General features: G+C 53.4%; 39 protein-coding genes (1 of these 39 running past the window's edge). All 39 read right to left on the bottom strand.

The window, feature by feature from the left end; all coding sequences use genetic code 11:
- Positions 1–190 carry the 5' portion of a GNAT family N-acetyltransferase gene (locus tag KP806_RS21110; RefSeq protein ID WP_318153748.1) on the bottom strand. 365 nt of this gene lie to the left of the window's left edge, so only the first 190 of its 555 coding nucleotides appear in the window; it begins with the start codon at positions 188–190; its stop codon lies beyond the left edge, outside the window.
- Positions 191–242: 52 nt separating this feature from the next.
- Positions 243–2,084 (bottom strand): IucA/IucC family protein, encoded by a 1,842-nt coding sequence (locus tag KP806_RS21105; protein WP_224725726.1) that lies wholly within the window; start codon positions 2,082–2,084, stop codon positions 243–245.
- Complete coding sequence (locus KP806_RS21100) at positions 2,081–3,601, bottom strand: pyridoxal phosphate-dependent decarboxylase family protein (protein ID WP_224725725.1); 1,521 nt, start codon at positions 3,599–3,601, stop codon at positions 2,081–2,083. The genes KP806_RS21105 and KP806_RS21100 overlap by 4 nt, the downstream gene beginning before the upstream one ends.
- Positions 3,598–4,965, bottom strand: coding sequence for an aspartate aminotransferase family protein (locus tag KP806_RS21095; RefSeq protein WP_224725724.1), 1,368 nt, complete (start codon positions 4,963–4,965; stop codon positions 3,598–3,600). Before KP806_RS21095 ends, KP806_RS21100 begins: the two co-directional genes overlap by 4 nt.
- Before the next feature lie 484 nt (positions 4,966–5,449).
- Positions 5,450–6,175, bottom strand: coding sequence for a response regulator (locus KP806_RS21090; RefSeq protein WP_224725778.1), 726 nt, complete (start codon positions 6,173–6,175; stop codon positions 5,450–5,452).
- Positions 6,176–6,185: 10 nt separating this feature from the next.
- Complete coding sequence (locus tag KP806_RS21085; protein ID WP_224725723.1) at positions 6,186–7,346, bottom strand: sensor histidine kinase; 1,161 nt, start codon at positions 7,344–7,346, stop codon at positions 6,186–6,188.
- Positions 7,347–7,422: 76 nt separating this feature from the next.
- Complete coding sequence (locus tag KP806_RS21080; protein WP_224725722.1) at positions 7,423–10,128, bottom strand: stalk domain-containing protein; 2,706 nt, start codon at positions 10,126–10,128, stop codon at positions 7,423–7,425.
- 405 nt (positions 10,129–10,533) lie between these two features.
- Positions 10,534–14,949, bottom strand: coding sequence for an Ig-like domain-containing protein (locus tag KP806_RS21075; RefSeq protein ID WP_224725721.1), 4,416 nt, complete (start codon positions 14,947–14,949; stop codon positions 10,534–10,536).
- A gap of 246 nt (positions 14,950–15,195) precedes the next feature.
- Positions 15,196–16,410 carry a methionine adenosyltransferase gene (gene metK, locus KP806_RS21070; protein ID WP_224725720.1) on the bottom strand — a complete coding sequence of 405 codons (1,215 nt, stop codon included), beginning with the start codon at positions 16,408–16,410 and terminating at the stop codon, positions 15,196–15,198.
- Positions 16,411–16,566: 156 nt separating this feature from the next.
- Complete coding sequence (locus KP806_RS21065; protein ID WP_224725719.1) at positions 16,567–16,851, bottom strand: alpha/beta-type small acid-soluble spore protein; 285 nt, start codon at positions 16,849–16,851, stop codon at positions 16,567–16,569.
- A gap of 113 nt (positions 16,852–16,964) precedes the next feature.
- Positions 16,965–17,318 (bottom strand): hypothetical protein, encoded by a 354-nt coding sequence (locus KP806_RS21060; protein WP_224725718.1) that lies wholly within the window; start codon positions 17,316–17,318, stop codon positions 16,965–16,967.
- Between the two features lie 234 nt (positions 17,319–17,552).
- A complete protein-coding gene (locus tag KP806_RS21055; protein WP_224725717.1) occupies positions 17,553–20,066 on the bottom strand; it encodes a DUF4352 domain-containing protein in 2,514 nt (837 codons plus the stop codon).
- Between the two features lie 199 nt (positions 20,067–20,265).
- Positions 20,266–23,013, bottom strand: a complete 2,748-nt coding sequence (locus KP806_RS21050; RefSeq protein WP_224725716.1) for an Ig-like domain-containing protein — start codon at positions 23,011–23,013, stop codon at positions 20,266–20,268.
- Positions 23,014–23,494: 481 nt separating this feature from the next.
- The gene (locus tag KP806_RS21045) at positions 23,495–27,679 is read right to left on the bottom strand and encodes an S-layer homology domain-containing protein (RefSeq protein ID WP_224725715.1); all 4,185 of its coding nucleotides are present in this window, start codon (positions 27,677–27,679) and stop codon (positions 23,495–23,497) included.
- Positions 27,680–28,062: 383 nt separating this feature from the next.
- Positions 28,063–29,205 (bottom strand): glycosyltransferase family 4 protein, encoded by a 1,143-nt coding sequence (locus KP806_RS21040; protein ID WP_224725714.1) that lies wholly within the window; start codon positions 29,203–29,205, stop codon positions 28,063–28,065.
- 103 nt (positions 29,206–29,308) lie between these two features.
- Complete coding sequence (locus KP806_RS21035; protein ID WP_224725777.1) at positions 29,309–30,013, bottom strand: WecB/TagA/CpsF family glycosyltransferase; 705 nt, start codon at positions 30,011–30,013, stop codon at positions 29,309–29,311.
- A gap of 64 nt (positions 30,014–30,077) precedes the next feature.
- Positions 30,078–31,232: a polysaccharide pyruvyl transferase CsaB gene (gene csaB, locus KP806_RS21030; RefSeq protein WP_224725713.1), complete on the bottom strand. Its 1,155-nt coding sequence runs from the start codon at positions 31,230–31,232 to the stop codon at positions 30,078–30,080.
- A complete protein-coding gene (locus KP806_RS21025) occupies positions 31,193–33,334 on the bottom strand; it encodes a DUF5693 family protein (protein WP_224725712.1) in 2,142 nt (713 codons plus the stop codon). The genes csaB and KP806_RS21025 overlap by 40 nt, the downstream gene beginning before the upstream one ends.
- A gap of 34 nt (positions 33,335–33,368) precedes the next feature.
- Positions 33,369–35,093 (bottom strand): phospho-sugar mutase, encoded by a 1,725-nt coding sequence (locus tag KP806_RS21020; protein ID WP_224725711.1) that lies wholly within the window; start codon positions 35,091–35,093, stop codon positions 33,369–33,371.
- Positions 35,094–35,138: 45 nt separating this feature from the next.
- A complete protein-coding gene (fabZ, locus tag KP806_RS21015) occupies positions 35,139–35,570 on the bottom strand; it encodes a 3-hydroxyacyl-ACP dehydratase FabZ (RefSeq protein ID WP_224725710.1) in 432 nt (143 codons plus the stop codon).
- A gap of 173 nt (positions 35,571–35,743) precedes the next feature.
- A complete protein-coding gene (locus KP806_RS21010; protein ID WP_224725776.1) occupies positions 35,744–36,313 on the bottom strand; it encodes a CDP-alcohol phosphatidyltransferase family protein in 570 nt (189 codons plus the stop codon).
- A gap of 399 nt (positions 36,314–36,712) precedes the next feature.
- Positions 36,713–37,030, bottom strand: a complete 318-nt coding sequence (locus KP806_RS21005; protein WP_224725709.1) for a DNA-directed RNA polymerase subunit beta — start codon at positions 37,028–37,030, stop codon at positions 36,713–36,715.
- A 16-nt stretch (positions 37,031–37,046) separates the two neighbouring features.
- Positions 37,047–37,889 (bottom strand): flagellar hook-basal body protein, encoded by an 843-nt coding sequence (locus KP806_RS21000; protein WP_224725708.1) that lies wholly within the window; start codon positions 37,887–37,889, stop codon positions 37,047–37,049.
- A 30-nt stretch (positions 37,890–37,919) separates the two neighbouring features.
- Positions 37,920–38,783, bottom strand: a complete 864-nt coding sequence (locus KP806_RS20995; protein ID WP_224725707.1) for a flagellar hook-basal body protein — start codon at positions 38,781–38,783, stop codon at positions 37,920–37,922.
- Positions 38,784–38,957: 174 nt separating this feature from the next.
- Positions 38,958–39,950: a rod shape-determining protein MreB gene (gene mreB, locus KP806_RS20990; RefSeq protein WP_224725706.1), complete on the bottom strand. Its 993-nt coding sequence runs from the start codon at positions 39,948–39,950 to the stop codon at positions 38,958–38,960.
- Positions 39,951–40,074: 124 nt separating this feature from the next.
- Entirely contained in the window at positions 40,075–40,362 is a 288-nt protein-coding gene (spoIIID, locus tag KP806_RS20985; protein ID WP_087569465.1) for a sporulation transcriptional regulator SpoIIID, read from the bottom strand.
- Positions 40,363–40,552: 190 nt separating this feature from the next.
- Positions 40,553–41,296, bottom strand: coding sequence for a M23 family metallopeptidase (locus tag KP806_RS20980; RefSeq protein WP_224725705.1), 744 nt, complete (start codon positions 41,294–41,296; stop codon positions 40,553–40,555).
- 78 nt (positions 41,297–41,374) lie between these two features.
- The gene (spoIID, locus tag KP806_RS20975; RefSeq protein ID WP_224725704.1) at positions 41,375–42,568 is read right to left on the bottom strand and encodes a stage II sporulation protein D; all 1,194 of its coding nucleotides are present in this window, start codon (positions 42,566–42,568) and stop codon (positions 41,375–41,377) included.
- A gap of 142 nt (positions 42,569–42,710) precedes the next feature.
- Positions 42,711–43,883: an ABC transporter permease gene (locus tag KP806_RS20970; RefSeq protein ID WP_224725703.1), complete on the bottom strand. Its 1,173-nt coding sequence runs from the start codon at positions 43,881–43,883 to the stop codon at positions 42,711–42,713.
- The gene (locus KP806_RS20965) at positions 43,825–44,583 is read right to left on the bottom strand and encodes an ABC transporter ATP-binding protein (RefSeq protein WP_224725702.1); all 759 of its coding nucleotides are present in this window, start codon (positions 44,581–44,583) and stop codon (positions 43,825–43,827) included. The genes KP806_RS20970 and KP806_RS20965 overlap by 59 nt, the downstream gene beginning before the upstream one ends.
- The gene (locus KP806_RS20960) at positions 44,580–45,986 is read right to left on the bottom strand and encodes an efflux RND transporter periplasmic adaptor subunit (protein ID WP_224725701.1); all 1,407 of its coding nucleotides are present in this window, start codon (positions 45,984–45,986) and stop codon (positions 44,580–44,582) included. The genes KP806_RS20965 and KP806_RS20960 overlap by 4 nt, the downstream gene beginning before the upstream one ends.
- Positions 45,987–46,230: 244 nt before the next feature.
- The gene (locus KP806_RS20955; RefSeq protein ID WP_224725700.1) at positions 46,231–47,646 is read right to left on the bottom strand and encodes a glycoside hydrolase family 32 protein; all 1,416 of its coding nucleotides are present in this window, start codon (positions 47,644–47,646) and stop codon (positions 46,231–46,233) included.
- A 72-nt stretch (positions 47,647–47,718) separates the two neighbouring features.
- A complete protein-coding gene (locus KP806_RS20950) occupies positions 47,719–48,546 on the bottom strand; it encodes a carbohydrate ABC transporter permease (RefSeq protein ID WP_224725699.1) in 828 nt (275 codons plus the stop codon).
- Positions 48,546–49,430, bottom strand: coding sequence for a carbohydrate ABC transporter permease (locus KP806_RS20945; protein WP_224725698.1), 885 nt, complete (start codon positions 49,428–49,430; stop codon positions 48,546–48,548). The genes KP806_RS20950 and KP806_RS20945 overlap by 1 nt, the downstream gene beginning before the upstream one ends.
- Positions 49,431–49,535: 105 nt before the next feature.
- Positions 49,536–50,786, bottom strand: coding sequence for an ABC transporter substrate-binding protein (locus KP806_RS20940; RefSeq protein ID WP_397376420.1), 1,251 nt, complete (start codon positions 50,784–50,786; stop codon positions 49,536–49,538).
- A gap of 230 nt (positions 50,787–51,016) precedes the next feature.
- Positions 51,017–51,994, bottom strand: coding sequence for a LacI family DNA-binding transcriptional regulator (locus tag KP806_RS20935; protein WP_224725696.1), 978 nt, complete (start codon positions 51,992–51,994; stop codon positions 51,017–51,019).
- Between the two features lie 137 nt (positions 51,995–52,131).
- Positions 52,132–53,568, bottom strand: a complete 1,437-nt coding sequence (gene murA / locus KP806_RS20930; protein ID WP_224725695.1) for a UDP-N-acetylglucosamine 1-carboxyvinyltransferase — start codon at positions 53,566–53,568, stop codon at positions 52,132–52,134.
- A gap of 299 nt (positions 53,569–53,867) precedes the next feature.
- Positions 53,868–54,134, bottom strand: a complete 267-nt coding sequence (locus KP806_RS20925; RefSeq protein WP_224725694.1) for a DUF1146 domain-containing protein — start codon at positions 54,132–54,134, stop codon at positions 53,868–53,870.
- Between the two features lie 17 nt (positions 54,135–54,151).
- Complete coding sequence (locus KP806_RS20920; RefSeq protein WP_224725693.1) at positions 54,152–57,304, bottom strand: S8 family serine peptidase; 3,153 nt, start codon at positions 57,302–57,304, stop codon at positions 54,152–54,154.
- Between the last annotated feature and the right edge of the window lie 367 nt (positions 57,305–57,671).

The following is a 57,671-nucleotide window of genomic DNA, read 5'->3' as shown; positions in this document are numbered from 1 at the left end:
CGCCGTCCAGCTCGCCCATGCATAACGTATGATGCGTGTCGGCCAAGAACCGTTCCAAATGGCTGCGGTAAGCGTCCAGCGGAAGGTTAAGCTGCCAGAACGGTACGACGTGCGGCTCCTGATGCCAGGCATGCAGCCGCAGCAAATCGTCCTTCATCGTCACCGGACGGAAGGAAATCGTTTTGCCTATGGTCGGATCCTTGAAGGATGCCAGCCCTGGAGCCTCGAACAGCTGCCGCACATTACGAATCGTGACGCCCGGCATGCTCCTGCACCTCCACGACAAGCGGATTGTCTACCGTCACGTACACCGACTGGTTTTCCAGCGAGCCGACCAGCTCGTCCAAGTCGTACAGGCGGGTAAGCAGGTTCGCTTTGCAAGGCAGCTTTTCTTCGGTCAGCAAGCTTTCGAGGAAAACGGAAGGCTCGCGGTTGAGCGGAAGGAAGCTTTCCAGCGCCGAGCGCAGCTCTTGCAGCAGCAGCCTTTCGTCCGCCAGCCCTGCCGTGCCGAAGCCGTTAATCAGCCCGAACATATGATTAAAAATGAGATAATAGCGGAAACGCTCGTCAGCGATCGAGTCGTCGCAGAACGTCTGGCTTTTGACGCCGATGCCCGGCAGCTCTGCGTTCAAATGCTCCAGCAAGGAATTGCAGAAATAATAGCCTTGATTGTCGCGGTAATAGTACCGCTCCGGATAACCCCCGCTCAGCTGAACGACGCTGTTCTGCTGATGCGCCTCGAGCGCGATGCCGTGCGTCAGATAGAGCCAGACCATCGGCTTCAGCGACATGTCCAAATAGCGGCGGAACCAGTCGAGGCTGACCGCCTCCGTCGTGCGTCCCTCCCGTTCCGCCAAGATGCGGACGATGGTGCCAAGGCGCGACTCGGAGCCCGGTATCGGATCCTGAACGAGCGATGCGACAAGCGATGCTTGATTCGCTTTTTCACCCTGAAACGGATTGGCGCGCAGCACAACCTCAAAGCCCGATTCCTCTTCGCCTTCGAGCGCAACCGACACGAATGCCGGATCCTGCACGATGGCAAACGCCGGATAACGGGTCGATACCTCACCGATGCTCGTTTTCAAAAGACGGGAAACCTCCACGCCCCGCTCCAGCTCCTTGTGCTTGTTCACCCGCAGCGAGTTTGTAATCCGGACCGGCACCGAGCCCTTGGCCATCCACGGCGATTCTGAATGATATACCGTACGGAAGGAAGAGGTTGCTGCGAATTCCCGGCCCATTGGACCCAAATCCTGAAGCAAGCCTGCTTCGAGCAGCTTCTGTACCTGCGGCTTGGCAAGCACCTCCGCCGCCTGCAGCGGGTGGAGAGGAATAAGTGTATAATTGTCGGCTTCGGTATATTCGGATGCAAGATGCGGCTCTGCTTGGGCGGCATGTCTCAGCTCCGACTTAATCCATTCCGTAGCCGTTATCCCGTCAAGCGAGGAATCCTCAAGCACGATCGAGCGGTGCGCCCGGAAGTAATGCAGCTGGAACTGCCCTTTAAGCTCCGGAGAATAAACGGACTGCAAATGCTCGGGCACCCCTTCCCGGCTTTTGGGAGTCGGATGAAGCAAATGCCCGAACAGCAGCGACTGCTCGGCGGACAGGAAATCCCCGTCAAAGCCGTACAGCTGCTCGCGGTCCGCTTGACGCGCCGCAACGAATTGCTCAATGCGGGAGCGACTCTCCTTGATGCGAAGCAGCAGCTCCTCCGTCCGCTCCGGCGTCCCGTCCTTGACCAGCCGTCCCAGCTCCAGGACAAGCTTCTCCGCGATCGACTCCTCGCTCCCGATGGCAGCTCCGCGGCCTTCGCCGCCGTTCCAGTGCATCGGGAAATGAAACAGATGCCGGCCCGTCGCCGACTTATGCTTCACCGAAACAAGCAGGGTTCCCGCTTGTCCCGCCAGCGGAACATGCAGCTCCCAGCCGGCTTCGGTAGCATGCCACTCCCCAAGTCCCGTCTCCCGCAAAAAAGCGTTCAGCAAGCTTTGCAGCGTAGCTCTTGCCGCAACCGTATGCGAAGCTCCCCCTTTCTCGATTACCGTTTCCGTATGCTCCAGCGTTTGTTCACGGATCATGTTGAAGCCCCTTTCCGAGCATTTTGCTCCGTTACAATTTGTTGTTCCAATTCCTTGCCGATTCGTATGATCTGCCGCAAAATATCGCCCGTATCCCGTACAGTCGCGAGCGGATTGAGCAGCGTAAATTTCAGGAAAGCCTTCCCTCCGGCTTTCGTCCGTGCAACCACTGCGATGCCGCCGTCAAGCAGCCGGTCGCGGATGCGTTGATTCAGCTCGTCCGCCCGGCCTTCGCCAGTGGAGGGCACATAACGGAAAACAACCGCGTTAATGGTCGGCTCCGCCGCCAATTCCAGCTCCTCCGTCCGCTTGATCAGCTCCGCCGTTTCCTCCGCCAGCTGCATTGTATGATCGATCATCGCGGCAAACCGTTCGTGCCCGATATGCTGCAGCGACATGTACAGCTTAAGCGCGTCGAACCGTCTCGTCGTTTGAATCGACTTGCCTACCAGATTAGGCACCCCGGCCAAGTCGTCTTCAATGGGATTGAGATAATCCGCATGGAGCCGCAAGTAGCGGTAATGCTGCCGGTTCCGCAGCAGAAAAGCGCCGCAGCTGATCGGCTGATAAAACAGCTTGTGGAAATCGACGGTGATCGAATCCGACAAGGCGATACCCTGCAGCAAGCCCGCATGCCGGTCGCTCAGCGCAAGCGCGCCGCCATAAGCCGCATCGGTATGTAGCCATAGGCCGTGTCTGCGGGCCGCATCCCCCAGCTCCGGAAGCGGATCGATGCTGCCGAAGTCCGTCGTGCCGGCTGTCGCTACAAGCGCGAACGGGAGCAAGCCGTCCTGTTTTAATCTCGTAATGGCGCTCTCCAGCAGATCGCACCGCATTTGCCCATGCGAGTCAGTCGGAATCGCGACCACGGACTGCTGTCCAAGCCCCAATATGGCGGCTGACTGCCTGACCGTAAAATGCGCCGCCTCCGAGCAAAGCACCCGCAGCCGGTCCGACTGCGGCGGCAAGCCCTGCTGCTGCACGTTCCAGCCCCACCGCTCAAAGCAGTAATGATCTCTGGCGAGCAGCAGCCCCATGAAATTGGACTGCGTTCCCCCGCTTGTAAACACGCCGTCACCTTCGCCGCCGGCATATCCGAACAGCCCGAACAGCCACTTGATTACTTCCTGCTCCACCATCGTGGCCGACATGCTTTGATCCCAGGAATCCATGGATGGATTTGCCGCCGACAGCAGCGTCTCCGCCACGACCGACGCCTGAAGCGGCGGACAGTGAAGATGCGCCATGCACGCCGGGTGATGGACGACGGCCGAATGTTTCAAAATCCCGGTCCCGACAAAATCCAGCAGCTCCTGCATATCCACGCCCTGCTCCGGGCAAATCGGCCGCTGCCGGAAGGCTTGCGCCAGCTCGCCCGGCTGAGCTCCGCTGTACGGCCGGCCTGCACTTGCGAAATCCCGGAGCAGAATCGCTATGGCCTCGCTCATCCGGTTACGGAAGGCTGCCTGGCTCTCCGGGGATGGATGCAAAAAATCTGTCGTAAACGCGTTACTCATCCCAGCAGCATCTCCTGACGACCAAGGCTGTGTCGCTCGGCCGACAAAACCGCCTCATGGAAGATTTCGGCGACCCGGTCAATCTCCGCATCCGTGATAATGAGCGGAGGCAGAAAACGAACGACGCTGCCGTGACGGCCGCCAAGCTCCAGGATCAGGCCCCGCTCGAAGCATTGGCGCTGAATTTCCCGGGCCAGATTTCCGTTCGCCGGATAGCTCCCCAGCCTGTCCGTCGGCTGCTCGCAATCGACAATCTCCGCACCGATCATCAGCCCTTTGCCTCTCACTTGCCCGATGCATCTAACCGCTGTCCGTGTTTGCTCCAAATGCTGCATGAGCCGCTGGCCCATCCGGTCCGCATGCTCGATAAGCCGCTGCTCCTTGATATACTGCAGGGTAGCCGTGCCCGCCGCCATCGCCAGCTGATTGCCGCGGAACGTGCCCGCATGAGCTCCCGGCTCCCAGCGGTCAAGCTCCTCGCGATACACAATAACTGACAGCGGAAGGCTTCCCCCTATCGCTTTTGAGATGACGATGACATCCGGCGTAATGCCCGAATGCTCAAAGGCGAACATGCGCCCGGTCCGTCCGATTCCCGCCTGCACTTCGTCGATGATGAGCGGAATCTCTTTGGATGCCGTAATCCGTCTAATCTCCCTTGCCCAAGCGTCGGGCGCCGGTATGACGCCTCCCTCTCCCTGCACCATTTCCATGATCATCCCGGCAGGCGGCAGAACGCCGCTTTCCGGATCGTCCAGCAAATGCTCGATATATCGGCTGCCGATCTGATGACCTTGCTCCCCTCCAACTCCGAAGGGGCAGCGGTACTCGTACGGATAAGGCAAAAAATGCGTGCCCGGCATCAAAGCGCCAATTTGGCGTTTGGGATGCAGATTGCCCGTCAGACTAAGCGCTCCGGCGCTCATGCCGTGGTAGCCGCCATGATAGGACATCATCCCGCTGCGTCCCGTTGCCGTCTTGACCAGCTTGACCGACGCCTCTACCGCATCGGCTCCCGTCGGGCCGCAAAACTGGATCCGCGCCTTCCGCGCAAAATCCGCCGGCAGCGCCCCGAATAGCTCATCGACGAACCGCTCCTTCACCGGCGTTGTCAGATCCAGCGTGTGCAGCGGAAGGCCGGAGTCCAAAACGCCTTTTATGGCCTCTATGACGACCGGGTGATTATGCCCAAGCGCAAGCGTCCCCGCTCCCGCTAGACAGTCGTAATAGGCTCGTCCGTCTGCGTCTATCACCTGCACGCCCCGCGCTTCCGCAATGGCGATCGGCAGCTTGCGCGGATACGTGCGGGCATTCGATTCCCGGCGCTGCTGACTATCCAGGTATGCCGCATTGCCCTCTATCATTTCGTTTCCTCCTCAGAGAAGTGTTAATATCAAGAAATAATTGACTATCTTTAACATGGGAATATTATGCATTCTCAACGCCGAATATTGTAAATGATTATCATTATCATTGCAACCTTTTTTTATCGTCCGATTTTACGGCAATCCGCTGCGGATCCCACCTACTTTGGATAAAATATGTCAAAAAGATCCTCCCCATTGTAATTCGGTTTTCCTTCGCATGTCAATGATTATGATTCTCATTTTCAAATAGATAGTGTTCACGCCCCACTTTTACCCCCGAATACCCGGGCCTTATTTGGGTAAAAAGTCGGATGTCGCGTATGGAATCGGCTGTCGTTCGAAAAGCGCCGCCACGACAAAAATCCCGCATCAATCGATGCGGGATCTGTCGAATATGTATAGCGCAGCATGGCCCTTTTGAGGCGCATACCGCATGGCATGACGGCTATTTTGCTATGGGCCCCATACGCAAAAAAGGCCGCTACAAAGTAACCCAACCGTATTTGATCGATTGAATAACGGCTTGCGTGCGGTCATCTACTTCCATTTTCTGCAAAATACTGCTGACGTGGTTTTTAACGGTTTTCTCGCTAATGAACAAAAATTCGCCGATGAGCTTGTTGCTCTTGCCTTCGGCCATCAAGCGCAGCACCTCGGCCTCGCGGCGGGTTAACGGACTTTCGTCCCCTGCGACAAATTTCACGCCTGGCTCCTGAGCCGCGGCGGCGCCCGAAACGATGCCCATTTCGTCCAAATAGGTCATACGGCGCAGCTGGTTGATCAGCTTGCCCGTTACTTTCGGATGAATATACGCATGACCCTGCACGACGGAACGAATCGCGTTAATAAGCGACTCCGCTTCCATATCCTTCAGCAAATAACCTGTCGCACCCTTGCGCAGCGTCTCAAATACGTAGCTCTCGTCGTCGTGAATCGACAAAATAATAACCTTCACTTCCGGGAACATAATTTTCAAGCGCTCGGTCGTGACAACACCATTCTCAATGGGCATGTTAATGTCCATGAGGACGATTTCAGGCAGCGTATGATTGCAAAATTCCATCACCTGAATGCCGTCACCGCATTCGCCAATCACTTCCAGATCGTCTTCCATATTCAAAATTCGCTTAAGCCCTTCACGAAACAGCTGGTGGTCGTCTGCAAGCAAAATTTTAATCGTATGTGAATTATTTGCTGGTTTCTGCATCATCATTATCTTACTCCTTTCTAGATTCGGCAGTTGTTGGAATATCTATCATAATCTTCGTTCCCTGACCGGGTTTTGAGTCTATATCCATCCTTCCTTCAATCAGCTCGATGCGTTCCCTCATCCCGACAAGTCCGAAATTCGCATTCCGGCCTGCATCTTGCTCGATTTTCTCGCTGAGGAAGCCAACGCCGTTATCTTGTATGACAAGCGAAATTTGATGGGGCTGAAAATTAATTTCAAGCAGCACGTGGGATGCGCTTGCATGCTTGTAGGCATTGGAGAAGGCTTCCTGTACCAAACGGAAGATAGCCGCTTCCATAGCAGACGGCATGCGAGTTTCCTTGCCGACCAGCTCGAAGACGGTACGTATCTTTGTTTTCTCCTCAAAGTCCTGGGTGAACTTGCGGAGCGTCGGTACAAGTCCCAGATCGTCCAAAGCCATCGGCCGCAAATTAAAAATAATCTGTCGGATTTCCTCCAGTCCGGTCCGCACCTGAACCTTCAAATCTATTAATTCTTCCTGCACCATGACAAATTCCTGCTTGTTTAGCATTCGTTCTGCAATTTCCGTGCGAAGCACGATATTGGCGAGCGATTGCGCCGGCCCGTCATGAATTTCCCTGGCGATCCGTTTGCGCTCATCCTCCTGCGCCAAAATAATTTTCAAGCCCAGCAGCTGCCTCATCTTGGCCGATTCCACGATTCTTGTCACCTGATTGAGATCGCCCGACAAATATTCAAGCACGACGTTAATTTGCGAGGCGATCGTCTCGGCCCGTTCGATGGAATTCTCGACATTGCGGACACGCTTCTGCAAATCGTCACGCCGCGCCTTCAGGTACGACTCCTTCTCGCGGTAGACCATCAGATCCAGCTGAATTTGCGTCGCTTTCTCATAAGCCGCCTTGATGTCCTCTTCCTTATACCTTACAAAATCGCGGCTCACTTCAGTCAAGCGAACGCGCGCGCGGCGGTAGTCCTGCTCGAGCTGGTCCACCTTGTCGATCGTCTTCATCGTCTCCTGAAGAACGTGCTCGAGCTCCTGCTCCAGCGATTCCAGCTCCGTGCGCGCGGATTCGCATATTTCGTATATCTGGTATTTGCTGTCTTCCATAACGACGGTGGCGTTCTTGATCACTCGGTTAATATCTACGGTAAGGTGGTCCACTAGAGATCGGCAACCTCTCTTTGTTAAAGGTTAATCTACTCTATCATACCACACATTGGATACTAGGAGTCTATCGTTAATCGATGGTAATCTTTTTCGTCGTGCCGTCGTAGTCGACTTTGAACCCTAGTCTTTCCGAAACCATGCGGATCGGCACCAGCGTCCGGTTGTTTCGGATAATCGGAGCTACTTCCGCAGATAACAGCACACCGTTCAGATTTATCGCCTTTTGCCCAATGACCATCTCCAGCAGCGTATCGCCGCGAAGCAGCGTCACCCTGCCCAGCTTGTAGTCGTACAGCAGCCTGCCGCCCATGGCGTCCGTGATGAACCGGATCGGCACATAAGTGACACCGTTCAGCAAAATCGGCGCCGCGTCCATTTTCAGCGGTTTGCCGTCTACGGTCGCCGTCGTTTTGGAAATTTGCATTTCCATCGTTGCATCCGTCGTAATGGCGGCCGAAGGCGTATACTGCAGCAGCATGTTGTCGATCGCGATCGCGCCCGCCAAAGCGCGGGAATCCTGGTCCTCTTCAATCGACACGACATACACGCGCTTAAGCTTCACCGGGAATTTCATGCCGGCCTCGGCCAAATTCACTTTTACGGTTTTCCAGCCGCTCCAGTCCAGCTTCTTGGCCAATTCCAGCAGATGCGACTTGCCTGCCGCATCGACAAATTCGGCGCGCACCCAGTTTTGGCTGTTGTCGCTGAACAAATCGACCGTCATCGATACCGGTGCGCCGGACAAGCCGACTCCCGTGGAGCCGAACATCGCGTAAGATGCCTTTGTGCCCGCAGCTTTTGTAAAGTCATATTCGATTTTAAGCGCCCGCGGCGAAGGCTGCTCCGGCAGGTCCGACACCAGCTTGACCCGGCCTATCGTCTCTGCAGGCGTCACCTGGGAGGTAATCGCATATCTCGATATCTCGAAGTCCTCTAACGTTGCGACCTTCTCGCCCTGCGTGAATGGAATCATCGCCGCAAAACCGTCGTAACGGGCAATCGCGTAACCCGTGCTGACGCCCTCGCCGATCGACTGGACCGTCACATTGTCGCCCGATTGTACCGCTTTGAAGCCGATAAACTCCCATTTGACGGAGTCTCCGGTCAGTTTATACGAATTGCCGTTTTTCAGCTTGATGGTCAGCGGAACCGAAGTGGTGGCGCCAACCGCCAGCGATCCGGTCGGGTTATTGATCGACAACGCGGCAACCTGGTCCTTGCCGACCACTTCAACCTCGTAGGCCGTCGTAATGGCGCCGGATTTGACGTTAAGCGACGTTTTTCCGGTTTTGGTCGGTGTAAAAACATTGCCCGAGAACGTGCCGATCGCATTCGAGCTGCTCCAAACCGCCGAAGTGTTATCGACCGCAATCGGATTATAGTAAGTATCATAGCCTTTCAGCGAGAACGATGCCGGCTGGCCTAAGAATAGCAGCTCGGGGCCGCTTACCGAAATGCCCTTCAGGCTGCCCTGCGGAGCAGAGGTGAACACGCCGATGCCGTTCGCTACCAAACGCTGTGTCGTTCCGGTTTGCGTCGAGTGCGCAAGCTGCAGAGTCGTCGTCCCAAGCGGACGCTCGATCATCGTCGTAGAGCCTCCGCCGTCCAGGTTAACGCCTTTGTCGACGCCAAGCTGCACCATAATCTGTTGGAGCTCCTTCAATGTAAGGCCGGTATTAGTGCCGTACCGCTCGCTAGTGATCAAATAGACTTTCTTTCCGTCCTTGGAATAGCCGACACCGGATCGAGACGTATAAGAATAACCGCTCACGCCCGAGACATCGCGGGAAAACGCGCTGGCCGCCCCATTGTTGACGAGCAGCGTATGCCCGCCGACCAGAAAATCCAGAGTCGATGGATCTACCTTCGCTTTGGTCGTTTGCGATACGAGAGAGTAGTCCGCCGTAACCGGCTCTCCCACCTTCAGATGCTCTTGCACATAGGCAGCCGCCTTGCCGTGCGTCCGCAAAATATAACCGTCCGCAGGCACCGGACCCGGAAGCGCCGCGTTCACCGAAATCGCTTCGATGATGCCGCCGCGTACCAGCACTTCCGTCGGTTTTGTCGCGGAAGCGACCGGGCGCTCGGCCCCGCCCCATACGCTTGTGTATATGTACATTTTATCGACGTGACTGTACGTTGCGTCATACGTTTCCGGATTGTAGGCCGATTCGTTCAGTCCCTGGATCGGAAAGGTTGTGCCGTCTGCTGCCGTTACCGTTCCGTCAAACGTATACAGATCGATGGACGGCTTCCGGTCCTTCGTGACGGAGAAGGCGTACATGCCCTTCAGGCTCGCCGGACTCGACATAATAACGCCGCGGGACACCTGCGCCCCCATCGGCGCCCCTTCCTTGTCCATGACAAAAACGTCCGCATTGATTGCGGCTACCGCGCCGTTCACCTTTGACATATTCAAAATGCTGTCGCGCTGCCCGATCGTGTTATTTTTACCGCTCATGACATTTAGCGACACATAAGGATTCGTTAGATCCACTTCTATGACATGCACATCGGTCTGAATTCTCGAGGTTCCCCGAGTCGCGTGCCAGACATAATCAAGCCGCTTCGCCCCCGACGTTATGTACGATTGCTCCTTCAGCTTAAGCACATTTGCGGTGGCCGCCTCCGCCGTCTCCACAAGGGCCGTTTGCCAGCTTGCCGGAGTCAGTGCCGATATCGGCTGTATGAGCAATGCCCCTCCTAACGCCACAATAATTACCTTTTTACCGAAGCTTCCCGTCTGACGGCCGATGCCGCCTTGAACCATACCCATTTCTACTACAACTCTCCCATCTCATAATCTACTAGTAATAGACTACAAAATTGATAGAAAAGTTACGGTCCAGAATAAAGAACGGTTAATTTTTCCTAATTATTGTCGATTCTCTATGCCAATTAGCCCAAAAAATCTCTATTCACGCCCGTTTTGGTGCGAATAGAGATTTTGAGACTTCGTGTAGGGTTTTGGCATAATAACTGGAATTGGTGCAGCTAAATCGTGTGAAATGCCTATTTTCCGGGAAATAACGGGATTTCCTACATCAATTTGTCGGGCATATGCCCGTTTCAAGGGAAACTGCAAATTTAACTGTAGCCAATCCCGTTATTTTCTCTAAAGCCACCCAATCTCCAAAAATAGCTGTACCCTATCCAGTTACCACAATCACCACACGCGACCCTACGGCGATAAAAACTTTGCTTTCTGCAGCAGCCGCATCAGCATAATCGTGCCTTCTGCCCTCGTCGCATTCGTAAGCGGACTGATCGTCGTTTCGGTGATGCCGTTAATGACGCCGAGATGGACTGCCTTCGCCATATCCGCCTGTGCGTAAGAGCTGATTTTGCCGCGGTCGGTGTACTTCTGCAAATAGGAGGACGCCGATTGCGGCAGATCCGTAGACAGCTCCGCCACTTTGGCCGCGCGGATCAGCATGACCGCCATATCCTGGCGGGTGATCGGGCTGTCCGGCTTGAAGGTGCCGTCGGTGCTGCCGAGCACGATCCCGGCGGACGATGCCGCCCCGATATACGCGCCCATAGCCGTGTTCGCCTTCACGTCCTTGAAGGACGCCGCTGCCGCCTTGCTGCCGCCAAGCCCCAGTCCCTTCGCAATATAGGACGCAAACTCGCCGCGCGTAATCGGCAGCTGAAGTTCAAATTTCGTGCCGCTTTTCGCTTCGACAATGAACTTCCGCGACATGAGATGAATGGTGCCGGCCGCCCAATGATTGCCGAGGTCCGAGAAGCTTGACGCATTTCGGATAAGCGCGTACGCGCTGTTTCCTTTGCGTTTGAACGTGGTGACCGTCCTGCCTGCGCTTGTCGAAAATTCCGTCGGCACGTACGAAAGGCCGCCCGTCTCCGGATCCAGCCACACGACGGCCGTCCGGGACGCATCCACCGTCTGATAGTTCTGGATCGTCCGCGACACGTAGCCGTCGAATTCATCTAATTCCCTCAGAACCGAGCCGCTGGCAACCGCCACGTCAAAATGATAAGGACCCGCGAGCAGCTGGGAGCCGGAGCTATTGATCTTGGTGCTTAAGCTGCCTGTCAGCGAGGAGATACCCGTGTCGATCCGGATCAGCAGCTGCCCCGCAGCACTGCTGCCGCCCAGCAAACCGTTAATTCTCGTAAAATCCGCCGCGCTCAGCTGCAGCTCGTAGGTCGTGTCCCCGTACTGCACGGCAAACACGAAATCGGAGTTAAGCCGATACGCCGAGTCCAGCGTGCCGACCGATACCGCGACAATAGCCGCGCGCTCCGTGGACGGCACTTTAAACACGACGCGCGGATTCGCGAGTCCTGCCGTCTTCATGGTCTGGTACGCCGTCAAGACGCGGTCGCTCATGACCGTGTACCGGCTCGCCTGCACCCCTGCCGGCGATACGTCTATCGTTGTTTCGGCCGCCGTCGTTTTCAGGCCGATGCCGCCGCCGTCCGCCGCTTCGTAATCGCCAGACAAGCCGTCCAGCACCGTCGTCTGGTTCGCCGCGGCGACATTCGTGAAGCTGTTAACCGTAACCCCGCCAAGCGTCCGTAGTCCCGTCACCGACGAATAATACGTGACGTACACCGGAACGCCGATTGATACCGGAGAAGACAGCACGAGAGTCACGGAATTTCCGCTTACGGACACGCCAGATACCGGCTTTGAAGCTCCGCCTGCCACCACCGCAAATTGGGCCGTCGAAGGAATGTAGCCGCCGTTTAAGCTATCGCCGAAGTTCAGCGTCACCAGGCTTCCCTTTGCAATCGCTCCGTAAAGGCTGCCGGTCTGGCCGCCTCCGCTTCCGCCGTTTCCTCCCGAGGTGCTTCCTGAGGAGACGTTGTTAAAGGACGGAGCCGGATTGCCCGCCAAATCCGTCACAAGCGCAATCGAAGCAAGATAGGATACGGTCGCAACCTGTCCCGGAGAAACGGCGGAGGACAACGTCAAATATACCCCGTTGCCGGATACCTGAACTTGCACGACCGCTCGTGCGACATTGTCGACAAGCACGCTGTATTGGCCGGTTGACGGCACACTCGCCGGATTCAGCGTTTTGTTGTAGGTCAGCGTAACGACCGAACCGCTAGCTGTGATCGACTGCAGCACCGGCGCTGTCGTATCCGGCACACTGTACAAATTAAAATGGTTGATCGTATTCAAATAATTGCCGGCCGTATCCCGCAGCGCATAAGCGCCCGGCGCGTAAGACACCCGCACGTTCTGATAATTCTGGATCGTGCCGCTTACCGTCAGAAGCACCGTGCTGCCCGTGCTCGAGATCGAGGTCGCGCTGTAAGCCACGCCACCGACCGTCACGGTAAACTGCAAATAAGCGTTGCTGTTCACAGCCGCCAGCTCCTTGCTGAAAACAAGCGTAACTGCACTTCCGGAAGCGGTCCCGCTTACCAGGCTCGGCAGCGTCGTATCCAGCGCACCCGTTACATCCTGGTACCCGATGCTCAGCGCCTCGTTGCCGGAAAGATCCTGAAGACGGCCCATCGGCGACTCCTTCGTATACGCCAGCTTCACCGTCTGGCCGGACACGATCGGACTTGTCAGCGTCAGCAGCACCGATTCTCCCCTGATCTCCACATGGCTGACCGGACGCGAAGCGCCGTTCACAGTGACATAGAAGCTTCCTGCAGACGGAACCGACTCCGGATTCAGCGTTTCGTTATAGATAACGGAGATAGTCGAACCGCTCCACTGCAGCTTGCTAAGCGAAGGCGCCGTCGTATCGGAGCCGAACGTACGAAACGTCCACTGATATTCGTTCAGAATGCCCGCAAAAGAATTGCCGGCCAAATCCGTCACCGCGCCAGCTTCGATATAGACATAATAGACCGTATTGCTGACCAAGGCCGAAGCCGGCGTAATGTTGATTTTCCGGTTATTCGCACTGTCCACGGTAAAAGAACCCGCAACCTCCGTCGCGATGCTTCCGCTTGCCGGCTTGAAGGTGATCGCCCCGCCGCCCGGCAGCACCGGCTCGCTGAACGTCGCCGAGAACGTGCCGTTCACGCTGACGAGTGTCGCATTGTTCAGCGGGCTAAGCAGCGCAAGCGTCGGACGGACCGTATCCTGCGTCACGGTAAAGGTCCACGCCCCTGACGAAGAAAAGCCCGCGTAATAGTTGCCTGCCGCATCGCGGATCGTCCGGTTCCCCATCGTCACGTAGTATCTCGTGTTGTTGACGAACGCTTTTGCCGCTTCTCCCGTAATCGCTTTGTTCGGATCAATCGTAATCTGATACGTTCCGCCGCCCGTCACGCGCTCCGAGGTGAGCGGGATCGAGCGGAATAAGGCGCCGGTCCCCGATTCCCTGATCTCAATCATGCCGCCGCTCGGAAACACCGGCTCGTTAAACGTAAGCTGCAGCTGCGAATTCGTGCTCGTTACGACAGCGTTATTCGCAGGCGAAAATGCCGTCACGGCCGGGGCCGTCGTATCATTCCCGTAATCCGTGCTGAAATTCCACACCGTTGCGCTTGCAATGCCGTGATACCATTTGTCCCCGTTCGGATCCTGCTGCGTAAATGCTCCCGCATCGATCAGCACATAATAAGCCGTATTGGCTTCCAGGTTCGAGCTTGGCGAAATCCGAACCGAATTTCCCGTCACGACAACGCGCGAGGAAGTCGCTGCAAAACGCTCAAACGTCGTGTTATTGCTCACCCGCCTAATTTCGATGGATTTTCCCGCCCGCGCCTGCACATTGGTGTCGAAAGTAATCGTAAGCGGACTGTTAACCGCTACGGACGTTGCATTATCCGCAGGCGACAGAGGCCCGCTACTATTCACGGGAGCCACATCGGTGTGGAAGGTCCAGCTGGTCCCGTTATAAAGATTGCCCGACGCGTCCTGGAACGCCGTGCCCGGAATCGTCACCGTATACGTGGTGTCCGGCTGCAGCGCCGCAGCAGGCGTTACGGTAATCGTCGACGTCCCGCTGCCCGTCACGGCGCTCGAAGTAACCGCAACCGTCCGATTGTCCTCGGTCGAGCTGATCTGGATATTGCCGCTGGCGGCAAATACCGGCTCATCGAACGTCAGGACGATCGGAGCCGTAATATCCGCGGCATTGCCGGTCGGGAGCCTGGTCAGATGCGCAGGACGTGTCGAATCCACCTGCGCAACCGTGCGGAAGTTCCAGCTGCTTGCATTCTGGATTCCCGCATAAGCCGCACCGTTCGACACGTTGACAAAAGCTCCCGCGTCTACCAGCACGTAATAATCCGTGTTCAACTCCAGTTTTCTGCTTGCCGTCGACTTGTCGAGGACGATTCTGGCGCTGCGCTGCGAATCCTCCAGCACGATCCGGCTCGAGGACACGCTGATGCTTTCCAGCACCCGGTTCGTCCCGTATTCCACAACCGATACGGCCGCGGAGCTGGTCCCTTTGCTCACGCTTTCGTCGAACGTTATTTTTAAATCGGTATTAAGGGGTACATTAATCAAATCATCCGCCGGACTAAGTCCGAGAACAGACGGACCTGCTGGTGCGGCTTCCGCATGGCGCGGCGCTGCAGGCAGGCCGATCAAGCTCAGCTGGAGCAGCAGCATTATAGCGACGAATAAGGACAGCTTGCCGGTACGATTCATTTTCCATTCACTCCTCAACAAGCGTAAACGGCTGTCGCCGTCCTCTGGCGGTAAAAGCTCGTTTCGCGATGAAATATAAGTCATTTATAAGCTCAAACTTATAAATTCTTATATTTAAAATACAAACCCGTACCTTATTTGTCGGCTTGCCGCCATGAAAAATTTAGGTTAAACCGCTTTTTTGTACCGCTTTAGCCCATAAAAAAAAGCCCCGGTTCCAAAGGAACCGAAGCTTTTGAATCGCTATTAAACGCCGCTTTGAACGCCGGCTTGAGCTTTAAGCTGCTCAGCTTTGTCGACGCGCTCCCAAGGGAGATCCACGTCGGTACGGCCGAAGTGGCCGTATGCTGCCGTTTGAGCGTAAATCGGACGGCGAAGGTCGAGCATTTTGATAATGCCGGCCGGACGAAGGTCAAAGTTGCTGTTGATCAGCTCAACGAGCTTCTCTTCGGCGATTTTGCCTGTGCCGTAAGTGTCGACATTGATCGAAACCGGTCTAGCTACGCCGATCGCGTAAGCCAGCTGGATTTCACATTTGTCCGCAAGGCCTGCAGCGACGATGTTCTTCGCCACGTAACGAGCGGCATAAGCTGCCGAACGGTCAACCTTTGTTGGATCCTTGCCGGAGAATGCGCCGCCGCCATGACGAGCGTAGCCGCCATACGTGTCGACGATGATTTTACGGCCTGTAAGACCGGCATCGCCTTGAGGTCCGCCGATAACGAAACGGCCCGTAGGGTTGATGAAATATTTTGTTTGCTCATCCAGCCATTCCACTGGAACAACCGGCTTGATGACATGCTCAAGAATATCCTTCTGGATTTGCTCCAGCGTAATTTCCTCAGCGTGCTGAGTCGATACAACGATTGTATCTACGCGTACAGGCTTGCCGTCTACGTATTCGATCGTTACTTGCGTTTTACCATCCGGACGGAGGTAACCCAGCGTGTCGTTTTTACGCACTTCCGACAAGCGGCGCGCGATGCGATGCGACAAGGCGATCGGAAGCGGCATAAGCTCAGGAGTCTCGTTCGTTGCGAAACCAAACATCAAGCCTTGGTCCCCTGCGCCGATATCTTCGTTTTCCTTCTTCATGTCTTTGCCTTCGCGGGACTCAAGCGCAGCGTTAACGCCTTGCGCAATGTCAGCCGACTGCTCGTTGAGCGATGTCAGAACCGCGCATGTCGTGGAGTCGAAGCCGTATTTTGCACGGGTATAACCAATTTCCTTAATCTTACGGCGCGCAATCGCAGAAATATCAACGTAATCCGCGCTGCTGCTAATTTCACCAATTACCAAAACAAGACCTGTTGCTACAGAAACTTCACAAGCGACACGCGCATATGGATCTGCTTCGAGGAATGCATCCAAGACAGCATCAGAAATTTGGTCGCAAATCTTATCGGGATGGCCTTCAGTAACCGATTCCGATGTGAACAAGTGGCGTCCTTTAACCGACATCCGTATCAACCTCCTACAACCTTAGTATGTTATAAGTGCAAACTTTCTACACAAAAAATGAACCTTTCCCCGGAGGAAAAGGTTGTTAGACAACTCTTCTAAAACATAATGATACCGAAAATGTCGCTTAGTGTCAATGGATGCCGGATTTTTGGGCTAGAGCTGGAAGCCGTTCATGACGCTTTCGGCCTGGGCTACGAGCCTTCTTGTGATTTCCCCGCCGACCGAGCCCGCTTGGCGTGTCGACAATGTAGACCAATGCACGCTATTTCCTCCGCCAGCGCCGCCTGTAGCGCCCAACTCGCCTGCAAACTCCGCATCCGCTCCACCGGCATATCCGCCGGAAGTCAAACCAAATTCTGCAGCAATTTCATACTTCATTTGATTTAATGCCGATTTGCAAGTCGGCACGACCACTTTATTCGAAGAACGACGACTCATTGTGAAGCACCTCCAAATGAATGTTAGATCACACTTGTATTGTGCATCCATCCATCCATTTTGAAGCGTATAACCTATTGTCAGTTCGGGTAAAATGTACTAACCGAGTCACATTACTGGATCGTGTAGCTGCCTCTTACCAAAACCGTCAGCCCGTTCGTCTGCGCCGGATCCGGCAAAATGCCGCGGCCCGCGCGCGGGAACAAAATCAGGTGATTTTTTGTAATGGCCGTGCCATTCTTCAAATCCTCACCGCCCGTGAGATCCGCGATCCCGTTGGAATCGGAGCTGTACACAATAGCCTTTCCTACACGGACGATTACTTCCGTCCCCTGACCAGCCATTAGCGTCTTCCCTGAGGGAACGGTCACCACTTCAAGCGCAGTCTCCCCCACAGTCCCTGAATCGCCTCCTGAGGAACCCTCGTTCAGCTTAGCCAGTTGCTCGTCAACGTAACTCTTCGTCACGACAGGGTCTTCTATGGAGCCTGGGGTTAAAGCTGTATCTGCACTGCTAGAATTAGATGTAAAAATGCCCACACCTATACCAAAAGCCAAAATGGCTGCACCAAACGCTACTTTTTTCAATCCTTTATTCACTATATTACTCCTTTCAAAGAAAAAATCGGATACCTTATCTATATAAGATACCCGATTTGAGAGGGTTAGGCTACCTATTCTGTTATATCTATCTGCCTATTACTAGCTTTCAACAACAAACCATTTCATTTCTTTCGTTGCCACTAAGATTTTCGAGCCTTGGAAAACATCATAAATATTAAGAACATAGTTCTCATATTTTTGAATTTTCATTTGTACCTCCGGGTCCTCGAAAACAAAACTCATAGCTGAATCCTTAGCTTCTTTCAGCAGTGTTTCGCCTGTTTCAGCCGTTCCGATTGCATACTGTTTGGTGTAAGTCGTTTTTCCGGTTCCTTGATCAACCCACTCAAACTGCAGCTTGTGATCACCCGCGATATAGTCGTAGTTTGGATCTTTAACCAAATCATAATTAAATGCAAGCTTAACGCCTGTTACTGTGTAAAGACCTTCTACATTCAGAGTAGACTGAACGTTTCTCATGCTGAAAGAATAACCTGCAAATGGTATATTCGTCAGCGTTTTCTGCGTATTTGTTGATCCGTCGAATGTCATTTTGTAACTAACTGGATTTACGACCACGGCGTCGGAAGTTTCACCGGCATTTCCGCTGGCTTTAGTTACCGCTCGACCAACGATGAAATCGAAGCTCGAAGGATCAAAGTTTTTAGAAACTTTCGTCCATGCGGATAAAAGAACCTTACCATTACTCATAACCTTTTGGTCAAACTTTGCAAACGTAACCGGTACGGTTTCTCCCAATGAATCTTTGATATACCCGGCAAGTGGAGTGATCACATTTGCTCTCGCTTCTTTGTTAACCACTTCAAATTCCGTGTAGAAGTAGTTCCCGCTATCTCCTTCAAACATAACAGAACGTCTCAAAGTGGCGTCCGTCAAGCTTCCTTTATTCAAAATCTGATAAGGTTTGTCGGTCGATTGGTTCGGCACTTCGCTAACTTTTGGAGCATTAAATTGATAAAGAAGCTTTGTTGTACTGCTAGCATCCGAACCTGTCGTTTCCGTTAAGGCAAATGAAACATTATTTATTGCAGTTGTAAACGGAACATTAGCGTAAACAGCAATGTTATAAGTCTCATTAGGCGCAATCGTAATCGAATTGTCCAGGGCTATTTTAGTAGTATCAACTGCCAGCTTTACGCCATTTACAAGGAAGTATCCGCTTAAATTTGGAATACTTTTACTGGAAGCAGCTTTGTTTGTAATAGCCAATTCCGCAACAAGTACATCACTGTTTGTAGCAGCCGTTCGGTTAATGCTTTTAAGAGAAACGCTATAATCATTGAGCTTGTAGGAAGAACCGATTGTACCCTGCTGACTTTGCTGCGACTTTAATAAGTAATTACCAATAACGTAGCCTGAAGAGTTTTCCTTAACCCCTGAACGCACGATAAGCTGCGCTTTATCTAATTTGACCGTTGACGGCACTTGACCGGTAAGGGAAAGTACCTCTCTAATTTGCGGCAACAGCTTAGTTGCAGATTCATCCTTCGTGAATGTTAAAGGGTAGGAAATCCCATCAGCTGTGTATAAATAGAAGGTTAACTCAGGATAAGCTAATGCTTCCGTACCTACATTACGCATTGCATATTGAAGAGATACCTCCGTTTTACCTGAAACGGTTTCTCCCACCATTGCCGTATCCACAAAAGTATTGATCGGTTGGCCGCTCATCAAAACAGATCTGGACTTTGCAACTGGGGTAGGAGCCGGAGTCTTAATTGCTGGAATAGCTAATGCGGCTACTGGAATATACATTTTAGATGATTCGTTGGATGACGCAGCTATGAGCGATAGTGACTTACCCAGTACTCCTAATGGCAAAACAGTCTGGAGAGTAACGATCTTCCTCTCTCCTGCTGCAAGGGACATGCCTGATAAGAAAGAAGTATCTACTTTATAGACCGCAAGGCCTGAAGTTTGGATGAATAAATTCAAATTGGTAAGATCCGTTGCATTCAATCCTGTATTCTCTAGTAAGTAATTAATGGTTAAGTAAACATTATTTTGGTCTTTTGTTACAGCATACGTTTTAATAGCAGATTTTATCTTGGCAGATTGGAAGAGCATGTAATCAGGTGCAAAAACCTTTGTCATGTCAGAAGCACCGACAGGATACTGTATGGTCCCTAATCGCCGTTCATATCCTGCAACGGAAAAATCCCATTTGATGATTTCGAATTTAAAATCAGAAAGTTTTGTGGTTTTATCTACGATTGCATAGTATGTAACAGTTTGAGAGGAACCCGGTGCTACGCTTTTTTTCGTTTTGTCCGCTTCTAATAAATTAATCGTGTACGATTTGCCGGAAACCGTTTTGAGTCTGATCCAATAATCATTTAAAGACAAAGATGATTTCCCGTTATTTTTAATATTGACTCTGAATGATAGAACTCTTCCTTGATCCTGCATCAAGAACTGAGCATCCTCTACAACGAGTGTACTCGTAATGCTAAGCTTAACAACCTGCTTGGCAACCGATACCGTCGTAGCCGCCTCTACTGTTGGTGTAATCGCGGTCGTTAATCCGCTTTGCACTAACAAGGCTCCAGTTGTCAAAACGACTATGCCCGCCTTTGCCCATTTTGAGCTCACATTCATTCCCCCTGTACGTTAGCTATATATCATTAGACGAAATATAAATGTTATTTGTTTCGCCGATTTCACTTTTAGTACGAGGATCCTAAATTCATTTACTAATCAAGGTAATTCTAAATATCGAAGTTTGGCTATAAATATTGTTTATCAAAAATAAAAAAAAGCCTGGCACAAGGCCAGACTTTTTTGTTCGTTATTACTCGTAAGTAACAACAGTTGTTGCAACAAGACCGTTAGCAGATACGAAAGTAATAGTTACTTCGCCATCTTTTACTCTTTCAACAAGTCCTGCTTGAGATACTGTTGCGATTGTGTTATCAGAAGAAGAGTAAGTACCAGTTTTAGCAATATCTACACCGTACTGGTCTTTTACTTCCAATAGAGCAGCTGCATCAACATCAGCATCGTTAGTTACTGTTACAGAAGCTTCTGTGAACTTAACTGTGCTAATTACAGGTTTAACATCGGAAATAGTTACAGTAGTTTCAGCAAGCTTAGTAGCACCATTCCATACAGTAATTGTGGAAGTGCCTTTTGCTTGACCTACAACTTTACCGCCAACGATTGTAGCAACAGACAGGTCAGAGCTTGTAATCGATGTGTAGTAACGAACTTGATCGATTGCAACTTCTGTACCAGAAGCTGTTTTACCAACCAATGTTACAGCTTTTTGGTGGCCAGCAAGTGCATCAGCTGCACCATAAAGTGTTCCAATTGAAGAAATTGTAAATGTTTTAATGTCAGCATCAGCGATAACTGCGAATTCGATATCGATCGATGTACCAGCATCAACTGTTGCGTCAGCATCAGGACCTTCGATACCTACAGAAACTTTCTCATTACCTGCAGCATTACCTGCAGTAATTTCGTTCGCTGCATAAGATACAGCATTTGCAGGAGTAGCGGATTCAGTAACTACAAGAGAAAAGCCAGTAGGAAGTGCTGTTAATACACGGCCATAGTTATCAACCAAAGTCAATTGATCGACACCAAGGGCAGTTTTAGCACCGATACCAAGTGTCGTTTTCAGGTTAGCTTTCTTACCAGTAACTTTAACAGTGGATACTGCCGCTTTAACATCTACAGTAATTTGGGAAGCAATTTGACCGTTAACCCAAACGAATACAGTAGTTGTGCCAGAGCCAGTGAATTGCAGAGACAATTCGCCTTTAGAATTCCAAGTTCTTGCTACTGTTACTGCTGGGTTGGACGAAGTAATGTTGAAGTTACCACCCAAATTAGCTACAGCCGCAGGTACATCTTTAGCTGCGATTGGGGCGCTGAAAGAATCAGCTGCTGCGTACGGGAACTTAATTTCTTCACCTGCAACAACCAATACACCTGGGTTACTGATTTGGAATGTTTTCAAAGCTGCTACTTCTTCAACTTTTACAGCGATGGAAGAAGAAGCACCAGTTTTGCTGTTAACAGCTGTAATTACAGCAGTACCAGCAGTTGCACCAGTATTGAATGTCAATTTACCATCAGCGTCAACCGCAAAAGTAGATGCGGAAATAATGTTTTCATTGTTAACAACGAAATTAATGTCGCCAATTGTTACGTTTTTAGTTGCAGCTCCACCAACAGCAGATGTTTGTGGCAACTTCACTGCGCCACCGTATTGATCAACCAATGTGTATGGAAGAACAAAACCAGTTTCACCAGTAGAGATGCGAACTTTATCTTTCAAAGGAGCTACGGCAGACAATTGAATTACTGCTGCGGAACTAGCTTCAACAGCTTTGAAAGTTTTTGTTACCGACAAACCAGTAGTCGGATGAACAACTGTCACAACTACAGACTCATCTTTAACTACGCCTTCAGCTGCAAAGTCATATTTACCATTTTCGTCAGCTGCAATAACACCTTGAGTTGCAGCATAAACGTTAACAGTGAAGCCTGCGTTAGCTACTTCTTCATCAAATTGGTTCTTTGCTTTTACAGCAAGATCAAAGTTATTTGCAACTTGAACTGTTGTAGCGCCAATTTCCAATTTCGATACTTTCTCTTCTGCTACTACAACTGTTTTAGCATCAAAGCCCTTAACAGTTACAGTATACTCACCTGCAGGCAAGAAAGAAGATTCAAGAGCTACGGACTTGTTACCTTCTGCCCATTTAGAAGTAACAACATATGGTACAAGGCCGTTCTTCACTTCAAATGTAAGATCAGCTTTTTCTTCAGCAGTTACTTCTCTGTTGAAGTTTACAGTGATTTTCTTAGCACCGGATTGTGCAACAGTACCAAGAGCAAGCTCAGCTACTTCGAATCCAGGAAGACCAAGTTTGTTACCCAAAGTTTGGCCAGTGCCTGGGATTACAGTGTTCAGTGCAGTTACAAGAACGCCGTAAGTTGCGCCGCGAGTTGCTACTGCGTCGAAGTTAGTGCCTGCAGGTACGATACCAGCTTCTACAGCAAGTGCTGGAACGTTAGCGTAGTTGTCGCCAGTTGTGTCGATGCCAAGAGCACGAAGAACAACTGCTGCGAATTGCTTGTAAGTAATATCATCATCGAAACCGAAGTCAGTTGCGGAGTTACCTTCCATCAGGCCTTCAGCTTTAGCCCAAGTAAGGAAACCGTCGTAGTATGTGCCTTTAACGTCTTTGTAAGTATGGCCTTTTGCAGTCGCTTTTGCTTCTGCTTCTTTACCAAGCAAACGGGAGATCAGAACTGCTACGTCTTCACGATCCCAGTTAGCTTCTTCCATCAAGTCGCCGTTTTGGTCGCCTTTGATGATTTCCAAACCTTGAAGGTATTTACCTGGATCCGTTTCAGTTGCTGCTGCGAATGCTGGAACTGTCATGGAAAGAACCATGGAAGATGACAATACGAATGCTGCTAATTTTTTCTTCATAACCTTTGTTACTCCTCCTCTAAATTGCTTGCTTTGTTGAGAGTTTTGTTTGTTCTCTTTAGTTAAGAATAAATCGCTCTTTTCCCTCATAGCCGATTCACCCCCTTTCCAGAGTTGAGCAGAAATTTAATATAAAAAAATGTCTACTATCATGATAACCCTTATATGTAACATCATGAAGCAGAAACTTGTAAACATTTGGTGAAAATTGATAGAGTACCTGCACCACTTTAACATTATACAATGGGCATTCCCTAGCGTAAAGAGGAACTTGTGAAATCATTCCAATTGCTATCTTATGTACAAGTTTTGGCGATTCATGGCGCCGTGTGATGCGACTTCATGTTATTAAACGCACTGGATTCTAAAAAGTTGCGATGTTTCGAAAAAAGTTTTTAATTTTTTTAATGCGACTCTTTAGTACCGTTTAAGCAAACGTTTAAATCTGACACCTTTGATAGTATATCTTGTTTTCATAGAGCTCGTATATGCGTAAAGTTTTCCATGGATAATGTTTCCCGCTGCGGGCCGTAAACCGAGTTACAGCCCGTCTTTATGCGGTTTATTGAGATTAGCCGATTTCGGGCAGACGCTTCAAATCTGCCAATATGCGGGCAACGATAATCGCCGCATCCGAGCGCAAAAGGTTCGAACGGGGCTCGAATACGGAGCCTGCTTTCGGGTTAGCCGGATCGACCGGAGCGCCTAAAATATACTTTTTCTTGGCGATCGCCAGAACCGAGCTCTTCGCGTAGAAGTTGACGCTTGTCGCATCCTTGAACGTCTTCTCCAAATCTTTGTTGATTTTGTCGGAATCCGTCTGCAGCTTCATATCGAGCGCGCGCGCAATAATGACCGAAGCTTCCTCGCGCGTCAGGTTGGAGCTTGGCTGGAACGTCCTAGGCAAAGTACCGCGGATAATGCCCTCGCGTGCAGCGGTTTCTACGTAGCGGTAATCCCATAGGGCGTCCGGGTTAATGATGGCCGGCACATCGTCGAAGTGAGGTTTGCTCAGCTCATAGTTGAGCGGGATGTCCAGCGCTTTGACCATCATTTTGGCAAATTCGCCTCTGGAAATGAACATGTTGGCGCCAAAATCGTCGAAGCCCGCCGCATTCATGATTCCTTTGGCATAGATTGCTTCAAGGAAGTTCCGCGCGTAAGGATGCGTCGTCATGTCGTTGAAGGAATACGCCATCTTGCCGACGACATAATAACCGAACTTCGTGAACGGAACCGTAACGATGTTCTTCTTCACGTCGACCTTTCCGCCCATGTTCTCCCAATACTTCGCCTTGACGTCGTAGCGGTACACGGTAATGATCGTTCCGATGCTGTCTTTCATGTTCGGGTCGAAGGCCAGCGTCAGCTCCGCCGTCTTGGACGTGATCAGCTCTCGATTATCCGGACGTTCGTCGTAGGTAGGGATTTTCGTGCCGCCTGCTCCGGTCGCATTCGGGAACTGGTACGGATCTACGCCCCTCGTCAGCGGATCGTATGCTGTTGTGCCCGGATCGTCCGCCATACCTGCATCAATCCAGTAGACCGGGCTGGCTTTCGTGAATCGAGTCGGATACGACAGCCTGAACCTTGTGCCGAAGCTGTCCATAACGATATTGAAGTTCGGAGGCCATGCCTCCAGCTCGCGGCGGTCCACGACGCCGTCTTCCGGGTTGGCGATCGCAAATAGCAGGTTATGTCCGCTGAACACCTGGTTTTTCAGGTCGGCCGGAACGTTGAAGTCGGTCCGGATCAGCGTCGTGCCTTTCTGAAACTTCAGGTTCACCGCATTTTCAAACACCTTGTGATTGCTCGCCATCGGCTCCAAATATTGAGCTCCCGGAATGTTCGTCGGTGCGTACGTGATGTCGAAGCTGCTTTCCACCTCGTCGTTGGCGCTCGTAATGACGAATTCAATCTCGTTTTTGCCGACCCTCAGCTTGTTTACGAATACGCGGTATGTATTTTTGTAGAGCTGCTCGATCGTCGCCGGATTGTTATCCGAATCGTAGTCGATCTTCTCCGCCGCCTGATCGTTAATCGTGATCGAATCGGCGCCAGGAGCGTCAATAATGACCTCGATGAAATTTTGGTTCACAATCGCTTTGTTCGGAAGAATCGGACGCAAAATCGTATACGGCAGCGAAGTAGGGTCGACCTCCAGCCTGTAGGAGGCTTTTGGCCCCGTCTCGCCGTTGTTGAATACCGTGAATGTATAAACGCTCGAGCTTCCGTCCGCATTCAGCGCTTGCGAGCTCAAAATAAACGAGAAGGTTTTGGTCGAAATATCGTAGCGAACCGCCAGGTTTGCCACATCGTTATTCGCCGTGTTATTGACAGTGCCTATAACCTCCGCGCCTTTCATGATGACGAGCTGCTTGCTTAAGTTCCAATAGACCGGATTCGTGCCCACCGTGCTTTCGATTTTCAGGATGTACTTCTCCGGGCTCGTCAGGCCGTTGGCAGCCACCTTCATTTGGTCGATCTTCTGCTGGATGTTGTTAACGATATCCGTATTCGTCAAGCCTGCCGCAACAAAATCGATAAAATCGAACGTGCCGAACACATTCATATTCGCTTCGTTTGTCGTGTAGATGCCGCCCCGGTCCACAAAGCTCGGATCGTTCGGAAGCGGCTCCGTATATTTGCTGCCGTAAGGATAAATTTTGGTGCCTTCTACCGGAACGACCGGCAGGTTCGTTGGAATGACGTACAGCTTGATCGTTTTTTCGTACGAGTTTTTGCTGCCCTGGAAGACGAACTTGATCTCGTTCTCGCCGCTGAAGAGCGCGTTAAATGCCTTCTCGCGCTCGTTAATGTCGGTCAAATCGGCCGTGTCGTCCAAAATTTTAAAGCTCGTCACCGGGCTGCCGGAAACCTGCTGAAGCTTGATCGGCGTATTGTTCACGTAGAAAAAGACGGTTTGCGCCTTGTTGTTGGCAAAATCGTACCGGATTTCGGACGTGTTGTTGATATTGTTCAATACGCCCCTGAAATTGCTGAGCGCCGTCGTCACGACTTCCGTGATGCGGTCGCTCTTGATTTTGTTCGTGTCGTCGTACACGGTCATGTTGTCATATAGGCTTGTGTAACTGACGTACGGGCCGAACAGCATCGTGAACTTGACTGTCTTCGTCGCACCTCCGCTGCCGCCGACTCTAAGCGTGACCGTCTGCGTGCCTTCGAACGGAAGCTTTTTGAAAACGAGAATTTCGCGCTTGTAGATCTTTCCGTTGATGTTGACGAATTTATTGGCGAGACTGCTCGATACGTTCTCGATATTATTCGTGTCGCTATAGGTGTAGTTCGTCGCGGAAGCATTGGAAACGTTTTTGATATCCGTAACATCGACCAGGTTCGCCGTGACCGACAGGTTCGGATTGCCTACGAGCACTTCCATCGCGAACGGCACGGTGTACAGATTGGCGCCCTCGAGCGGCGTACCTTCGAGTGATTCGCCGGTACCGGAGCGATAGCCGTTCAAATAGCTGATCGTTTCGATAAACTGCTTGCCCGCGTCCTGGAGCGCAAAGCCAAGCAGGCCCGTTCCTTCGTCGTCCGGCTGGCCGAGCGCTGTTTTTCTCGCATTTTTGGCTGTCAGCTGGATGTTGTAGATTTTATCAAATACGAGGGCATGATTCGTTCCGATCGGAGCCGTAAACTCATAAATAAAAAATGCCTCTTGACCCGTGTACGTGCCAACCGGCGTTGCATACTGGCCAGCGGGCTGAGAGAAATTGACGCCGGTGCCCGTAATCGTATATTTGAGCGGAATGCCTCCGGCCGGTACGCCGCCCGCTGCAGGAGCGTTAGGGTCCGGGTGAGGCTCAAGCGTTCCGTCCGCCGGCTGCGTGTCGTCCTTCAGGTAGTTCGGGACGATGACTTTACCGGTGATGATTGTGGAGTTCGTGTTCGTAACCAGCAGGTTCGGGTTGTACTCAAGCGGCTCGCTCGACACTGCCGTACCGTTCATTCCGTTCAGATTGACATCGTAAAACGTAACCTCGCCGTTATAGAAGGCGACTTCGCGCGTCGTCTCGACCGTCTGGTTTGCGTTCTGCACCTTTAAGGTGACAAGGTTCTTTCCTTTGTTCAACGTAATCGGCGAAGCCGCGAACTGATAGTTGTTCGAGCTGTTGACGGAATAGGTTTTGCTGCTGCCGTTCACGTCGATCGTCACCTGCTGCGCATTCGGAGCGAAGCCGGTAATGCTGATGTCGGCGGACTGGCGGCCTGCGGAAGCGGCGGAATGCACGACCGTCGTGCCCGATTCCTGGATATTGAATTTCATGCCGTCCAGCTGGGCGACCAGATCATAAAAGACAGGGCCATTATGATATTCGATATAAATCGAGTTCGTTACCTCGCCGCCGCCCTGTACGCCTCTAAACGTTATGCGGTTCAGGCCGGGAAACAGCTCGACGTTATAAACCTGGATCGAGAAGCCGTTGATGTAAATGTTGCTCGTAATGTTCTCGCGCTTGGAGCCGAGCTGGTCGTCTGCAGGGTCGTCGTTGCCCTTGTTGTTAATGACCTGGACGACGCTGTAAGAAACCGAGGTCGGATCTACGCCCGTAATCGAGCCTGTCAGCGTAAGGCTTGGTTCCGTCGTGACTCTGGCCTGCGTGGACAAGTCGTTTTCCGCCGGGAAATTGAAATTGCCCTCAGCGGCCGAGGCGATCCCGGAAGCGCCGAATGACGGCAGCAGCGTGATCAGCAGAGCCAGCGTAAGAACGAGTGATACGATTCTTTTCAAAACGATGTTCCTCCTTTATGTATGTATCGTGCATAGCCAGGGCCGCAGAAAAGTACTGTACTTTTTTTATCGGTCAGGGAGAGTCGTTTTTTTAGGAAAAAAGGAGAATTAAATCGGAAGGCCGCGGAGGAAGATTTCCTGAGCTGAGGGGATAGTGGAGCAAAGAACGTTAAGAGCATGTGTATCGGATAAAAAATAGATTTAGCGGAGGCAGCTATACTTACTCGTGAGGAAGATCGTAGCGTTGGGCGGACGTGTCCCATCCTGAGCTAATGGGAGAGTGAGCAAAAGGAGTTTTACCCTCATCGTGTCTCTAAATATCAGCATTCGAAGCATTAAAAAAGCTCTTCTCCCTGAACGTTCCGGGAAAAGAGCTTTTGAGATTATTTCGAGCGGGACTGCGCATCCACCTTCTGGCGGAGCACGATCCGGTTCAAGAAGTTAATGAGCGGCCTGCGCGTCTTATCGACGATGCCGGTCACCTCGGCGCCGATCTGCAGGAAGAACATCAGCATGCATATGACGGCGAAGGTGATCCAGTTCGCTGCGCTGGACTGCACGACAGCCGACTGAATGATGGCCAGTACGCCGAATACGGCGGCAACGGCCCAGATGATAAGCACGGTGCGGCGGTGGCTGAAGCCAAGGTCGCGCAGCCGGTGATGCAAATGGCCTTTGTCAGGCGCAAAGATCGGACGTTTGTTCACCCAGCGGCGTACGATCGCGAAGAACGTATCCGACAGCGGCACTCCGATGATCAGCAGCGGCGTTACGAAGGAGACGATCGTCACCTGTTTGAAGCCGAGCATGGACAGAGTGGCCAAGCTGAAACCAAGGAACAGAGACCCCGAGTCGCCCATAAAAATCTTAGCCGGATGGAAATTGAATACGAGAAATCCGACGATCCCTCCGAGCAGCAGCGTGCTCAGCAGAATAACCGGCTGGAAGCCCATGAGCGAGGCCATCACGACGATCGTCGCGATCGAGATGCCGGATACGCCGGCGGCCAAACCGTCCAGACCGTCAATCAGGTTGATGGCGTTTGTCACACCCACGATCCAAAGTATAGTCAGCGGAATACTGATCCAGCCGGCAATCGGCTGCATCGTTTCGCCGAACGGAACGTTCAAAAGGTCGATTTTGACACCGAAGCCGAAAACGACTACGCACGCCGCCGCGATTTGACCGAGCAGCTTCACCTTTGCGGAAAGCTCGAAGCGGTCGTCTAGCGCGCCGAGTATGATGATGATCGTGCCGCCGACGAGCAGCGCGTTGATCATGTTGACATCCTGCGCACGGAGCAGATTGTCCGGAATAAATGGCGAGAGCATAAAGTACGCGCCGACGAATGCGATATAAATAGCCAAACCGCCCAGACGCGGCATAATCCGCGTATGTACCTTGCGGTGATTAGGTTTGTCGATTGCGCCGACTTTAAATGCGAATTTCTTCACGAGCGGCGTCATAGCTAATGCAATAATGAGTGCAATAATAAATCCTACAGTATACAGCAATGATGCTGACATGGTTGCAACTCCCCTTTTCTTTCTACCGAAGTGAATTATACTCCGATTGAAAAAGAAACTCCAATCCCGTTTTCATCCGATTTTCACGGTTTTCGCGAGATTATTACGGTGTAGCCCGAGGTTTTGTCACTTTTTCTTTGTCGCGAACCACTTTCACGACGAATTTCGGCAAAACAAGCATTCTTTTGTACCTTTTCGGCTCCTGCAGCAGCCTGTAAAACCATTCCAGGCGCAGCTTTTGGAAAATGATAGGGGCGCGCTTCAGCTTGCCCGATACGACGTCGAAGCTGCCTCCGACTCCCATAATGAGCGGAACGCCGAGCTTCTGCTTATACTTGACGATCCATGGCTCCTGCGTGTCCGCGCCGCGCGCTACAAACAGGAGGTCCGGCGACGTTTGCCGGATGGCTTCGATGACTTCCGCATCCTGCTCCGGACCGAAGAAGCCGTTGCGGCTGCCGACGATCCGCACCTGCGGATACTGCAGCTGCAGCTTCTCCGCCGCAGCGTCAATAACCTCCTGCGAGGTTCCAAGAAGGTAGGCTTTCCACCTGCGCTTCTCGCCCTCTTCGAAAAGGCGATGCATAAGATCGAATCCGGTTACGCGTTCCGCGACCGGCTGGCCGACATACTTGGCCGCCCAGACGACACCGGCCCCGTCCGGCACGATGAGGTCCGCCCGCTTCAGCATGGCGCCGTACTTCGCATCCTCGACGGCGGCCATGATCATGATCGGGTTGGCAGTCACGACATGAGTTGTGCGCTTTTCTTCTATGGCTTTCGTTAAATACTGTACCGTCTCATCCATGTTCAGCTTGGAGAACGGTATGCCGTAAATCGGCACGGTCGGTATATTCTTCGACAAGAGGAAGTCACCTCGATAATGTTTGACGCAGCAATCGAACGATTTGTTGCGCAGGTTTTTGCGATTGTTGTTTTAGCAGGTCGACGGCAGGCTTGTGTTCGGCCTGCCAGGCGTCTTTGTTCGAGAGCAGCGATACCGCTGCGTCCGCAAAGGCTTCGGCATCGAGCCGCTCCGTGGTGCCGACGGCCTTGATTCCGAGCCGAAGGAGAAACTGATCGATCTTCGGGTCGTAGGACAAGCCAAGCATGGGCACCATTTGGTTGGCGGCATAGATGAGCGCATGGAGGCGCATGCCGAACAAAGCGTCGCACCGGCTGACCTCCAGCAGCATTTGCTGGGGGTCGTCGCCGGGCGCGACCAGCTCGGCGGAGGATCCGCCGCCGAGCCGGCCGCGCAGCCGTTCCAGCACCTGCTCAGACGTTTCCGCGTCGGAGGGGGTGTGGAACGGCAGGAAGCGCAGCCGGACGGGCATGCGCTTCGACAGCGCGACCAGCGCTTCGGCGGCGCGGGCGAGGTCGGCGCCGTCGTTGCGCCAGCGGCGCAGCGAGACGCCGACCAGCGGCGGCTCCTCCGCGCGGAGCGCGAGCGCGCTGCCGGCGGCTGCCGAGCCGGACGGCAGCGGCAGGCCCATGACCGGATCGGGAACAACCTCGATCCGGTCATGGGGAACGCCGATCCGCGCGAGCAGGGCCGCGGACTCGTTGTCCCTCACCGATACGTAAGCGCTGCGTTTCATAGCGCTGCGTATGAGCGGGTCCATCGCGCGTTTATTTACCGGGCCGATGCCCTGCGAGTAAATGAACGTGGGCTTGCCTAACCATTGAGCCAGCTTGATGATGCCCGTATAGTACGGGATCGTCAGCGAGCCTGTCGCATCCTGCAGCAAGCTGCCTCCGCCGCTGATGAGCCCGTCGCAGCCGCGCAGCGTGCGGAGCAGGTCGGACGGATGCATCCGCCGCACCGACTCCACGCCGTACATGCTCGTCGTCCAGGCCGGATCGGCCGAAAGCACGACCGGCTCGATCCGAATGCCCTGAGCCTTCCCCTGTTCCTCAAGCGCTAGCAGAATCGACCTTAACACCGCTTCGTCGCCGCTGTTGCGAAAGCCATAGTAGCCTGAAATTACGATTCGACGAACTTCCGTTTTACCGACGGTGCCCATTTACGAAATGCTCCTTCCACCAGCTGCCAGCCCAAAATGAGAATACAGCCGATTATAATACCAGTACCCAACCCAAGCGCCACCCGAATCATGGAAATATATAGCGGCGTATGAAGATGGGCGAACGTGTCGACCATCGACAGCTGTCCGATCGAGCCGACGATCACGAGCAGCCAAGCTGCCCGGTAACGCAGCGACAGGAACAGACCCAGCAGCAATAGCGGATGCGCAAGCAAAAATTCCTTAAACCGCGGACGCACGCCGAAGGTCGTTTCCAAAAAGCGGCGGATCACGAGCTCAACGGCAGATACTTGGCCGCTGTTGCCGGTACGCGACAAATAATAAAAGCCTGCGGCACCGATGACTACGGCAATAATGATCCACAAAACCGTAATCGGCTTCGCGAGCAAAGCGCGAACCTTTCCTACGGTGAGCGGGCTGCTGTATAACAGAACATAAATCGCCACCAGCCCTATAGGTGCCAAGTGCAGCAGGCTGACGCCGCGGAACTGCTCCAGTACATAGCTGTACGTAATATTGTTCAGCAAGCCAAACACGATCGGTACAGCCGACAGCGAAATCAAGGATGCAGCGATCATCCAATTAAGAGCAAGGCCGAAGCGGCGCCCGACCGACAGAGCAGGGAACATCCATTTCACCTGCTCGCCGTTCTCGGAAACAGCGCCCGGCTGCTTCGCAGCCGTAACGGAAGCTTGACTGCGTCCGACCGTCCAATCGGACCCGCCGACAATTCTGCGGTCTCCGATGGTCCGGGAGTAAATCCGGTTCATGACCCACACCAGGCCAAGCGTCGGCGCAGCGATGCCAGCCCCAAGCGCCAGCGCTTGCTCCATGATCGAGCTGTTCAGAACATAAAGCCCTGCGCTGCCGGCAAGACCGAGCAGGAAAACAGGGATATAGACGCCGGGAACAAAAGCGCCGATCAGCAAAGTGATCAAGGCGATCGCCCCGATCGCCACGACGCCGCGCAGCGGCTTCGACCAGGATGGCTGCTCGTAATCGAACGACTTTGCCGTACCCGCCGGGAAGCCGGCATCCGCAAGCCGCTGTACGACGCCGTTCTCACCGGTCATCGTCTCGCTGAGCTTGTCCAGAGACTGAACGAGCTTCACTTTATCCGGGTCGACTTTGGCCGCCCCGTTGAGGAAGAACATCCGGATATTCCGGTCCTTTGCAGCCAGCAGAAAGCGGTCTGTTATGCCGCCGGCCGTCATCTCCAGACCGTCGGCCTCAGACAACGAATATAAGCGCACAATATTATAATTCGTAGTATAGGCTAAATTATTGATCCCTTTTTGAGGTTTTTTCAAATTTTCGATGGCGGCAATGCCCATTTCATGCTTGGCCAGCAGCTCGCCGAACGCTTTCAGGCTGGCCGGCTCGGAAGCGCCTTTCACTTTATCGCCTTCGAACAGCACGCGGCTGACGCCAAGCTCCTTCAAGCCCGCTAGCTGTGCGTCTACCTGTGCGGGGTCGAGCGGCTGAACGCGGTCCGAGAACCTGGCAAGAATGCGGAAGCCGGCATCATGGATCGTCTGCAGCGACATCGGATCGAAGTCCATGGTCATGATAACCGTCGCGGCGGTCGGGAGCTCGACAACCAGACCGCTGCGGCCGTCGAAGGTCCAGCTGCGGTAAACCGCTCCCTCGCGGTCCAGCGCCTGCTTGACGATCGGCTCGATCATCCGCTCTTCTTCGGGACCGGTGAACAAGATATAAGTAAAGTTCTCCCCTGCAGGCTCAAGCTTTCCTTGCAGGAGAGCCGCATCCCTCGAGCTGTAATACGTTAACCGGCCCGCCTGGGAGAGCTCCTTCAAGGAGCTCTCGTATACGGCCATCGTCGTTATGCCCGAAGCCTTCATCTTTGCCAGCCGCTCCGACAAAAACTGCTGCGGCTTCGGCTGAAGATCGGACACCTCGACGATATCCCGGTAATCAAATACGTATTCCACCTCTTTAGAGGTTTTTTCCATTTCCATCCGGACGGCGCCGAGCGGCAGCGCCGCCGCGACTCCGATCATGGCGATGACCCAAAGCACCGCCCTCGCCCGTCTATTCCATTGATGCCAACGTAAAAACACGTCATTCCTCCGTTCTTAACAGGCTCTTTCTAGTCTATTCGCTCCGGTCCACCCGTTCCATCACGGCCGTTTTTAACGTTTGCAGCGCCGAAGCGGCGGCTTCCTTGCTCTCGCCCTTCACGGCAAAATAAACCTTGATCTTCGGCTCTGTGCCCGATGGGCGCAGGCAGAACCACGAGCCGTCCGCAAGCAAATATTTCAGCACGTTTTCCGGACGCAGGCCATCATGTCCGCGTTCGTAATCCAGCACCTGCTCCACTGCAACGCCGCTGATTTCAGCCGGCGGATTTTGGCGCCAGTCTTCCATGATCGCGCCGATTTTCTGAACGCCGTCAAACCCTTTAAGCGTCCGCGATTCCAGGCCTTCCAGATAGAAGCCGTGCTCGGCGTAAAGCTCCAGCAATACGTCGTACAAGGTTTTGCCTTGGCTGCTGTAGTAAGCGGCCGCTTCGCAGATGAGCAGGGAAGCGACAATCGCGTCCTTGTCACGTGCATAGGTGCCCGTCAGATAACCGTAGCTCTCCTCGTAACCGAACAGGAACGAACGCTCGCCGGTTTTCTCGTAGCGGGTCATTTTTTCTCCGATATATTTAAAGCCGGTCAGCGTGTTCTCGACTTCCGCGCCGAAGGAACGCGCGATGGCCGCGCCGAGCTCGCTCGTTACGATCGTCTTGATCACAACGCCGTTCGCCGGCAGCTCTCCGCGCTGCTTCAGCTGGCTAAGCACATAATGAACCATAAGCGCACCCGACTGATTGCCGGTGAGAACGACATATTCGCCTTCGTTGTTCTTCACGACGGCACCCATCCGGTCGGCATCCGGATCCGTTCCGATAATGATGTCTGCGCCTACCTGTTGTGCAAGCCCGATCGCCAGCGTGAACGCCTCGCGCTCCTCCGGGTTCGGCGATTTCACCGTGCTGAAGTAGCCGTCCGGCTGCTCCTGTTCTTTAACGATATGCACGTTATTGAAGCCTACCTTCTTCAGCACCTCGCGCACCGGCATGTTGCCCGTTCCGTGAAGCGGCGTGAACACCACTTTGAAGGATTCACCGATGCCGCCTTTGATCAGCTCCGAATTCAAGCTTTGCGACGCAACGGTATTGATAAAGCTTTCGTCCGCTTCCGCGCCCAGCCATACGAGAAGGCCTTGCGCTTCCGCTTCTTCGCGGCTAACCCGCTTCACCTCGCCGAAGCCGTTGACCCGGCCGATCGCCGCGATCACCTGCTCCGCATCCTCCGGAATGAGCTGGCATCCGTCGGAGCCGTAAGCCTTGTACCCGTTATACTCCGGCGGGTTATGGCTTGCCGTAATGACGATACCGCTCGATGCCTTCAATTCACGGACGGCGAAGGACAGCTGCGGCGTCGGACGAAGGGATTCGAACAGGTAAGCCGTAATGCCGTTGCCTGCCAGCACAAGAGCGGCGTCGAGCGCGAATTCGGGAGAATTATTGCGGGAATCATGCGCGATGACGACGGATGGGCGGGCGCCCGCAGCCGCGTTTTGCAGAAGCCAATTTGCCAGCCCCTGAGTAGCTTTTCCAACAGTGTAAGCGTTCAAACGGTTTGTCCCCGCGCCCATAACGCCGCGAAGGCCGCCAGTGCCGAATTCAAGATCGCGATAGAAGCGGTCGGTAATTTCCTTGTCTTGTCCCGCAATGCCGCGGAGCTCTTCCTTTGTCGCCCCGTCAATCAGCGGATCGTTCAGCCAAGCCTCGTATTTTGCGATAACCGTTTCATTCAATGGATTCGTCATATTCAGCAGCCTCTCTCTTTTATATATTTATATATGGAATCGAGATTAGGAAGGGTCGGACAAAGCAAACATAAGCTCGCCTTCTGCTACAACCTGATCGCCTACCCTGGCGGTAGCTTGTCCTTTGCCGATTGGCCCTTTTAATCTCGTTATTTGCACTTCAAGCGTCAGCGTATCGCCCGGCTTGACTTGACCGCGGAAGCGGAAGCCGTCAATGCCGGCGAAAAAGCCCAGCTTGCCGCGGTTCGCATCCACCATAAGCATCGCGACCGAGCCTACCTGCGCCAGCGCCTCGACGATCAGCACTCCGGGCATTACCGGATAGCCCGGAAAATGACCGACGAAAAACGGCTCGTTCATCGTGACGTTCTTGATGCCGACTGCCCGAACGCCCGGCTCTACCTCCAAAATGCGGTCGATGAGCAAAAACGGGGGACGGTGCGGTATAATTTCTTGAATTTGGTTAATATCCAGCATGTCAATGAACTCCTTTTCCAAAATTTAATGGTATAAAAAGCAGGTTTATGTACAAAACTATACTTATCCTTCGTGAAACTGCAGTTCATGAAGGTTAAGATAAGGGGCTTGGCACGGGGACCCGAAGCGTCCCCGGCCAAGCCTCTTTGTTCATGTTAGTTATGCCGCCGACGCTAATGGCCGGGCGGGGTTTCTGCAAGCGGCTTGTTAAGTGATCTGAACAGAACGATATACATAATGGAAGTAACGAACGAAAAAGCGATAACCGCCCACAAATACACATGGGCATTCGGAACCTCGAAAAAGATCAGCATAATCGCCGCATAAAAAAGAACCGTCGTCAGCTTTCCCATCCAGTTGGCCGGAACCGTCCTTTTCCCCCGGAAATGTGAATACAGCCCTCCCGCTATCATGCCAATGTCGCGTACAAACATTGCGGCTGCCGCCGTCCATGAAATATGTCCGGAAATCAGCAGCGACACGATCACCGTGATCATCATCAGCTTATCGGCCAGCGGATCGAGCATCATGCCGGCCGTCGTCACCTGCCCGCTGCGACGCGCGATGTAGCCGTCGAGCACGTCGGTAATGCCGGCGGCGACCATGATCAGAAACGCGGGAATCATATGTCCTTTCACAAAAACCATTATGTAAACGGGGATCAGTACAAAACGCAATGATGTTAAGAGATTCGGCAGATTCAACCCTTCACGCTCCTCTACCTGGTGCTGACTGTCCATCATGGTTCCCAACTATTATACAACTACCTTCCAGAAAAATAAAACCGTCCGCTTGAAGGATTGTGATTCAAAATCGCTGCGCCCGAACCGACATTATTAATAGAAGAAAGTTACTTTAAAGATGAAAGGACAAGAATGCCGTGAATTTCGTTTACGGAAAATGATGCCGTTTAAGCCTGCGCGCAGGCTTACGGCCTTCCTGCTTGTGCTTGCGCTTGCCATAACCTCGGCTGCAGTCCCGGCCGCAGCGGCGGAGGATTCCGTCACCGGCCTGGAATTCGATTATGATTATGTGTATGACACCGTAACGCCCATGCAGAACAGCCGGCGGCTTCGCGGGGCGCAGCAAAAAAGCGGAACCCGGCATGGTTCCGCTTCTTTCTTTTTACCAACAAGACTTCCTTACGATTCAGCAAAAATCAGGTCATATAAATGCCGCCAGGTCGACCAGCTGAACACGTCTCCCGTGGGTCCGTGCCCGATAACAACGTACCCGGCATACAATCCGGCTATAAGCATGATAATCATAATGAGCGGCACAATGCTTCTGCGCAAAATCCACAGCAGCACATTCGCCCATTTGGGCCGTTGCTTCTGCTTCGAGCTCCCTTCAGCCTTCGCGCGTACGACGCGCTTCCTGCTTCCCGTACCGCTCTCCTCAGGTTGACTACCGATTCCGCCGATTTCTTCGCGGTCGATTCGTTCATCGGCCATACTCATTTTCATCATCCTATCCTTACGCGCGCAATCCGTTTGCCAGGCCCATCATCGTATCGCTTGAGGATAACGCTCTTGCCGCCAGTTGATAAGCGCGCTGCACATTAATAAGCTCGGTCATCTCATCCGTTAGCACGACGTTGGATTGCTCCAGGAATCCTTGGCGAAGCGAAATAAGATTTTCCGAATCCGGTATTACCTCTTGAACGACATCTCCAACATTAATGCCGCCGGCAACTACAAACAGGTTATCAGAAACCGCCGTAAGTGCGGCAGGCCGCGACGACTGCAGCAGCTTAATGCTGCCCAGCCCGATCGTCCGGAGCGACGATACTCCCAGCACAGAGCCGTCCGGATTCACCCGCAGCTCATAGCCCTGCGGGACAACGATATGGCCTTCCGCGACATTTCCCGTTACGGGATCCGTTACGTTAGCCACTACCGGGTAGCCGTCTTCCGTTGCCAAAATGGTATCACCGTTTTCCCCTACCGTCAACTGAAACGCCCCGTTTCGCGTATAGCCGCGGTTGCCGGCATCGTCGACCTCAACCTCAAACAGCGCATTTCCCTCGATCGCAATATCGGTCGTTTTGTCGGTGCCCTGCAGCGGACCCTGAGACAAATTAGGCTGCACCATCGTCATTCTGGCACCCCAGCCTTGCATGAAGTCGAGCGGCGTCCGGCGTCCGGGCTGGCTGAATTCCCCCGGTTGGCTTCTTACATTGTTCAGCAGGTCCTCGAAGGTCGCTTCCTTACGCTTGTAGCCTACCGTGTTCACGTTCGCAATGTTATCGGCCAGCAAATCCAGCTTCTGCTGAAGACCGTTCATCGACACCATTGCGTTGATCATCGAGCTGTTCATCCCGCAGCACCTCCTTAATCTCCGTCTCCGCTAGATGCGCCCGACATCGTTCACGGCCTTGTTCAAGCTTTGGTCATAAAATTGGATGACCTTCTGATTCGCTTCATACGCGCGCAGCGCCGACATCAGATCGACGGCCGCCTGAGCGGCGTCCACGTTGGAGCGCTCGACATAGCCCTGCTTGACTTCAACGCGCTCGTCCGCTGCGATCGGCACCGCTTCCCCGTCCTCCGTCGCAAACCGGAAATTCCCGTTCCCTTCGCGCACAAGCTGATTCGGATTATCGATCCGGCTGATCAGCAGCTGTACCCCGATATCCGTACCGTCCGAGTCCACGAACCGCTGGTCGTCCGTCAGCAGCAGGCGGTCAAGCCCTACCCCTTCTGGCATCCGTATAGGCTGTCCATCCGTACCGAGCACGCTGGAGCCGTCGCCGGACATTAGAAACCCCTGCTCAGTCAGCGAAAATTTGCCGCCCCTCGTGAAGCGCTGCTCTCCGTTCTGATCCTGGAGGGTAAAGAAGGCCTGCGGCTGATACGTGACCTCGCCGTCCGGCGCCACATATTTGCCCGATGCGTCAAACGCAATTCCGTCCAGGTCAATATTGGAAATCAGCGCAAAATCCGAGGAGTTGTTCGTCTGCATCAAATCGCCCTGCAGATGGATAGACAAGCTCTCCTCGGCGAATATGCCGCTCGTTAACTTGCCTATCGTCTTGGCATTCTCCGGCCCCGCTCCGGTCAGGGACAAAAGCATCTCCGGAAACGACCGCGTAACCGCGTTCGTCTGCTTATAGCCCGGCGTATTGATGTTGGAAATATTGTTCGTTACCGTATCGTGCCGCCGCTGCTGGGCGATCATGCCCGATGCTGCGGTATATAAACCTCTTAGCATTGCTGTAACCTCCCGGTCCGCTTCCAATCGTACTTGCTTTATATATTATCGGTTGAAAGCAAGGCTGCCTTTATAGCATGTCCATGCGACCTGCGACTTACCTGCGCCTCGGCTTCGCCCCCCTATGGCTCCCTACCCGCGCAGTTAAGCTGATTACAGCAGACGCCGTCCTCCTTACTTCTTCCTGAGCTTGTCCAAGTGATCCAGCAGGATGCCCGTCCCTTTCACTACGCAGTGCATCGGGTCCTCGGCGATCAGCACGGGAACCTTCAGCTCCTCCGCGAGCAGGGCATCAAGCCCGTCCAGCAGCGCTCCGCCGCCGGTCAGAATAACGCCGCGGTCGATAATGTCCGACGACAGCTCCGGCGGCGTTTGCTCCAGGACCGCTTTGGCCGTAGAGACGATCGACATGATCGGATCCCACACCGCTTCGCGCACCTCGTCCGAACGGATCGTAACCGTGAGCGGAAGACCGGACACCATGTCCCGTCCGCGGATGTCGATCTCCTCCCGGCGTCCGTTCTCAATGACCGTTCCGATCTTGATCTTGATTTCCTCGCTCGTTCTTTCGCCGATCAGGAGCTTGTACTTATTTTTGATAAACTTCATAATCGCGTCGTCGAACTTGTCCCCCGCGATCTTAATAGAAGAGGCGGTGACGACGTCGCCCATCGAAATAACGGCAACATCCGTCGTGCCTCCGCCAATGTCTACGACCATATTGCCGCTGGGCTGGAAAATATCCATTCCAGCCCCGATCGCGGCTGCCTTCGGTTCATCCTCAAGAAAAACTTCCTTCGCGCCGCTTCGTTCCGCGGCCTCGCGAATGGCCTTCTGTTCTACCGAGGTAATATTCGTTGGTGCGCAAATCAACATGCGGGGACGGCTTAACCACTTTCTCCCTTCAACACGGTCGATGAAGGCTTTGAGCATAATTTCCGTAATTTCAAAATCCGCGATGACCCCGTCCCGCAAAGGACGGATAGCCACAATATTGCCCGGCGTGCGCCCGACCATGCGGTGCGCTTCCTCGCCGACGGCCAGCACTCTCTTCGAATCGCTTTCAATCGCAACGACCGAAGGCTCATCGAGAACAACGCCTCTTCCTTTCACGTGAATAGATACATTAGCCGTACCTAAATCGATGCCGATATCCTTGCTTAACATAAGCCTTAAGTCCCCCAACGAATAATGATTACGTAACGTACAAATAGCTCCCTTGACTTGGAAACCGTTGCCGTATATTATTCGCCAAAAAAGACCAATTTCCTCTATAATTCGCGAAAAAATCTCATACTTTACCTGCCGCCAGCACTTCCCGTTTCTTCGAGCTCGTTTTCTTGTACTTGATCTTGGTCGCTTCTCCTCCCCTCAAATGCCTGATCGATTTGTGGTACTCGAGAATGTGCTTAACCTGATCGGCCAGATCGGGGTTTATCTCAGGAAGCCGCTCAGTGAGGTCCTTGTGCACCGTACTTTTAGATACGCCGAATTCTTTGGCGATCGTACGCACCGTATGCTTCGTTTCCACGATGCAGCGGCCTATTTTTATGGTTCGCTCCTTAATGTAATCGTGCACGTTCCCGCCTCCCTACTCGAGATAGTTTGGTACATTATATGAGTCGAGTGGGTATATATTCGTTATGGCCAAGCCTGACAGGCAGGAATGTGAATAATTTTTCAGAAAAATGAAAAACAGGCAGGGGTTTCGCCCCTGCCTGTAAGACTTTAGACCTATTTTCTCATGTACACTCGCTTGCCTGGAACATTTACTCCTTGATGAGCGAGCTCGGATTGATCGCCTTGCCGTCCTTAAGCGTCTCATAATGAAGGTGGATGCCCAGATCGCGTCCGACGTCGCTGCGGCCGGCAATCGCGATTTTTGTGCCTTGCAGCACATCGTCGCCTTCCGCAACTTGAACCTCGGCTACGCTTTGGTATACCGTCACGAGACCGTCGGCATGAGTAATCTCGATTACGTTGCCGTTCGTCGCGTGCTGCTCCACATGCGTAACTTTACCCGACAAGGCTGCCAGTACATCGAAGGTGTCGCCGGAAGGGCTGACGATATCGATTCCCGTGTTCGGCACAAATTCGTTGCCCACTTGCACGAGAGCCGCTTCCTGTTCCGATTCCGGTGCGTTTACGTCGAAGTACGGACGCTCTACCTTGAGAGCGGCAATGTCGACAACCGGCCATTTGACCGCTTCGTCTCCTGCCGAGACCACCGGCGTTTCATCATTTTGACCTTGCGCTGCAGTACCTTCATCCCCTTGCGAAACATCAGTGATATCGGCCGGTCCCGTCGTAGGACTCGATTGATCCGCTCCCTGATAGATCCACATTAAGGTTACGATAATTGCTGCCGCGGCCATGAAGATTGCTGGAGATACCCATCTCTTTGCAAACAGGTTCTTCAGTCCACTGCTAGATTTGGCGGCAGACGTTTCTCCCAGGACATTGTTTTTGGGAGTTTCTTCTGGTCTTTGCTTTGGTTTGTTTTGATCATTCATTTGCTATCACCTCACTAGCCATTGTTGCCAGAACTGCTAGGTTTATACGTGAGATGATATACATTTTTAAGAGTTTTCTCAGATTGGAAGCTTCGAAGCTTGTTCGACCTTCGTTCCGGTATAGTAATAGCGCAAAATATCCTCCGCCTGCTTGCCGTCCTGCGCCATTCCGTTTGCGCCCCATTGGCTCATGCCGACGCCGTGGCCGTACCCGTAGGTGGTGATCGTGACGGCATCCTTCTTGACCGACCAAGCGAATTGGGAGGAAGCCAGGCCGAGACGCTCGCGAACCTCTCTGCCGCTGAACGGTTCTCCATTGATGGTAAGCGATTTGATGCGGTTGCCGTCCGTCCTGTCGGTCACTTTAATAGAAAGCTTTGCGGACGCTTTTTTGCCGGTTAGACCCATTTTTGCATAAAACTGCTCCTTTGTGATCGTCACGGTTTCCTTATAGCGCGGGGAAATATCCGCATCCCACGGGCTCGCTACGCTTCGCAAATACGGAAGCGGCTGATCCCAGTATTCCTCGGAATTTTCCGTATATCCGTTGCTGGTAGAGAAGAAAGCCGCCTGGATCGGCTCACCCCCGTAGGTGATGACAAGCCCTCTCGTCTCCTCTACAGCCCGCTTCAGCTTTGCGAGATTAGCCTTCTCCTGATCGCCTGTCCACTTGCGCGCAAGCTGAGCGACCGGCACGTACACCTGATGCTCGATCGTATCCGTCACGTCGGCCTTGTCCGTATTCATCCCGCTCCGGTCCCCGAGCGACAAACGCCGGACGATATACGTCCGCGCCGCGATCGCCTGCGCCTTCAGCGCCTCCAGCTCGAAGTCTATCGGCATTTCCCCGGCCAGAACGCCCTGCACGTACGTCTCCAGCGGCACGGTTTCAATGCGGTTTTCCTCCGTCAAATAAATCCGGACGCTAATCCGGTCGAGAGCTCCTTCAGCTTCAGTTTCCTCTTTCGTCCCGCCCTTGCCGCCGCCGCTGGCCGCCCGGCCGGAATCGTCCCCCCGCGCGGGCTTGGCCGATCCGGTACCGGCTTGTCCCTTCAGACCCGCCTGATCCGGCACGGTCCGCGCGGAGTCCGCCGTACCGGCGCCAAAAGCGGGCAGCTGCGACACATCCCTGCCGGCGGAAATTTCCGTCACGGACAGCCGGATGAAGACGACTGTCGCGCCCAGCAGCATCCCTACTCCAAACCATTGCCATATGCGTCCTACAAACGGGTGATTCGAGCGCCATGGCGGCCGCCCTATTCTTCTTCTCATGCCTACCCCTTCCCATCCTGGCCGGACGGCTGTAAGCACTGAATATTGAACTTACGCCACTCTCTTAATCCAGCCTTGATGGTTTTATTCTATGAGTCCGAATAGTAGGGTAGAACCCGCCGGAATAGGGCGGCCTTTCGCATCAATCGTGCCTGAGCGCCTCTACGGGCCTCAGTCCGGCGGCTTTGTTGGCAGGAAAAATACCGAAAATAACGCCGACAACCGCCGAAAATACGAAAGCTGCAAGCACCATATCCGTCGATACGGCCGTCTCGGTATCCATCACTCTGCCGATGACGATGGAAGCGGCGTATCCCAGCAAGATGCCCAGCACCCCGCCAAAGCCGCTGATCGTCACGGCTTCTACCAAAAACTGAAAGAGAATGTCCCGGCGCTTCGCGCCCAGCGATTTCCGGATGCCGATCTCCCTCGTACGCTCCGTGACGGAAACGAGCATGATGTTCATAATGCCGATGCCGCCGACGACCAGCGAAATCGCCGCGACGCCGACCAGCATCGTGTTCATCGTTTCGTTAACCGAGCTTAACGTTTCCATGGCGTCTTCCTGATTAAAGATGCGGTAACTTTCGGAATCTCCGCGGAATTTCTCGGTCAGCCGGACCTCGAGGAGCGCCATGACAGCATCCATCAGATCCATATCCGTCACCTGGATATACACCTGGCGCACGCCGACGCTCTGGAAAATCCTTTGCGCCGTGGACAGCGGAATCAATATTTTCTCGTCGTTGGAGCCCGTAAGCGAGCTGCCCTTGGCCTCGAGCAAGCCGACAACCGTAAATCTCAGCCCGTTGATCAAAATGATTTTGCCTACCGGATCGTCCGTTCCGAACAAATCGTTTGCCGTCGTTACGCCGATAAGAGCAACCTTCTGGGTGTTCCTTTCATCTATAGAAGCAATGTAGCGGCCCGACTGCACGCTAAAATCGTTGACAGCTTCATATTCCGGCGTGATGCCCTCGACCGTTACAGTAGCGCTCGTTTTCTCGTATTTGACTGAGGACGAGCTGCTCACGACAGGAGATATGCCGGCGACGTTCGGAATGTCGGCGAATTCCATCGCTTCTTCCTTCGACAGCGTCGTCTCCGTCCCTCTGCCGGTGATGGTGACGGACAGCATATTCGTGCCCAGCGTCGCCACCTGCTCCTCCACCTGCCGCGAGGAGCCTTCGCCCATTGCGACAAGCGCGATGACGGTGGCGACTCCGATCAGAATGCCGAGCATGGACAGCGCCGTCCTAAGCTTGTTCGACAAGACGCTTTTCAAAGCCATCCGGAAGCCTTGCGTCAGCTTCATCGCCCTCACTCCTTTGCTCGCTGAGCACGCCGTCCCTCATAATGACGGTCCGTTTCGCTCGGTTTGCCACATCCATATCGTGGGTGATCAGCACGATGGTATGCCCTTCCCGGTTCAAATCCTCGATCAGCGCGAGCACCTCTTGTCCGGTTTTCGTATCCAGCGCTCCGGTCGGCTCATCGGCCAGCAAAATCGGCGGATGCGTCGCCAGCGCCCGCGCGATCGCCACGCGCTGCTGCTGTCCGCCGGATAGCTCGCTCGGCCGGTGGTGCATGCGCTGCTCGAGGCCGACCTGGCTTAGCGCCTTGAGCGCCCGCTCTTTCCTCGCTTTGGCTGAAAGCCCTCCATAGATGAGCGGGAGCTCTACATTTTCGAAAGCCGTAAGCCTCGGCAGCAAATGAAAGCCCTGAAAAATAAACCCGATTTTGCGGTTCCGGATTTCTGCAAGCTTATTGTCGCTTAAGCCCCTTACCTCGGTCCCGTCAAGCCTGTAGCTTCCTTCCGAAGGAGAGTCCAGACAGCCGATCACGTTCATGAGCGTGGATTTGCCCGACCCGGAGGGCCCGACAATCGCCATAAAATCCCCCTGCCTGACTTGAAGCGATACCTGCTTCAGAACCGTGACCACCTCGCGCCCCATCACATACGACTTGGACAGCTCCCGAATATCGATTAAGACGGCCGATTCCCGCTCGCTCATTGTCCACCGCCTTGCGTTCTGACGGCTCCGCCGGTGCCGCCGCGTACGCCTCCGCCGCCCATGCCGCCGCCCGGGAATTGTCCTCCCATGCCGCCGAAGCCGCCAGGCGCCATGATTTGCGTTTGCGTCTGGGCCGCAGCCGTACCGACCGTTCCCTGGGGCAGCGGAACGAGCACGGAATCGCCCTCCTTCAGCCCCGAAACGATTTCTACATAAGTTTCATCGCTTATGCCGACCTCAACCGCGACCAACTGCCCTTCCATCTGCATGCCGCCTGCCCGGGCCGTATTGCCCCCGGCCGCAGCGCCATTGGTCCGCTGGCCGCCGGCCGCGCCCTGGGCGCCCGTTGCTCCCTGCCGCGTTCCGCCGGCAGCACCTTGCGCGCCCGCTGCGCCCTGCTGCGCTCCGCCGGCAGCGCCTTGCGCGCCCGCAGTGCCCTGCTGCGCTCCGTCGGCAGCGCCTTGCGCGCCCGCTGCGCCAGGCACCCGCACGTAGGTGGCGCCGCGCATCTCTACCACCGCATCGGCGGGCACGACAACAACGTCCTGCTTGGATTCGATGACGATATCGATCGAGCCCGACATCCCCGCGATAATTCCGTCGATATCGGTTAGAGAAACCGTAACGTCATAAGCCGCAACCCCATTCGAAGCCGTCCCTTCCTTCGCGATGTCTACAACTTTGCCTTCATAAACCTTGTCCGGCAATGCGTTCAAATGAACCTTCGCGGTCTGATCGAGCTTTAAATCAGGGATATCCAACTCGTCCACCTGAACGACAAAGGTAAGGGCTTCGTAATTTACAATTTCAGCTATGACCGCGCTCCCCTGCACCTCGTCGCCGGCTTCGATATCGCTCGCCGTCACGGTACCGTCGATCGGGGCGACGACCTGCAGCGTCTCCTCCTGCTGCTCGTACAAATCGTCCAACGATTGCCGGTTTTGCTCGATGTCCAGCTTTAACAGCTCCATGCTGTTCGTCAGCGACTGCTTCGTCTCCGCTTCGTTCTCGGTTCCCGTCGCTTCTTTATACTGGGTTTCGTACTGCGTCATCTGCAGCTCCTGCTTTTTCATATTAAGCTCCAGCTGCCTGATCTGGATGCTTACATCCTCCATTTCAAACGCCGCCAGAACTTGTCCCTTTTTAACCTTGTCTCCCGCCTTAAAACCAAGCTTCTCGATCGTGCCGTTCGTCCCGGCAGTCACCGTAGCCCTGGAATCGGCGTTCACCGTCCCGCTTCCGCTTATTTTCACCTCGATATCGCTTCTGCCGGCCTGTACCGTCCGCGAGGTTGACGTTTGCACCGCAGCAGCCTCGCCGCGCATAAAATAATAATAGTACACTCCTGACCCCGCGGCGGCCAGCACGATTACGACCCCGATCCATAATGCCCATCTCTTCATGTACGCCATTCCACCTTCCATCGGTCTTGGTTCACGCCCACTATAGCACCGGAAAATGAACGCAGCATGAACATCCTGACGGGCGGAAGCAGCTATATTTCCAAAAACACAAAAAAGGCACCCCCGGGCTTGCCGATCGGTGAAAGTCAGTTGCCTGACCTGTCACTCGGCTTAATCCGCGAGGGTGCCGTTCATGAAAGTTCCGTTCCAAATCCAAATGAGCCCCTATAAAATGAAAGCTCTCTTACTGGTCTAATCTAATATCCCACTTCTTAAAGGAAACAACCGTGCAGGCGCCTTCCGAAAAAACCTGTATCCCCTGGGATTGGGGACCCGGGTAAATACGGCCGGTCATTACCTTCTCCCCGCCTTGAATAAATACTTCAACGGAAGATTTGTCGACGAATATCCGAAGAGCCAGATGACCTTCCTGCAGCTCGACCTTGGTTCTGCGTTCGCCTCCGAGGCCGATGCCGGAACGATCCCGGTTAAAGCGAACAAGGCACTCCTCAGGACGGTAAGCGATAAGCGTTTCTTCCTCTCCGCCGGTTCGAAGCTTTAAACCGAACTCCTTCGCTTCTTCTGCGCGGAATACAACTTCAAGCTCGTAACAATCTCCGCATACTCTCATGTCCCGCAAGCCGTCCAAACTCAAATTCGACGCCTTAAAGCCATTGCTGCGGAAAGCCTTCGTTTCTTCCAGCGGCTGAAACAGCAATTGATCTCCGCGCATCGTTACTTCACGGGGCATCGACATGGCGCCCGCCCAGTAATGTCCGAGCTGAGTCGGAATTTCCGTCTCCCACGTCTCCATCCAGCCCATGACGATCCGTCTGCCTTTATCGTCAATCGTCGTCTGAGGTGCATAGAAGTCAAAGCCGCAATCCACCTGCTCGTACCGGTCGTAATGAAAGCGGCCCGACTCCGTATCCAGACGTCCGATCATATAAGCCGTTGAATGGAGGTTTTGATAATCATCGCCTTGTGCGGGCATCCGCTGCGGAGACAGCATCAGCACATCGTATCCGTCCAATTCAAACACATCCGGACATTCCCAGTTGTCGCCCATTTGGCCGTCGCTCCGCGCGACCTCGCCCACGTAATCCCATTTGAGGAGATCAAGCGAGCGATACAATAAAATCAAACCTTTGCTCTCGCCGTCATTCGAGCCAAGCACCGCATAATAAATGCCCTCGCGCTCGAAAACCTTCGGGTCACGAAAGTCCTTCGGACTTGCGCCCGCCGGAATTTGCTCCGGGCCGAGTACGGGGTTGTTTGCCAGCTTCTCAAAACGGATGCCGTCCGTTGAAACGGCAAGATTCTGATTTTGCTGATAGTCCCGATCTTTGTCCGGCCCTGTCACGATATGGCCTGTATACATTAAATACAGCTTCCCGCCCATCTGAACGGCACTGCCGGAGAAGCATCCGTCGCGGTCATAGTCTTGGTCCGGAGCAAGCGCCACCGGCTGGTATGTCCAATTCATCAAATCGCTGCTCACCGCATGCCCCCAGTGCATCGGTCCCCATACGGGCTGAAACGGGTAATGCTGGTAGAACATATGATATCGGCCGTTGTAGAAAATAAATCCGTTCGGATCGTTCATCCAGCCGAACTCGCCCATCAAATGATAAGCAAGCCGGTATTGGTCGTTCAGCAAATATTTTCTTTCGGCAATAAACTGGTCGGCATTCTCTCTTGTGTACAGAATAAAGCATCCAACCCTTACTTTTTATTTAATGGAACCTTGCATAACACCTTGAATGATATACTTCTGTGCGAATAAATAAACGATTAACACGGGCAATATGGTAAGCATGAGCCCCGCCATCAACGGGCCGTAGTCAACGGTGTACGTGCCGAAAAAGTAAAAAGTCGACAGCGGCAGCGTCCGCTCTTCAGGCGCAATTAGTACCAGCGACGGCAGAAGGAAGTCATTCCAGATCCACAGCACATTCAAAATCGCGATCGTCACCGTAGTCGGCGTCAGCACCGGAAAGACGATACGGAAAAAGGTTTGTGTCCGGGTACAGCCGTCCATTAGAGCCGCTTCCTCCAGCTCTGCCGGAATGCTTTTAACGAAGCCGTGATAAATGAACACCGCAAGCGGACTGCCAAATCCGATGTACATATAAATCAATGCCCACTTGCTGTCCAGAAAACCGATGGAACCGTAAATTTTGACAAGCGGAATCATAATCGCCTGAAACGGGATAATCATGGCGGCAACCATCAGGAAAAACGTGTATTGATTAAGCCTGGACTGATTTCGAACAAAATAATGAGCGGTCATCGCCGCTAACAAAGAAATCAGCAAAACGCTGAGCACGGTGATTACAATGGAATTCGTAAACCCCGATACGTAATCCATTCTTTCGAATGCATCCGAGTAGTTGGAGATATTTAAGCTCTTCGGCAGCGAAAGCGGACTTGACGTAATCGCCTTGTTTTCTTTGAAGGAATTGACAAGCAGCAGCAGAAACGGAAAAACAAACAGAAGCAAGCCGATCAGGAGGGCGCCGAATTTGGTCCAGTCGAGCGCGGCATTCGATTTATGCATTACGCCTCTACCTCCATTTTTTTGCTGAAGTACACCTGTGCAATCGTAATGATCGCGACCAGCAGGAACAGGACAAACGCTTCCGCTTGGCCTACGCCGTAATCCCTCGAAAGAAACGCCTTTTCGTAAACATGCATCGAGACCATCTCCGTGCTTTTGAAAGGACCGCCCTTTGTCAGGGAAATGTTCAGGTCATAAACCATGAAGCCCCTTTGCAGGGAGAGAAAAATACAGACGATAAAAGAAGGCACCATGAGCGGCAAAACCATTTTGCGCAGTTTCGTCAGCAGGCTTGCACCGTCGATGCTTGCCGCCTCCATAATGTCGTTCGGTACGTTCATCAGTCCGGCTACATAAATAACCATCATATAACCCGCATACTGCCATACCGTGACGATAATCATCGCCCAGAACGCTTTATTCGGGTCAGCCAGCCATGAATCGCCGAATAATGGAAAGCTCAGCTCCTTGCCCAAATACACCAGAACGTTGGAGAAAATGAACTGCCAGACAAATCCGAGCACAATGCCGCCGACCAGATTCGGAATAAAAAAACCGGCCCGGAACAAGCTTTGTCCCTTTAACCCGCTCGTCAAAGCATAAGCAAGCAAAAAAGCAAACGCATTAATCAGAACGACGGTAACGAATACATATTTGAGCGTTAACAAAAAGGATTTCCAGAACACCGTATCCTGAAAAACGGAAAAATAATTTTCAACTCCGACAAAAGTGCTTGTCGTAGAAATGCCGTCCCAATTCGTAAAGGTCAAGTAGATCCCGTACAGGAATGGAACGATCATTACAGCAAGAAAAGCGAATAAAGTAGGACCGGTAAAGAGCAGCCGCAGTCTCAAACGATCCCACAGCCCTTTTTCCGTCGTCATCATGATCCCCCGCATTCATTTAAGTTTTGCCGGTTCACCGGCGTTAAAGATAAGACCGGCCTGCCCCGCTATCCGGCAGGGCAAGCCGGCGTTCGTATCCCTTCCTTATTTAACCGTCTTCCAATAATCCTGAATTTCCGTCAGCAGCGTTGCACGGTCGGCCGCTCCCGCCAAATATTTTTGCATGGAAGCTCCGATTTTCGCCCAGTGGTCGGCCGGCAGCGTGCTCATCGACTCCTCTGATTTTCCTTTCGCAATATAGTCGGAAATCGATTTGGCAAGCGGATCCTTCGCTTCGAGCTTAATGTTCTTGAATGCGGGAATGATGTTCGCCTGATTGACCAGGAAATCCTGACCCTTCTCGCTGTATACCATCCACTCCAGGAACGTTTTGGCCGCGGCTTGCTGCTCTGCCGTATTCTTTTCTTTGTCGAGAACGAGACGTTTCGATACCGCGGAAGAGATTTGGGTGTTGCCAAAATCGTCCGCATTGTTGCTGACCGGTACAGGCAGGAAGCCGTATTGGCCGCTTGCCGTATCAAAGCTGCTGATTTGCGGCCATGCCCAGTTGCCCTGGAACCAGATGCCCACTTCCCCTTTGCCCAGTACCTCAGGGCCTCTCTCATAAGTGCCGGACAAAGGCGATTTCTTATCAATGTTGTACTTTGCCATCAAATCAAACGTATCCAGCAATCCGTTAAACACACTGTTGCTTGCAAGATCAACTTTGCCTGCCTTCAGATCCTCCACGAACCGTGCCACTGCGGCCGGATCGCTGGATTGGCCGGCATAGGCCAGCGGCAAGTAGTGGGCGCCAAGCGACCAGTCCATCGGCGAAACGATGAGCGGAGCTTTTCCTGACGCTTCGATTTTCTGGAAGAGCTGCTCGAGCGCATCGGTCGTCGTAATCGTTGCCGGGTCAAAGGAGCCTCCTACCGCCTGATCGACAACGGCTTTGTTATAAATAAAGCCATAACCTTCAATGGCGAGCGGGAATGCATAATTTTTGCCGTCAAACGTCGTGAGCGAGGTGCTGCGGTCAACCGCATCCGCCATCCACTTCTCTCCGCTTAAGTCCAGGATCCGGTCCTTAAACTTCTCCACATCGCCGGTATCGAGCATCGTTATCGTAGCCGGGTTACCGGACGCGTACAACGCGGACGCCTTTTCAAACGGGGATTGGCCGGCCGGTACCGGGATAATTTCCAGCGTAATATCCGGATAGTCCTCTTTGAAGGCCGCTGCCGCCGCCTCCAGCTGGGATTGAATTTCGCCTTTTGAATTCAGCAGCGTAATCTTTACTCCGGAACCGCTTTCCTGCTGCTCATTTTTTCCGCAAGCAGCAACAAACATCATAACTGCAAGAGACAACGCCAGAACCTTCATCCATTTCATCGTTTTCATGTAAATACCCCCCGATATTTCATAGGTTTAGACGATACGACTCAAATCATTCATAAACCGCTTACATTCCGTATTATATAGCTGTCACCTTCGTATGTCAAACGTTTGACATATCAACCGTTTGACATAATATTGGAAACATAAAAAAACCCTTGATTATCAAGGGTTTTCTCAGCCAAATATTATGTTGTTGCCCGCTCGATTAACGATACCGGGAGAACATTTTCGGGCCGGTACTCCTCTTCGTTCATTTGCTGCAAAATCAGGTCTACGGCCATTTGCGCCATTTGTTCGATCGGCTGCTTAATCGTCGTGATCGGCGGCATCATCCAGCTGGCTGCATTAATGTCGTCATAGCCGATGATTTTGACATCCTCCGGGACACGTTTGCCGATTGCCGCGCATTCCTTAATGACAAAGGCGGCGATAATATCGCTGGTCGCAAACAAACCGTCAATATCCGGATGCTCCTCGAAAAGCCGGCGTATGATCCTTCCGTACTGCAGCTGCTGAAAGACGTCTATATCCGTTTGTACGACAACCGGCTCCATACCGTTCTCCTTCATGACTTCAAGAAACGCTTCGGTCCGCCGGTTCGCTAGCAGCTGGAGCTCCAGGTTGCCGCATATATGAGCGATTTTCCGGCAGCCTTGCGCGAGCAGCAGCTTGGCCGCCATGCTCCCGCCCATCCGGTTATCCGAGGAAATATAGGGAATATCCGTTCCGATCTGCCGGTCGATCGTTACGATCGGCGAGTTCAGATGGATATATTCCTCAACTTGCAAGGTATGGCTTCCCATGATGATGCCATCGACGCGATTGCGCTTCAGCATATCGATATAATCCTTTTCCTTGACCGGATCGAGCTGTGAATTGCACAGCAGCATTTTAAAGCCTTTCCCGTATGCGTAATTTTCCACGTGGTTCGCGAATTCTCCGAAAAACGGATGAGCGACATTAGGAATAATAAGTCCGATCACGTTCGACTGCTTTCTTAGCAGGGAACGCGCAATTTCATTCGGCTGATAATTCAGCTGCTCCATAACCTTGAAAACCTTCGCTCTCGTCGCCTCGCTTATGTAGCCCCGGTTATTCAGAACGCGGGAAACCGTCGTCACGGATACTTTGGCTTTTTTCGCCACATCGTGAATCGTTGCCATGTTTGCCGCTCCTTTTCTCATTCTCTATAAGAGCATATCATGCGAAGCCTATAAAGGCCTAAAAATTCAAAAAAACTGTTGCAAACGAGCCGGATGGGGCTGGTTTGCAACAGCTTTTTCGATGGTCGCTTTATGGCTTATGCCCAGGTAGGCTGAATCTTCAGTACGGCCACTTCTTTCTCGCGTTTGTAGGAAGCCGATTCACTGTCTGCCGCTGCCGAAGCGGCTACGGCTACAGGTACGAGCTTGGCTGAAGCTGCAGCCGCAGACGCTTTTGCCGGAACGGTCGTAACCGCCGCCGGAACGCCGTCGCCCTCCGCTTCCACGCGGATAATGTTCGCGCCAAGCGCCGCCAGCTTGCCGGTAATATTGACATAACCGCGGTCGACATGGTGCAGGCCGGTAACTTCAGTCTCGCCTTCGGCGCGAAGCGCCGCACAGATCAAGGCTGCGCCGGCGCGCAAATCGGTTGCGCATACCTTTGCGCCGGTAAGCGGCAAACCGCCGCTAACGATCGCCGATCGCCCTTCCACCTTGATTTGCGCATTCATCTTCTGGAATTCGTCAACATGCATGAACCGGTTTTCGAATACCGTTTCGGTCACTACGCTGGTCCCTTGGGATACAAGCAGCAGCGCCATCATTTGCGATTGCATATCCGTCGGGAAGCCCGGATGCGGGAGCGTTTTGACATCGACTGATTTCAGAACGTCGCCGGAGCGGACGCGAAGACCGTTGTCGCTTTCGGTAATTTCTACGCCCATCTCTTGAAGCTTCGAAATGACCGGAGTCAAGTGATCGGCAATGGCGCCTTCCACGAACACGTCCCCGCCCGTAATGGCCGCCGCAATCATATAAGTACCCGCTTCTACGCGGTCAGGTATAACATTATGCTTTGCTCCATGCATGCGGTCCACGCCCTCGATGCGGATCACTCCGGTGCCCGCGCCGCGAACCTTGCCGCCCATGGCGTTGATGTAATTAGCCAGGTCTACGATTTCCGGTTCCTTGGCTGCATTTTCAAGAATGGTTGTGCCTTCGGCCAGAGCCGCAGCCATCATAATATTCTCCGTTGCGCCTACGCTGGCAACGTCCAAATAAATTTTTGCGCCTTTGAGACGGGTTTTTGTCTTGGCTTCAATAAAACCTTGCCCCAATGTAATTTCCGCGCCCATCGCCTCAAAGCCCTTCAAATGCTGGTCGATCGGACGTGTCCCGATCGCGCAGCCGCCCGGCAAGGAAATCCGGACTCTGCCTATGCGCGCAAGCAGCGGCCCCATCACAAGGAAGGATGCCCGCATTTTGCGGATGAGCTCGTAAGGCGCTTCGTAAGAAGAAATCACCGGAACCGAGATTTTCATCGTTTCGTTGTTATAGGATAATTGCGCTCCTAAAGAAGCAAGCACCTTCTGGATCGTCATAACGTCGTCGAGGAGGGGAACGTCACAGATGACGCTGTCTCCTTCTGTCGCCAATAATGAGGCAGCCAAGATGGGAAGTACTGCATTTTTTGCTCCGCTGACACGGACCGTTCCCTTTAAACGCTGGCCCCCGCGGACGATAATTTTAGTCATCTTTTGGTTCCCTCCGCGAACTGCAAATTCGATTACCTAAATCGTGAATAAATTGGTACACTACGCCAAACTCAAACTACATCTTATCAACATTTACACCAATCGACAAGCTTAAAATATTTGCCACTTTTTGAATGCGCTTTACTCGACAGAGTCCTGCTCAAACTCTTGAAAATCGGCATTTTTCGGGGACAAAAATGCGTTTTCAAAGCAAACTGGGTCCCAATAAATACCTATTCGTAAGCCGGTCGCATTTTCATACCGTCATGTATTACCATTGTTGACATGTTTCGCATTTGTTATTCGACAAAAGCCCGTAGAAGTACGGTATATCCCCAATATTCAAGCATAAATTTTGCAAGCAAATGGCCGATGACGATGGCCGCGATAACTTGAAAAATTCGGGCCTTCGGACTTCGCGGAAATTTGAAAATGGCCTCCCACTTCACTTCCTGAAGCACGACCCACACAATGATAATTGAAAGAATGACAATGACGATCGAGAACAATCCGGTTATGCCGGAGTAGTTCTGCAGATCGGCGTAAACCCCGTTATCCGCGTTCATGAATCCTCCCGTAACTGTTACGTAATAATCCGGTGCAGCAGCACCGTAAAATCGGCCCGGCTTGCCTTCTGATTTGGCTTAAACAAACCGTCTTCGATGCCTTCGATGATCCCGCTCTGCTTCATTGCGAACAGCATCGGCGCCGACCAGGCCGAACGCTTCACATCGTCAAACGGATTGACGACGGGCAGCTTCGGCTTTATGCCGTCCGCATAGCCGATAATAAATGCCATTTCCGCGCGCGTAACGGGCTGATCCGGCTTGAAGCTTCCGTCCGGGTAGCCTTTGACCCAGCCCTGCTGCACGGCTCTCTTAATCGCATCCGATGCCCAGTGGCCCGCTTTGACATCCTTGAACGTCTTGGCCTGCGCCGGCCCGCTAGCGGGCGGCTTGTAGGCCTTAACAACCATGGCTACCGCTTCGGCTCTCGTTATCGCCCTCTTCGGCTCGAATCGGCTTTCTCCCGTTCCGCTTATGATACCCCTTTTGTTTAACTCAACAATTTCGTTCTCGGCCCAGTGATTTTTAATATCACGGTAGCCGGCCACGAGCTCCTCCGATTTGATTTTTAGCCGGTAATACTGCTTGTCGAAGGGCGCGTCGGCCGCCAGCTTCACGTAATAGACATCGGCACCGAGCCTCAGTTCTTCCGTTTGAAGCTTGCCGCTGGCGCCGGTGGATGCCGTCGTCAGCTGTTTCATACGTTTGTCGTAGACGGTCAGCTTCAAATTCCGGTCAGCCGGAACTCCGGTAATGGCTAAACTGACAATGCTTTGGGCGGCTGTACGGTACTGAAACCAGTCGGTGTCGCTGTAGCTGCCGATTACACCTACATACTCGGTGCCCGGCTTCGCCAAAAACGCTTCGTAAGACTTATCATTCGGTTCGTTCGGATCGTCATAGATCGGTGTATAATCCATTTCCAGCTTGTAAGTGCCGATGGTGGGACTCGCCTCCGATGAAATCGCATTGTGAACACGAATATAATATTTACCTGGCGTGACAGTTATGACTGGTGAGTTTTCCGTCTCTCCCTCCCCTTCGTCGTCGTAAAGAGTCAGCTGCTGTCCCGCTTTTTGAACGGCGAGACCCGGGTCGATTCTGGCCGTATTGGCGCTTAAGGTCAAGCTTAACTTGCCGCCCTGCTTGAACGTTACCGCGAACCAGTCCCGATCGGCCGTTTGATGGAAGTTGCCCGTTACGGACTGCGTCCGGGGCTGAAGCGTAGTCGCTTCATAGGACTTGTCGTTCTGCTCGTAATCGTCCGCTTTCATCGTAAAGCTGGAGGTCAGCTTGTACGGAAGCGGCGAAGCGGCGCTTTGATTGAGAAGCGCCAGTTTGATGAGCTGCTTGCCTTTTTTGACTTTGAAATCCATAGAGCGGCTGGCCAGCTTCGTATCGGAGAAAGCTTGCTGCTTCCCGTTTGCAAAATGCGTCGTTCTCACCGGAGGCACTGCCTTGCCGCTTGGAACGAGCCCTTCGTACCGGATCGTTAAAGTCCCGTCGTAGGGGACCTCGATTGCGTACCAATCCTGATCCGAAGCGCCGTTCAGCACGGCGGAAAGCTGCGTTTGAAGAGGGAATCCGGACGCCGTCCCGGATGTGCCGTTCGGCTCGAAGCGGTCCGGCTTCAAGGAAGCGCGAACGGCCTGATCAACCTGAAGCACGCCATAGCCCGAGCTGCGGTCCACGCCCGCAGCGCCGATGTCCTTAGCGGTCTGGCGCAGCAGTTCGCGGATTTGGTACGGCTTTAGCGATTTGTGGCTCGCCCATACCAATGCCGCGGCGGCCGCCGCTTGCGGAGCAGCCATCGAGGTCCCTTCTTCTTTCTTATATAAACCGCCGACAGCGGTTGTAAACACGTTCCACGGTGCGGCCAAATCCAGCTCGCTGCCCGGGTTTGAGCGCGGATCCGCCGTATTGTTCGCCTTCACTCCCCCGACGGCGAGCACCGTCGGATAAGCTGCCGGGTATTTGACGGCCGCTTTGGACCCGAGGGACTGCCCGTCATTGCCGGCGGCAGCGACGAGCAGCACTCCCTTGCTTTCGGCATATTCCACGATATCCAGCATATAAGGCGAATACCGGTGCAGACCGACGGAGAGCACGACGATTTTGGCCCCGTTTCTCACCGCGTACAAAATCCCTTCGCCAAGCTCCTGCTCGGTGCCGTCCCCGCGGTCATCCAGTGCTTTGATCGGCATAATCTTCGCATTCCAAAGAATGCCCGCTATGCCGAGCTTATTGTTGCCTACTGCTCCGATGATCCCTGCCACGCTTGTCCCGTGTCCGTTGTCGTCTTCGGGCGGGGCTTCAGGGTCGACCAGATTTTTGCCGGGCACCAAGTTCCCCTTTAGATCCGGATGGTCAAGGTCCACGCCCGTATCGACGATCGCAATGGTCAGCCCCGTCTGATTGCGTGCGGTCTGCCAGGCTTTGGGTACGCCGATCTGGTTCAGGTAAAGCTGCTTCGGCAGCTCGGGGTCGTTCGCCTTGATCGTTGCGGCTGTTGACGCTGCCGCAATCTGCGACGAATCGGACGACGCTGGTGCGGCCGAGCCGGCGGACGCTGCAACCTCTGGCGCGTATGCGGTTTTGGACGCGCCTGAGGCGTCGGATGCCGCGCTGTCAGGTGCGGCCGGGTCGGAGGAGGCGGTGGTTTGCGCCTGATTCGCAGCTTGCGCGGATTCCCCAGAGCCGGCGGCTGCAGCGTCGGTCGCTGCGCTTTCAGTCGCGGCAGATTTGGAGCTATCAGGCGCGGCGGCTTCAGCGTTCTGCGCCGATGCGTCAGAACGCAAGATGTGCACCCCGAAATTCGGGTGCACATATTCCACGCCCGGCGTGCTCCGCAGCCGGGCCAGCCATGCTTCTGCGTCAGCGCCGTCGGCGGCTGGACGCACGAGCATAACCGCCGCCTCATCTTGGCGGCGGAGCACTTGCGTCCCGCGCAGCTCGGTTGCGAGCGCGGGGTCGCGCCATTTGAGCAGCCAGCTTTGCGGCTGCTCTGCGGCTTCGGCGGCGGCGGGCGCAGCCGCAGCCGCTCGCGCCACAGGCGCCTGCGGCGCAAGCGCGGCGGAGCCGTTACCCGCCGCGGCGGCACAGCAAAAAACGAGCAGCACTTTTTGAAGCTGCCTTTTTATGGATATAGTAAATTGGCTACGTTTCAACATCGAACTTCTGCTTTTATGTATCTTTTTCATAAAGTTTTAAATTCTAGCCTCTTGCAGCAATCCCTTGTTCCGCCGCCACAAAAGGCCCAAAGGCCTACATTAACACGCGTTAATCCCCATAATTTCCAGCTTTAAAACATCATAAGGCATATTGACATGATCATCAGGAAATCAAACTCGAATCGCGCTTGCCAAACGGCAACCGATATCGTTGGCTGTTGTTTACTATCACTTATTTCAAGGGAATCATCAGGCTACGGTTTCTTTTAGCCACTCTCCCCTCAGCTCAGGATGGAGAAGAAGATCTTTTTCCTGAGCTAAGGGGAGAATGAAGCAAAAAAGTTCAGGAGACGTTCAGGAGTCGGGA

Origin of the sequence: Paenibacillus vietnamensis, from assembly GCF_020169515.1 — a bacterium.
GTDB lineage: Bacteria > Bacillota > Bacilli > Paenibacillales > Paenibacillaceae > Pristimantibacillus > Pristimantibacillus vietnamensis.
Note: the sequence above shows the minus strand (reverse complement) of the source record. Positions and strands in the feature narration are given on the sequence as shown.

Excerpts from the sequence above, each read along its gene's own strand:
- KP806_RS21105 (WP_224725726.1), bottom strand. The coding sequence starts at position 2,084 with ATGATCCGTGAACAAACGCTGGAGCATACGGAAACGGTAATCGAGAAA.
- KP806_RS21100 (WP_224725725.1), bottom strand. The coding sequence starts at position 3,601 with ATGAGTAACGCGTTTACGACAGATTTTTTGCATCCATCCCCGGAGAGC.
- KP806_RS21095 (WP_224725724.1), bottom strand. The coding sequence starts at position 4,965 with ATGATAGAGGGCAATGCGGCATACCTGGATAGTCAGCAGCGCCGGGAA.
- KP806_RS21090 (WP_224725778.1), bottom strand. The coding sequence starts at position 6,175 with ATGCAGAAACCAGCAAATAATTCACATACGATTAAAATTTTGCTTGCA.
- KP806_RS21080 (WP_224725722.1), bottom strand. The coding sequence starts at position 10,128 with ATGGGTATGGTTCAAGGCGGCATCGGCCGTCAGACGGGAAGCTTCGGT.
- KP806_RS21075 (WP_224725721.1), bottom strand. The coding sequence starts at position 14,949 with ATGAATCGTACCGGCAAGCTGTCCTTATTCGTCGCTATAATGCTGCTG.
- metK (WP_224725720.1), bottom strand. The coding sequence starts at position 16,410 with ATGTCGGTTAAAGGACGCCACTTGTTCACATCGGAATCGGTTACTGAA.
- KP806_RS21065 (WP_224725719.1), bottom strand. The coding sequence starts at position 16,851 with ATGAGTCGTCGTTCTTCGAATAAAGTGGTCGTGCCGACTTGCAAATCG.
- KP806_RS21050 (WP_224725716.1), bottom strand. The coding sequence starts at position 23,013 with ATGAGGGAAAAGAGCGATTTATTCTTAACTAAAGAGAACAAACAAAAC.
- KP806_RS21040 (WP_224725714.1), bottom strand. The coding sequence starts at position 29,205 with ATGTCAGCATCATTGCTGTATACTGTAGGATTTATTATTGCACTCATT.
- KP806_RS21035 (WP_224725777.1), bottom strand. The coding sequence starts at position 30,013 with ATGGATGAGACGGTACAGTATTTAACGAAAGCCATAGAAGAAAAGCGC.
- csaB (WP_224725713.1), bottom strand. The coding sequence starts at position 31,232 with ATGGGCACCGTCGGTAAAACGGAAGTTCGTCGAATCGTAATTTCAGGC.
- KP806_RS21020 (WP_224725711.1), bottom strand. The coding sequence starts at position 35,093 with ATGACGAATCCATTGAATGAAACGGTTATCGCAAAATACGAGGCTTGG.
- fabZ (WP_224725710.1), bottom strand. The coding sequence starts at position 35,570 with ATGCTGGATATTAACCAAATTCAAGAAATTATACCGCACCGTCCCCCG.
- KP806_RS21010 (WP_224725776.1), bottom strand. The coding sequence starts at position 36,313 with ATGATGGACAGTCAGCACCAGGTAGAGGAGCGTGAAGGGTTGAATCTG.
- KP806_RS21005 (WP_224725709.1), bottom strand. The coding sequence starts at position 37,030 with ATGAGTATGGCCGATGAACGAATCGACCGCGAAGAAATCGGCGGAATC.
- KP806_RS21000 (WP_224725708.1), bottom strand. The coding sequence starts at position 37,889 with ATGAACAGCTCGATGATCAACGCAATGGTGTCGATGAACGGTCTTCAG.
- KP806_RS20995 (WP_224725707.1), bottom strand. The coding sequence starts at position 38,783 with ATGCTAAGAGGTTTATATACCGCAGCATCGGGCATGATCGCCCAGCAG.
- mreB (WP_224725706.1), bottom strand. The coding sequence starts at position 39,950 with ATGTTAAGCAAGGATATCGGCATCGATTTAGGTACGGCTAATGTATCT.
- KP806_RS20980 (WP_224725705.1), bottom strand. The coding sequence starts at position 41,296 with ATGAATGATCAAAACAAACCAAAGCAAAGACCAGAAGAAACTCCCAAA.
- spoIID (WP_224725704.1), bottom strand. The coding sequence starts at position 42,568 with ATGAGAAGAAGAATAGGGCGGCCGCCATGGCGCTCGAATCACCCGTTT.
- KP806_RS20970 (WP_224725703.1), bottom strand. The coding sequence starts at position 43,883 with ATGAAGCTGACGCAAGGCTTCCGGATGGCTTTGAAAAGCGTCTTGTCG.
- KP806_RS20965 (WP_224725702.1), bottom strand. The coding sequence starts at position 44,583 with ATGAGCGAGCGGGAATCGGCCGTCTTAATCGATATTCGGGAGCTGTCC.
- KP806_RS20960 (WP_224725701.1), bottom strand. The coding sequence starts at position 45,986 with ATGAAGAGATGGGCATTATGGATCGGGGTCGTAATCGTGCTGGCCGCC.
- KP806_RS20950 (WP_224725699.1), bottom strand. The coding sequence starts at position 48,546 with ATGCATAAATCGAATGCCGCGCTCGACTGGACCAAATTCGGCGCCCTC.
- KP806_RS20945 (WP_224725698.1), bottom strand. The coding sequence starts at position 49,430 with ATGACGACGGAAAAAGGGCTGTGGGATCGTTTGAGACTGCGGCTGCTC.
- KP806_RS20940 (WP_397376420.1), bottom strand. The coding sequence starts at position 50,786 with ATGATGTTTGTTGCTGCTTGCGGAAAAAATGAGCAGCAGGAAAGCGGT.
- KP806_RS20935 (WP_224725696.1), bottom strand. The coding sequence starts at position 51,994 with ATGGCAACGATTCACGATGTGGCGAAAAAAGCCAAAGTATCCGTGACG.
- murA (WP_224725695.1), bottom strand. The coding sequence starts at position 53,568 with ATGACTAAAATTATCGTCCGCGGGGGCCAGCGTTTAAAGGGAACGGTC.
- KP806_RS20925 (WP_224725694.1), bottom strand. The coding sequence starts at position 54,134 with ATGAACGCGGATAACGGGGTTTACGCCGATCTGCAGAACTACTCCGGC.
- KP806_RS20920 (WP_224725693.1), bottom strand. The coding sequence starts at position 57,304 with ATGTTGAAACGTAGCCAATTTACTATATCCATAAAAAGGCAGCTTCAA.